This window comes from Acidipropionibacterium jensenii, from assembly GCF_005890135.1.
Lineage (GTDB): Bacteria > Actinomycetota > Actinomycetes > Propionibacteriales > Propionibacteriaceae > Acidipropionibacterium > Acidipropionibacterium jensenii.
On the sequence record NZ_CP040635.1, the window covers coordinates 1724355 to 1780432 of the forward strand.

Below are 56078 nucleotides of genomic sequence, written 5' to 3' on the forward strand. Positions count from 1 at the left end.
CAGGTCGACCATCACGAGCACTCCCGAGCACTCGGATAGCTCCTCGAGAGCGGCGCTCACGGCGGTGGCGTCGGTCCCCAGGGTGTTCTCGTCGAGACCGGCGGCGATCCGCATCGGCGGCCTGGATGTCGGCACCATCTGTTCGGCCAGCTCGACTGCTGCCCGGGCCAGTGGTCGACTGTGGGAGACCACGACGATCCCCACGCCGGTCGGTGCAGGGCTCTGCTGAGCTGATGTCACAGTGTTCTCCTCAGTCCGTCAGTCCGTGTCGTCGTCAGTCCGTGTCGTCGTCAGGCCAGGCAGCGCGCGGCGCTGTCGATGAGCAGGGCCATCGAGGTGGCACCGGGATCCTGGTGCCCCTTGGAGCGTTCTCCCAGGTAGGACGCCCGGCCGCGTCTGGCGACCATGTCGATGGTGGCGTCCCGGCCCTTCTCGGCCGCCGAGGACGCAGCCTGGAGGGTGGCGGGCAGGTCCTTGCCCTGGTCGGCGGCCTGCTGGGCGGCCTGCACCGCCTCGGTGAGGGCGTCCACCAGGGTCTTGTCCCCGGGGGAGGCCTTGCCGCGGGCGACGATCCCGTCGAGTCCGGCCTTGATCGCCCGGGCGAAGGCCGCCGAGGTGAGCTCGCCGTCCTCGACCAGGGAGGTCCCCAGTCGCAGGAAGAAGGTGCCGTAGAGGGGTCCGGAGGCGCCTCCGACCGTGCTCACCAGGGTCATTCCGGCCTTCTTGAGCAGCGCCGAGGCGCTGGCGAAGGAGGCCGGGTCCAGGCTTGCCACCGCGGTCATCCCGCGGGCCATGTTGGATCCGTGGTCGGCGTCGCCGATCTGGCGGTCCAGGTCTGTGAGGTAGCTGGCGTTCTCGTTGATGACGTTGGCATAGTCCTTCAGCCACGTCGAGATCATCTGTGCCGAGAGATCAGACATGTTTCAGCATCCCCATCGAAGTCCAGGAGTGTTGACCGGCGCGTCCCACAGAGAGAGCAGATCGTCGTCGGCCTTCAGAAGTGTCAGTGAACATCCTGCCATCTCCAGCGAGGTGATGTGGTTGCCCACCAGAGTCCTGGCAACGGTGACTCCCTTGCCGGACAGCACCTTGGAGACCTCTCCCCACATCAGGTACTGCTCCAGCAGCGGGGTCCCGCCCATCCCGTTGAGCATCGCGATCACCGGAGCCCCGGTGAAGTCCAGATCGGCCAGGATCGGCTCGACGAGCTCCTCGGCCACCTCGGCCGCGGTGCCCAGCTTGGCCCGCTTGCGGCCGGGCTCGCCATGGATGCCGATGCCCAGCTCGATCTCGTCGTCGGCGAGCTCGAAGGTGGGCTCGCCGGCGGCCGGGACGACGCAGGAGGTGAGCGCCACACCGTAGGAGCGGCCCCCGTCGTTGACCCGTGATCCCAGAGCCAGCAGGGCGTCGAGATTGCGTCCCGCCTCGGCTCCGGCGCCGAGGATCTTCTCCATCAGCACGGTGAGCCCGACACCGCGCCGACCGGCGGTGTACAGCGAGTCCTGGACGGCGACGTCATCGGCGACCAGCACCGACTCGACGCGCGTCCCGGACTCTGCCGCCGACATCTCGGCGGCCATGTCGAAGTTCATCACGTCGCCGGTGTAGTTCTTGACGATGTGCAGGATGCCGGCGCCTCCGCCGACCGCCTTGTCGGCGGCCATCATCTGGTCGGGAACCGGGGAGGTGAAGACCTGACCGCAGCAGGCGGCGTCAAGCATTCCGTATCCGACGTATCCGCTGTGCAGCGGCTCGTGGCCCGACCCGCCGCCGGAGACCAGACCGACCTTGCCCCGGTGCGGTGCATCGGCGCGCAGCACCACCTGGTTCTCCATATCGACGGTGATGGAGTCAGGATGGGCGGCCGCTACCCCCACCAATGAGTCCTTGACGACATCCTCAACAGCATTGATGAGTTTTTTCATAGGGTCCAGTCAACCACCCTGTGGCGACGCGGCCAAGGTTCGCTCGATCCCGTTGCGACGAAGCCGCGGCCAGCTGGCCTCAGCGCACGTGGCGGTCCAGATCGACGGTCACCTGTCCGCGGACCATCCGCAGCCAGGGGGCGCCCTTGCTCGGGTCGAGGTGGACCCTGATCCTGTCGCTGCGCATCACCACAGCGGTGATCACGACGAAGGTGATCCCCAGCGAGATCGCCCCGAAGGCGACGGTCGCCCGCGGGCCGACGGCGTCGCCGAGCCAGCCGACGACCGGGGAGACCAGCGGGGTGCCGCCCATCACGAGCATCGCCCAGAAGCTCATCACCCGGCCGCGCATCTGGGGGGAGACCGACATCTGGACCATGGTGTTGGCGATGATGAGGGTGGAGACCGCCCCCCAGCCGATCGGGGCCATGATGGCGGCGAAGACCGGGTACGTCGGCGCGAAGGTGGCGGCGGTCATCGAGACCGTGTAGACCACCAGGGCGAGCTCGATGTAGCGCAGCCGAGGCCGACGGCGGGCCGCCTGCAGGGCCCCGATGATCGACCCGAGGCCCATCACCGAGCCGAGTAGGCCGAACTCCCCCGATCCCTTGCCGAAGGCAGCGGTGGCCATCACGGCGTCGGAGATGTTGAAGTTGAACCCGAAGGTTCCCATCATGAAGCCGATGAACAGCAGCAGCATGAGATCGGGGCGGGCGCGGACGTACCTGATGCCGTCGCGGACGGTGGCCTTCTCGACCGCGATGGGCGCCGGGTGGAGCTGCTCGGAGCGAAGCATGATGAGCGAGGCGATGAAGAGCACGAAGAGCCCGACGTTGATGGTCATCACCCAGCCCACCCCGAAGGCGGCGACGAGCAGTCCGGCCAGGCCGGGGCCCAGCAGCCGCGCGCCGTTGAAGGAGGCGGAGTTGAGGCCGATCGCATTGGGCAGCTGGGACAGCGGCACCAGTTCCGAGACGAAGGCCTGCATCGCCGGGCTGTAGAAGGCCGAGGCGATGCCGTCGAGGCCGGCGAACAGGAAGACCATCCACAGCTGGGCGTGGCCGGTGAGCACCAGCAGGGCCAGGATCGCGGCGTCGATGAGCAGGACGATCTGGGCCATCACCATGATCCGGCGCTTGGGGAACCGGTCGGCCAGGGCGCCCGCCCACGGTGTGATGAGCAGGATCGGCAGGAAGTTGATGGCGGTGACCCAGCCCAGCGCGGTGGCATTGCCATGGGTGAGAATCGTCAGGACCAGCCAGGCCTGCGAGGTCCGGGCGATCCACTGTCCGAGGTTTGCCATCAGGGTGCCGACGAAGAAGATTCGGTAGTTGGGGATGGACAAGCTGGCGAACATCGTTCTCATGCCGGATGGGTTCCCGTTTCACTCGGTGCATCTGGGCCGGACCAGAGGATCCGACCCGGGACAGGCTAGACCCTGTGTCCCTGCCGCGCGCAGGCAGTGTCTGATGGTGCGGGGCTGTGAGGGCCTGGGGCTGTGAACGTGTGAGACTGTCGGGTGGTGTCGGCACAGAAGTGCAGCCCGCAGCGGAGCACGGATCCGCGTCACGGGCCGGCACCGGCGACATCGGGTTGGCACCCGGGGAACAGGAGAGTCATGGCGACATTCGGGCAGTGGGTCGAGGGAGCGCGGTTGCGCACCCTCCCGATCGCGATCTCATCGGTGATCGGTGGCACGGCGGCAGCCGTCTCGATAGGGCAGCTGCGGATCGCGACGGCGGTGCTGGCCCTGGTCGTCGCCCTGGCCCTGGTGGTCGGCGTCAACTTCGCCAACGACTACTCCGACGGGATCCGCGGCTCCGACGGGCCCGACCGGGTGGGGCCGCTGCGGCTGGTCGGCTCGGGGGCGGCCCGCCCCGAGCAGGTGAGGGCGGCCGCTTTCGGCTGCTTCGGGGTCGCCGGGCTGGCGGGGCTGGCCGTGGTCGTGCTCACCGGCCAGTGGTGGCTGCTGGTTCTCGGGATCGCCTGCGTGCTGGCCGCCTGGTTCTACACCGGGGGCAGCCACCCCTACGGCTACGCCGGACTCGGGGAGATCTTCGTCTTCGTCTTCTTCGGACTGGTCGCGGTGGGCGGCACCACCTATGTGGTCGCCGGCAGGGTGGACGCCGCCGGCTGGGTGACCGCGGTGGTCCTGGGCCTGCTGGCGTGCGGGGTGCTGGTGGCCAACAATCTGCGCGACATCGACGGCGACCGGGTCTCCGGCAAGCGCACCCTGGCCACCCGCCTCGGCCACACCGGGACCCGGGCGCTGTACCTCACCCTGGTCGGACTGGCCTGCCTTGGGGTGGTCGCCGTCGCGGCGCTCACCACCTGGTGGGCGCTGTTGGGACTGGCGATGGTGATCTTCCTGTCGGGTCCGGTGCGGGCGATGGTGACCGGGGCCTCCGGGATGGTGCTGGTGAGGGCGTTGCGGGACACCGGTTTCGCCGACCTGGCCTGCTCGATCGGCCTGCTCATCGGTGCGCTGCTGGGCTGAGGGGCTGACCCCGGCGTCGGCGTCCCCATAGGTTGGTGACGTCATCCGTCACCACTGTTGAGAGGACAGCCGATGATCATCACCCTGGCATTCCTGGACATCAAGCCCGAGTGCGTCGACGCATTCATCACCGCCAGCACCGCCAATGCACAGGCGAGCCGCCAGGAGCCCGGCGTCACCCGGTTCGACCTGGTCCGTCAGCTCGACGTGCCGACCAACTTCACGCTGGTCGAGGAGTACCGCGACATCGACGCCGTGGAGGCCCACCGCACCACTGAGCACTACCTCGCCTGGAAGGCCACTGTCGCCGACATGCAGGCCACCCCCCGGCACTCGCACCGCTACCAGATCCTCTGACCCCGGATCCCCCTTGCCCGAGATGCCACGACCCGAGATCCCGATGGGGATCCCGGGAGGGGGCCTCAGATCTTGATCCCGAACCGCTCCAGACGCTTGCGGTCGGCCTTCGAGCTGGAGGCCTGAAGGGTCAGCAGCTCGGCGTAGATGCCGCCGGAGGCGGCCAGCTCCTGGGGGGTGCCGATCTCGTCGACCCTTCCCTGGTCCAGGGTGACGATCCGGTCCACACCGGAGATGGTCGACAACCGGTGGGCGATGATGAGGCTGGTCCGGCCCTCCATGAGGGACTCCAGGCCGGCCTGCACCCATCTCTCGGACTTGGTGTCCAGGGCCGAGGTGGCCTCGTCGAGGACCAGGATCGGGGCGTCCTTGAGGATCGCGCGGGCGATCGAGATCCGCTGCTTCTGGCCTCCCGACAGTTTGATCCCGCGCTCCCCGACCAGGGTGTCGTAGCCGTCGGGGAATCGCCGCACGAATCGGTCGGCGTAGGCGCGCCGGGCGGCCTCGGCGATCTGCGCGTCGGTGGCGTGGGACCCGTAGGCGATGTTCTCCCTGATGGTTCCCGAGAACAGCGACGGGTCCTGGAAGACCACCCCGATGCTGTGCCGCAGCTCCTCCACCGGCAGCTGGGAGACCGGCTGTCCGCCGACCACGATCTCGCCGGAGTCCAGCGGGTAGAGGCCCAGCAACAGGTTGACGATGGTGGACTTGCCGCCTCCCGATTCCCCGACCAGGGCGACCTTCTCGCCGGTGCCGATCTGGAAGCTCACCTGGTCGATGACCCGGTTCGACCCGTCGTAGGAGAACACCGCGTCGCGGAATTCGACGGCCGGCTGCCGATCGGTGATGTCGATCACGCGGGGGGTGGAGGAGTCGGGCAGCGGACGGGTGTAGCTGGGCCGGGTCTCCATCACCGTGAAATAGTCCTTGGACCCGGAGACGGCGCGCTGGGCGTTGTCGATGATGTAGCTCATCATCTGCACCGGCTGGCGGGCCATCGTCATCAGCTGGATGAGCAGCACCATCTGTCCGATGCTGAAGAATCCGCGCGCGGTCTGGACGAAGATGATCGCGTAGATCCCGAAGAAGATGACGTTGAGCACCGCCCGGCGCAGGGTGTCCATCAGGTGCCAGTGGGTGGACTGCTCCCTGGTGGTGGCGACGGTGGCGTCGTAGTGCTGGTCGAAGCCGCGCTGCTCGGAGTTCTCGGTGACGAAGGACTTCACCACCCGGATCTGCGAGATGACCTCCTGGAACCTGCCCGATGCGGTGTCCAGATGCTCATTGATGATGTCCTGGCGGGCCTGCCAGTGGCGCGAGGTGAGGGCGGTCAGCCAGACGTAGAGCGGGAAGACGATGGCCAGCAGCAGCGCCAACGGCCAGTAGTACCAGGCCGAGATCGCCAGCACCGCGACGGTGGTGAGCAGCAGGGTGAAGAAGTTGTTCGAGAAGGCCTTCGCGAAATCGGTGATGTTGGTGATCGACCGGGTGAGCTTGTTGGTGATCGAGCCGGTGAGCTCCTCGTCGAACCAGGACTGCGGCAGGGACAGCAGTTTGGCGAAGTAGCGACTGGACAGGATCTCGCGCATCCGGGCGCTCATCACGTCGCCCAGCCAGCCGTTGACATTGGTGGCCACCGAGTTGATGAGATCCATCCCCAGCAGCAGCACCGCCAGCCACATGATGGCCGCGATCTGGTGGGAGCCGGTCCGGACCCCCTCGACCGCCAGATCGGTGGCCCGGGCGATCACGAAGGGCACGGCCAGGGCACTGAGAGCAACCACCACCGCCGTGAGGACGACACCGAGGTAGTGGCGCCACAGCGAGCTGGTGAACCGGAGGATACGGGTCAACGAATGCACGAGTGACAAGTCTACGTGTGCCCGCAGCGCCCTCCGGTGATCAGTGGGAGGCTGCTGAGACCGCCCCCGACACCGCCCCCGGAGGTGCCGACGGGACCGCTGCCGAACCGGGGACGACGGCGCCGGCTCGCAGCCAGCCCCTCAACGCGCAGGTGGCCCGCACGTCGTCCTCGTTGTAGGCCAGCACCCGGGCGCGCGCCGAGGCGCGCCGGGCCGGATCGGCGTGGTGGGCGGCCTGGTCCCACCAGATCTGCGAGTTGAGCCCGCCGGGCTCGGCGTCGCGCCAGTGGAATCCCGGGCCGGCCTGGGCGACGACCTTGAGGCCGAGTCCGGCCGTCCCGAAGAAGTGCGCCCTCATCACCGCGAACAGGTCCAGGAAACAGCCGCTGGCCAGCAGTCGGGCGACCTGACCGGTGGTGCGGTCCGGGCAGGGACTCGAGGCCCTCCCGAACCGGCGCAGGTGCACCTTCTCGTAGTCGGAGTAGTGGACGATGAGGCAGCCGGGCTCGGCGCGCACGGCCTCGTCGAGCCAGTCGATGGCGCGGGCGGCGAGGGCGGCCTCGGCGGCGTCGTCGAGATCCTCGAAGGAGGAGAAGGCCAGGTAGTAGGGGCCGTCGTGTCCGCGGCTGGCCGCCAGCAGGTGGTCGCGGTCGTCGACCCAGAATCCCCACAGGTAGACCTTGTCGGTGGGGGAGGTCTCGATGTCCAGATCGATCTCCAGGCGGCTAACGGGCAGCCGGATCGGATCGGCGTCATTGCGTTCCAGACAGACGCCGTCGCGGATCAGTCGGGCGCGCCGGGCGGCCAACCGGATCCGCCGCTCGGCCTCGGGGCGGTGCTGGACCTGCGGCAGGTAGTCCGGCAGCAGGGTCTCCAGGTCGGCATCGGCCAGGTCGTCGACGGTGCTGACCCCCATCCTCCGCAGGGCGGCGATCTCGCGGACGTCCAGCGGCGCCTTGGAGATCCGCAGGGACAGGTCGGCGTCGTCGAGCCGCGGCTGGCAGGTGCTCCACCACTGGCAGGACTCGCACTCGCCGACCACGATCGGCTCGACCATCGGGTGCTGCGGGCTGCTCATCGCGTGGTGGGCCACCGCGACCCGGAACTCGTGCTCGTGGTCGTAGCGGTCCAGCACCGAGCGACGCCGCCAGCCCGAGGCGGCGGTGCGCGAGAAGGTCCGGATGAAGTGGTGGTCCAGGTCCAGCCAGGCGATGCCGTGCTCTCCCGACAGCTGGTCGACCTGGTCACGACCGACGATCCCGGCCAGTCTGGCGGCCGGCAGCCGGGTCGGGGCCGGCAGCAGGTCCAGATCGGCCAGCAGCCGCCAGTAGTGGGCCGCCTGGAGCAGCGGCCCCTGGCGTGCCGACCGGAAGGTCTGGTCGCTGCTGAGGGTGGCTGCGGCCAGGTCCGGATCGGCGAGTGCGGTGGTCCAGGTGAACTGGGCCCGGGTGTGGTGACGCTCCAGGACGCGGTGCGGGGTGATGATCACCGGAAGGTAGCCGCAGCCGGCCGATGACCGCTGCGCCCCGGACCGCACGAGAACCTCGGGGGAGCCGGTGCGGTGCCCGGCAGGCGAGTCGGGCAGCGCGGGGGCGATGATCACCGGCGCCCCGGCGGCCAGGGCCCGGTCGGTGGCGAGCCGGTGTGCGGCGGTGTCCCCCTCGGCGAGGGGGCGCAGGTCGACGGTCCCGGGGACGGTGGCGAGCCGGTCGCAGACCAGGTCGACGAGGTCCCGGGAGCCGGCGAACAGGTCGGCATTGGCCTCCGCGGCCGGATCGGAGTGGTCGAGGGTGGGGTCGAAGGCGTTCTGGGTCTTCACCGGGCAGGACCGGGCCGCCCAGGCGTCCAGCAGGATCGCTGCCGTCATGCCTTCCACGCCCGGTGGAGGGACACCACACCGCCGCAGATGTTGCGCCAGGCGACCGCCTGCCAGCCGGCCCGGGCCATCAGATCGGCCAGGGCGGCCTGGTCGGGCCAGGCCAGGATCGACTCGGCGAGGTAGTCGTAGGCGTCCTGGTTGCTGCTCGCCAGCCGGGCCATCGCGGGGATGGCACTGAGCAGGTAGTCGCGGTAGAGGTGCCGGAAGGGCGCCCAGGTGGGGGTGGAGAACTCGCAGACCACGATCCGTCCGCCGGGACGGGTGACCCGCAGCATCTCGGACAGGGCCGCGGAGGTGTCCTCGACATTGCGCAGTCCGTAGGAGATGGTGACGGCGTCGAAGACGTCGTCGGCATAGGGCAGCCGGGTGGCGTCCCCGCCCACGAAGTGCAGATCGGGTTGACGCTGGTGGCCGACCTGCAGCATCCCCATCGAGATGTCGGTGGGGTAGACCTGCGCACCGTGGGCGGCGAAGGTGGCCGAGGAGGTCCCGGTGCCGGCCGCCAGATCGAGGATGGTCTGGCCGGGTTGCGGTTCGACGGCCTCGACGACCAGTTCGCGCCAGTGGTCCACCGCTCCCATCGTCATGATGGAGTTCATCAGGTCGTAGCGCTGCGCCACCCCGTCGAACATCGAGGCGACGTCGCTGTGGTGCTTGTCAAGAGTGGCCCTGGTCGTCAACACGGCGCCCAGTCTCCCACAGCAGGTCAACGGATCGGGGCTCGGGCAAGGCTGGTTTGGGGGCCCTGGGCCGGTGCGAGAGAATACAGATCATGGCTTCTCGCTCTCCCGTCCTGGTCGTCAAGGACCTCACCAAGTCCTACGGCGACCACACCGTCATCAACAATCTCTCCTTCACCGTTCACGCGGGTGAGGCCGTGGCTCTGACCGGGCGCAACGGAGCGGGCAAGTCCACCGTGCTGAGGTGCGTGGTGGGCGCCGACCGGCCCACCTCGGGCACCGTCGAGGTACTCGGTCAGCCGGTCAGCGAGACCCGGCCCGAGTTCCGCCGCAATGTGGCCACCGTCATCGACGACCTGGACTTCTTCCCCGACCTCTCGGTGGTCGAGCACCTCGACCTGCTGGCTCGCGCCCACGGCCTGGCCGAGGCCGACTCGCTGGTCGACGAGGTGCTGGAGGAGGTTCAGCTGGTGCCCCAGTCGGGTCAGCTGCCCGGCACCCTGTCCACCGGTCAGCGTCGACGGCTTGCCCTGGCCACTGCCCTGGTGCGGCCCCGCAAGCTGCTCGTCCTCGACGAGCCCGAGGCCAGGTTGGACGTCGAGGGCATCGCCTGGCTCGGAAAGCGGTTGAGCGAGGAGATGAAGCACGATCTGGCGATCCTGATGGCCTCCCACGAGCCCTCCCTGCTGGAGGCGCTCGGCGCGCGGACGGTCGCCCTGGGAGGGCAGCGCGGATGAGCCGTGGCAGGAACCGGAAGTTCAAGAACCAGAATCGACGACAGAACCAGCCCGAGGCGGCCGCGCAGGCCACTCCGAAGGCCCCCGAGCCCGCCGACGTGCCCGACCCGGAACTGGTGATCGACGAGAGGCCCGAGGACTTCTGGGCCGGTGAGGTCGACGAGAAGCAGCTTCAGCTGCTGATGGGGGACTGGCGCAAGGGCCGCACCACCAGGAACATCTGGCAGGCGCTGAGCGACGCCTATGTGATGATCTTCTCCCTGCTGGTGATCGTGGCAATGCTGGTCAGCCTCATCATCCAGGCCCAGGGGCAGGCGTCGACCTGTTCGGCGGCGGGCTGCCGCACCGCCCGGGAACTGCTGCCGTGGGCGGCCCTGGCCGGGGTGCTGGCCTTCGCGGTGGCCGCGGCGCGGATCTTCGGGCCGGTGCTCGCCTCGGCCGCGGAGGGATTCTGGCTGCTGGACGCCCCCATCCGCCGGTCGCGCATCCTGGTCAAGAGGCTGTGGGTCGCGGTGGGTGCCGGGTTCCTCGGTGGCGCCGCAATCGGTGCCCTGGTCTCTGCGCTGACCGGGTCGGCGGGGCTGGCGATCGTGGCATGGACCGCGGCCACCGGGCTGGCCGCCGCCGGGGTGGTGGCCTTCGCCGCCGCCCAGCAGGGGGTGGAGCGGGTCTGGACGGTCAAACTGGTCGGCGGAATCGCAGGACTGGCCGGGTTGGGCGCCCTGCTGGCCGTGGTGGGTTCTGCGACCGGGTGGTTCCATCTGGACATCACCACCTCGGTGGCGGTGGCCTCGGCCTTGTCGGTGGCGGCCGGCGGCGTGCTGCTGCTGGTGGTCTCGGCGGTCCTGGCGAGGATGCGTCTCAACCGGATCAGACGTGCCCGACTGATGTCGGGCGGGTCGCTGGCGGCCGGTATGCAGGGCGCCGCCTTCGCCCTCGACTTCGCCCTGATGCGCGACATCCTCCAGGAGCGCGACGCCGTTGAGCGCGGCCAGGTGCACCCCACCCGCGGGCGCGGACTGGGCCTGCAGACGCTGATCTGGCGAGACGTCCAGCGGCTGATCAGATTCCCCAAGCCGCTGATCACCCTGGCGGTCACCGCGGTGGTGCCCTATGCCGTGGAGGCCCTCGGTATGGGCCGGTTCTCCTCGACGATCTCGGCCCTGGTGCTGGTGGCGGCCCTGGTGCCCTTCTTCACCAGCCTGCGGGTGCTCTCGCGCACCAAGGGGCTGATGCGCTGCCTGCCGTTCAGCACCAGTCAGGTGCGCACCGCCGCGTCGGTGGTGCCTGGCGTGCTCGCCGGGATCTGGGCGATCGCGGTGGTTCCTGCCTTCCACGGTGTCGGCTCGGCGAGCCACACCCCTTGGGTGCAGGCCGTGATGCTGGCCCTCATCACCGCTGCAGCCGGGTACATCGGAGCGATCAGGTGGGTGTCGGCGAAGTCCGCCGACTACTCGGCGCCGATGGTGGCCACCCAGATGGGTGCCATGCCGCCTGGCCTGATGTTCAACCTGGTGCGGGGCCTGGACATGGTCGCCCTCATCACCATCTGGATCGTCCTGGGGCTGTCCCCCTGGTTCTCGATCGTGGCCGCCGTGATCGCCTACGCGATTCTGCGGATGGGTGGGATCGACCAGCAGGAGATGCAGCAGATGCAGAAGGACGCCCGCCGTGAGCTCGAGGAGAGCAGGCACGGCAAGCCCGCCGACAAGAAGGTCGTCACCCGCCGGAGGTAGCCTGCCGGCGGCATCGACCGGATGCAGCTGGGGCCCGTGGCGAACACGCCACGGGCCCCAGCTGCATCCGGTCGGTCTCTGAGGAGGTCAGCGGCCGTTCGGAACGACGGACGTCTCAGTGCTCGTCTCAGTGCTCGTCGTAGTGGTCGCCGTGCAGGGCGTGCAGGTGGCCGTCGTGCAGGTAGTCGGTGTGGTCGCCGTGCTGGACGGCCTTGTGACCGCAGTTCGGGCCGTGGGTGTGCTCGGCCAGGGTGTGCTCGGCATGGGCTTCGATGGTTGCCATGGTGTCTTCTTTCTTCGTGTCGTGGGTGGTGATGTCAGGAGCAGTTTCGGAGACATGTGTCAGCGCGTCCTCCAGGACGTGCACCACGTGGCGGTCGGCCACCTGGTAGATCACCGCTCGACCCTGTCGTGTCGATGAGACCAGACCGCGATCTGCCAGGACGCGCAGATACTGCGACGTCAGGGGTTGGGTCAGCCCCACCGTCACGGCCAGGTCGGAGACCGACTGAGGCTGCTCCATCAGTGCCAGGAGCAGCCGGATCCGGGAGGCATTCCCGAGCGCCCTGAACAGGCGCACCGCCTCGTCGATCTCGTGCTGCTCGCTTCGCATGGATCCATCATGGATCATATATGCAACTATTTCAATAGGTGCATCTGTTGGATTGCGCGGAGTTGTGACCGAGAGGGGGGGTTGAGATCGACCGGGCCCGCGCCCGACTCACCTCATGAGCGCGAAGGTGGCGCTGATTCGCTTCCGCAGAGCGGTGGCCAGCAGGGAGACGTCATCGTCGTGTCCGACCGGCTGGCCGATGAAGACATGGAGAAGGTTGGGGTCGGTGGCGTCGACCTGGGCGCCGCGCCAGTCGACGACCCACTCGCCGTCGCCCTGGGAGTCGATCCATCCGACCGGACCGGTGATCCGGCCGCGGTCCACACCCTCGACCTCGGCGAGCATCTCGAGGGCCTTCCACGGCGGCAGGCCGCTCACGAATGGTGCCGGGTGCATCGCCCCGACTGCGGTCAGGGACCGGGTCTCGGGCAGTGGGGCTCCGGTGACGTCGGTCACCAGCATGCGATCGGAGGCCTCGGGGATGAGTCCGGGGAAGGGGGAGTGCTGAGTGGAGCGACAGAAGGGCCGGAGCATCTCCTCGGACCATCTCACCGCACTGCCGTGCTCCTCGGCGAAGGGCCCGGTGCCACTGAGCGCCTCCAGCAGCCTGGGGTCGGAGCCCGCGACGGCGCTCGGCCCGTGGGACAGCGTCCGGGTGGTGATCAGCCCGTCGATCTGGCGGAGGAGGAGGGTGGACGTCGTCCCGACCGCACCCTGCACCAGATAGGTCCAGGAGTCCGGCAGCAGGTCGGAGCACCTCTGGACGATCCAGCGCGGGTCGATCGGATCGTCGGCGCGAGCCATCAGGTCGCGCATCAACAGGACCCGCTGCACGTCGTCACCGAGAATCTCGCGCACCTGGCTGGCCCGCTCCGCCCAGCCCTGCTCGGTCACCACACCGTCCGACAGCTCCAGACCGGTGGGTTGGCGCGGTGGCGCCTGAATGCGCGGCGGATCGGCGTGCACCGAGTCGAAGGAGACCTGGGTGAGCCAGGAGTAGCCGGCTCTGCGGCCGATCACGGTCTCGGGAACGATCATCACCGAGGGCGAGGTCGAGCGGTCGCCGTCGAAGGTGAACGATCCGAAGGCCAGCGGGCCGGTGCCTCGTACCCCGGGCATCTCCGTCTCGTTCTCGATGTCGGCGCAGAACTCCTCCCACCAGACATCGGCGGCCCCGGGGGAGTCCGTCTCGAAGCGGGCGATCTCACCCAGACCGATGATCTCCTCGTTGCCGTGGAGCAGGCACATGCTCGACCGCGCGGTGAGGTACTTCTGCAGCGATCCGGGGTCGGGAATGGCAACGGTGCGGGCTCGCAGTCGACTGGAACCCGGGTTCACGATCACACTGGGCACAATACCGGTCGAACGCCCGGTTGGCTGCACATACTTTCAAGCGAGATCAGCGCAGGACAGGGGTGCTGACGAACCCGACGTGACTGGTGCATGTCATCGGGCATGTCACAAGTCATGAGTCTCACGCGATAGATCCGTGGTGCCTCGGGGCAGACACCTCCAGCAGCATTTAGCGAAGGGAAAGCTCGCTAAAATAGTGGCACCTGAAGGGGTATCTCCCCTTGTCCGAAATGGTAGGGCCGGATGTGACGGGACGCCTCGAGGGTCTTAGACTCTGTACCGCAGTTCAATGAGGAGGCGACAGGTGACATTCCAGGGGAGTGACGGGTCCACGACGTGGACCGATTCCGCACGCCCCGAGGATCCCGACGCCACCTCACTGGAGTCCGATGTCATCGTCGTCGGGGCCGGCCCGGGCGGATCGGCAACCGCCGCCCACCTCGCCCGCCGCGGCCTCCACGTCACCCTCCTGGAGAAGGCCACCTTCCCCCGCGACAAGATCTGCGGGGACGGCCTGACCCCCCGCGCGGTCAAGCAGCTCATCCGTCTCGGCGTCGACGTCTCCGAGGGGGCCGGGTGGAAGCACACCCGGGCGCTGCGCATCCACGGCGGCCGGATCGCCCCCTTCGAGATGCCCTGGCCGCAACTGGCCGACTTCCCCGACTTCGGGATGGTCTGCCGTCGGTCCGTGCTGGACCAGCGGCTGGCCGAGCACGCCGCCGCCCAAGGGGTCCGACTGGTCACCGGGGCCAATGTCAGCGCACCGGTCATCGACGAGCGCACCGACCGGATCATCGGGGTGCGCACCGGCGACGGCCGCGTCTTCAGCGCCCCGGTCGTCGTCGCCTGCGACGGCGTCTCCTCGCGGCTGGCCACCCGGATGGGCATTCACCGCCGGGAGGACCGCCCGATGGGGGTGGCGGTGCGCGCCTACTTCCGCTCCCCGCTGTCCGACGACGACTGTCTGAGCTCCTGGCTGGAGCTGTGGGACGGCCGTCCCCACGAGTCGGCGCTGCTGCCCGGATACGGCTGGGCCTTCCCCGAGGGGGACGGAACCGTCAATGTCGGCCTGGGCATGCTCGACTCCTCGGAGGCCTTCCACAACACCGACTACCGGCAGCTGATGAAGCGCTGGCTGAGCCACACCCCGCCGGAGTGGGGATTCACCGACGAGAACCAGGAGGGACCGATCCGCGGCGCCGCCCTCCCGATGGCCTTCAACCGCCAACCCGCCTACCATCGCGGTCTGCTCCTGGTGGGAGACGCCGCCGGCATGGTCAATCCCTTCAACGGCGAGGGCATCGACTACGCGATGGAGGCCGGCGAGATGGCCGCCGACTCGATCGCCGAGGCGCACTACCGCGGGGTCGGGACTCGTTCGGCCGAGAAGGCCCTGGAGGGCTACCAGACTCAGCTCAAGGCACGGCTCGGCGGCTACTACCGACTCGGCACCGTCTTCGTGAAGCTCATCGGCGACCCCCGGGTGATGAAGCTGTGCACCACCTACGGGCTGCCGCGCAAGTCCCTGATGAGGATGGTCAACAAGCTGCTGGCCAACCTCACCGACTCCCGCGACGGAGATCTCTCCGACCGGGTGATCAACACACTCACCAGAATCGTGCCACCCGCATGAGTGGCGCGGCACCATGAGAACAAGAGCACCAGAGAAGCGGCACTGAGAAGTACCACACAACCGCAGATGGGTACCGCACCGGATGAGGTGCCCGAGCAGAACAGGAAGGCCCGGCGATCAGCCGGGCACCACGGACAACGACGTCGAAGGTGGTAGGCGATGAACCCTTACATCCCGCTGGTCAGCATGATGATCCTGGCGGCGCTGTTCGTCTGCGTGATGATCGGCCTGAACAAGGTGTTCAGCCCGACCCGTCACAACGCGTCCAAGCACGTCACCTACGAGTGCGGCATCGAGCCCACCCCGCAGCCGGTCGGCGGCGGCCGGTTCCCCGTGAAGTACTACGTCGTCGCGATGCTGTTCATCGTCTTCGACATCGAGATCGTCTTCCTCTACCCGTGGGCGGTCTCCTTCAACCGGTTCCTGAGCCTGGGAGCCTTCGCCGTGGTGGAGATGGTGCTGTTCATCGTCACCGTGTTCGTGTCCTACATCTACGTCTACCGCCGACGCGGCCTGGACTGGGACTGAACCGGACCGGGTCCGAGAAGCTGAAGGACTGAGAGGAAGATATGGCCGATTTCGACGCTGATGTCCCTGCCGGCATCGTGATGACCTCCATGGAGGCGGTCGTCGGGTGGTTGCGCAAGACCTCCTTCTGGCCGCTGACGATGGGTCTGGCCTGCTGCGCCATCGAGATGATCTCCTACGGCGGCCCGCGCGCCGACGCCGCCCGCTGGGGCCACGAGGTGTTCCGGTCCTCCCCCCGCCAGGCGGACCTGATGATCGTCTCGGGCCGGGTGAGTCAGAAGATGGCCCCGGTGGTCCGCCAGCTCTACGACCAGATGCCCAACCCCAAGTGGGTCATCTCGATGGGGGCGTGCGCCTCCTCGGGAGGGATCTTCAACAACTACGCGATCATCCAGGGCTGCGACCACATCATCCCGGTCGACATCTACCTGCCCGGCTGTCCGCCCAGCCCCGACATGCTCATCGACGCCGTCTTCAAGCTGCGCGAGCAGATCCAGCACTGGCCGCTGCTGGGCCACATGGCCGAGGTCGAGAGAGTCAAGGAGCAGCGGGCGCTGGCCGCCCCCAGCACCCTCGAGATGCCGACCACCACCCCGGCGAAGGAGATCGAGAGATGAGCGGGGAGCAGACGCCGGCCACCGGCAACGAGCCGACCGACCGGACCGGGATCGAGCAGGTCCCGGCGGCCAACCCGGTGATGGAGGTGAGGACCGGGATGTGGGGAGGCGCATCGGGCACCTCCGACACCTCCGGCTACAACGGGCTGACCCGGGTGGTGGAGTTCCCCGGGGACTCCTCGCGCCCCTACGGCGGCTGGTTCGACGCGGTGGCCGACCGGATGGCCGAGCTGGTGCCCGGGTTCTCCGCCGGACTGACCCTGGTCTACCGGGGCGAGATCACCTTCTTCGTGCGCCCCGAGAAGCTGGTGGAGCTGGTCCAGGCGCTGCGCGACGACGCCCAGCTGAGGTTCGAGTCCTGCGCCTCGCTGACCTGCGTGCACTACCCCCAGATGAGCGGGCAGGAGATGCACGTCGTCTACAACCTGCTCTCCTACACCCACAACCGCAGGATCCGGCTCGAGGTGGCGCTGGCCGACCCGGCCGACCACCACCCGCACCTTCCCTCGGTGGTGCGGTTCTACCCGCACGCCGACTACCAGGAGAGGGAGGCCTGGGACATGTTCGGAGTGATCTTCGACGGTCACCCGGCACTCACCCGGATCCTGATGCCCGACGACTGGGTGGGCCACCCGCAGCGCAAGGACTACCCGCTGGGCGGCATCCCGGTCGAGTACAAGGGCCATGTCACACCGCCGCCGGACGAGCGCAGGAGCTACAACTGATGAGCGAGAACAGCACCCCCAGGCGCGACGAGTTCCTGGCCCAGGGCGGGGACTGGTCCGACATCGTCGCCGAGTCGGCCGAGCGCGGCGACGAGACGGTGGTCGTCAACTTCGGTCCCTCCCACCCCTCCACCCACGGCGTGATGCGCCTCATCATGGAGCTCGACGGCGAGACCATCACCAGCGTGCGCCCCGGTATCGGATTCCTGCACACCGGCATCGAGAAGAACATGGAGTACCGCACCTGGACCCAGGGGGTCACCTTCATGACCCGCTGCAACTACGTGTCGAACTTCTTCAACGAGGCGGTCTACTGCCTGGCCGTGGAGAAGCTCCTCGGGATCACCGACGACGTCCCCGAGCGGGCCCAGATCCTGCGAGTGATGATCATGGAGATCAACCGGATCTCCAACCACTTCACCGGGGTCGGCGCCGGCGCCCTGGAGCTCAACGCCACCTCCGTCCAGGAGGTCTGCCTGAGAGAGCGCGAGATCTGCCTCGAGTTCAACCAGGCCGTCACCGGGCTGAGGATGAACAACGCCTGGATTCGCCCCGGCGGAACCGCCACCGACCTTCCCGAGGACGGCCTGGACAGGCTGCGCGATCTCATCAAGAGGATGGAGGACAACATCCCCGAGATCGACCAGTTCTTCACCGCCAACCCGATCTTCAGGTCGCGGACCAGGGGAGTCGGATATCTGGACCTGACCGGCTGCATGGCGATGGGGGCCACCGGTCCGGTGCTGCGCTCCACCGGTCTCGACTGGGATCTGCGCAAGAAGCAGCCCTACTCGGGCTACCAGGACTACGACTTCGAGGTGTGCACCGCCGACTCCTGCGACGCCTACGGGCGCTATCTGGTGCGGCTGCACGAGATGTTCGAGTCGATCAAGATCCTCAAGCAGTGCCTCACCAGGCTGATCGACACCCAGGGGGCCCCGCACATGGTGGCCGACAAGAGGATCGCCTGGCCCGCGGAGCTGTCGATCGGCCCCGACGGCCAGGGCAACTCCAACGAGCACATCAAACACATCATGGGGGAGTCGATGGAGGCTCTCATCCATCACTTCAAGATCGTCACCGAGGGATTCAAGGTGCCGGCCGGGCAGGTCTACCAGACCGTCGAGGCGCCCGCCGGGGAGCTCGGCTGCCACCTCGTCTCCGACGGCGGGACCCGGCCCTACCGCTCCCATCTGCGCGATCCCGGATTCATTCACGTGCAGTCCATCCCGGCCATCTGCGAGGGCTCGCTGCTGCCCGACGTGGTGGCATCCCTGGCTTCTCTCGACCCTGTCATGGGAGGTGTTGACCGATGAGCGAGTCAACCCAGTCGTCCTACCCCTTCGAGGAGGAGTTCCACTCGCACTTCTCCGATACCGGCGGCGTCGACCAGTCCGACCAGTCGACCGCCATCACCGAGGAGACCATCGAGGAGCTGCGCTCGCTGGCCGCCCGCTACCCCGAGCCGCGATCGGCCCTGCTGCCGATGCTGCACCTGGTGCAGTCGGTGGACGGACGGGTCTCCCCGGCCGGCATCGAGGCCTGCGCCACGGTGCTCGACATCACCGCCGCCCAGGTGTCGGGGGTGGCGACCTTCTACACGATGTACAAGCGGCGCCCGGCCGGCGAGCACCACATCGGCATCTGCACCACCTCGGTGTGCGCGATCCTCGGCGGCGACCTGCTGCTCGACCGGGTCGAGCGCAAGCTCGGCATCAAGGAGGGCCAGACCACCCCCGACGGGAAGTTCTCGCTGGAGCGCATCGAGTGCAACGCGGCCTGCGACTTCGCGCCGATCATGATGGTCAACTGGGAGTTCATGGACAACATGACCCCGCGCAAGGCCGACGAGATCCTGGATGCGCTGGCGGCCGATGAGCCGGTCCGGTCCACCCGTGGAGCCACCATCACCAGCTGGAAGCAGTCCGAGCGGGTGCTCGCCGGCTTCCCCGACGACCGGGCCGACGAGGGTCCGACCGCCGGCGAGGCCTCCCTGCGCGGCCTGAAGATCGCCCGCCAGCACGGCTGGAGCGCTCCGGGCACCGATGAGAAGCTCGAGCCGAAGGAGGAGTCGAAGTGACCGAGACCCGCGTCAGCCTCGAGATGTCCAAGGGCAGCGCACCACTGACCCCGGTCCTGTCGGCGAACTGGGACGACCCGCGCGCCTGGAAGATCCTCAACTACGAGCGCCGCGGCGGCTACGGGGCGCTGCGCACCGCCCTGTCGATGGCCCCCGACGAGGTCATCTCGCTGGTGAAGGACGCCGGCCTGAGGGGACGCGGCGGAGCCGGCTTCCCGGCCGGCCTCAAGTGGTCCTTCATCCCCAAGGACAACCCCAACCCGACCTACCTGGTGGTCAACTGCGACGAGTCGGAGCCGGGCACCTGCAAGGACATGCCGCTGCTGATGGCCTCCCCCCACACCCTGGTGGAGGGGGCGATCATCGCCTCCTACGCGGTGCACGCCAAGATGGCCTTCCTCTACGTGCGCGGCGAGGTGCTGCACATCATCCGACGCCTCCAGCAGGCGGTCCGCGAGGCCTACTCCGCCGGATACCTGGGGGCCAACATCCTGGGCTCCGGCTACGACCTGGACATCATCGTGCACGCCGGTGCCGGCGCCTACATCTGCGGCGAGGAGACGGCCCTGCTCGACTCCCTGGAGGGACGCCGGGGCCAACCCCGACTGCGTCCGCCGTTCCCCGCGGTGGCCGGCCTGTACGCCAGCCCGACGGTGGTCAACAACGCCGAGACGATCTCCTCGGTGCCGGCCATCGTGGCCCACGGCAAGGACTGGTTCCAGTCGATGGGCACCGAGAAGTCGGCCGGGTTCACCCTCTACTCGCTGTCGGGGCATGTCGCCAACCCGGGGCAGTACGAGGCCCCGCTGGGCATCACCCTGCACCAGCTGCTCGACATCAGCGGCGGGATGCGCGCCGGTCACCAGCTGAAGTTCTTCACCCCGGGAGGATCCTCGACGCCGATGTTCAGCGCCGCCGAGATCGACGTCCCGCTGGACTACGAGTCGGTGGCCGGGGCCGGATCGATCCTGGGCACCAAGGCCCTGCAGTGCTTCGACGAGACCACCTCGGTGGTGCGCACCGTGCTGCGCTGGATGGAGTTCTACAAGCACGAGTCCTGCGGCAAGTGCACCCCCTGCCGGGAGGGCACCTGGTGGATGGTGCAGATGCTGCGCAAGATCGAGCAGGGCGAGGGGGAGCCCGGTGACGTCGACAAGCTGCTCGACATCAACCACCGGATCGGCGGGCGATCCTTCTGCACCCTGGCGGACGGCGCCGTCGGCTGCGTCAACGGTGCGGTGAAGAACTTCCGCGATGAGTTCGAGGCCGGCTGCCGGGGGATCCCCGCATGGCAGCTGCTGCCCTACGAGCGCAGCACGGTGTTCAACGATGAGGACCTCGCGGACAGCGGACTCGACTCCAGGGTGGGAGTGAAGGCATGAGCGTCGACACCAAGAGCGACTCGGCAGAGGTGGCCCGGCCCGACCTGGTCACCCTCACCATCGACGGGCGGACGGTGAGCGTGCCCAAGGGCACCCTCATCATCCGGGCCGCCGAGCAGATCGGCACCGCCATCCCGCGGTTCTGCGACCACCCCCTGCTCGACCCCGCCGGGGCCTGTCGGCAGTGCCTGGTCGAGATCCCCGACGCCGGCAACGGACGCGGCTTCCCCAAGCCCCAGCCCTCCTGCACGATGCCGGTGGCCGAGGGCATGGTGGTGCGCACCCAGGTCTCCTCCGAGCTGGCCCGCAACGCCCAGGAGGGGATGCTGGAACTCCTGCTCATCAACCATCCGCTGGACTGCCCGATCTGCGACAAGGGCGGCGAGTGCCCGCTGCAGAACCAGGCGATCGCCGATGGTCGCGGAGAGTCCCGCTACAAGGGCGTCAAGCGGACCTACCCCAAGCCGATCAGCATCTCGGCGCAGATCCTGCTGGACCGCGAGCGCTGCGTGCTGTGCCAGCGGTGCACCCGGTTCTCCGACCAGATCTCCGGGGACCCCTTCATCAACCTCCAGGAGCGTGGCGCCGCCTCCCAGATCGGCGACTACGTCAAGGACGGCTACGACTCCTACTTCTCGGGCAATGTCATCCAGATCTGCCCGGTCGGAGCCCTGACCAGCAAGGACTACCGGTTCCACTCGCGGCCCTTCGACCTGGTCTCCACCCGCACCACCTGCGAGCACTGCGCCGCCGGGTGTGAGCTGCGCACCGACCACCGCCAGTATCGGGTCAAGCGCCGGCTGGCCGGCGACCTGCCCGAGGTCAACGAGGAGTGGAACTGCGACAAGGGCCGGTTCGGCTTCCGCTACGGCCATCAGGACGACCGGATCACCCGGCCGCTGGTGCGCCGCGACGGCGTCCTGCAGCCGGCCTCCTGGGCCGAGGCCCTGGATGCGGCGGTCGCCGGGCTGCGGGCCGCCGGCCACCGGGTCGGCGTGCTCACCGGCGGACGGCTCACCGTGGAGGCCAACCTGGCCTGGTCGAAGTTCGCCCGACTGGTGCTGGGCACCAACAACATCGACTTCCGCTCCCGGGTCTCCTCGGCCGAGGAGGCGGACTTCCTGGCCTCCCAGGTGGCCGGTCGGGATCTCGCCGAGTCGGTGAGCTACCGGGATCTGGAGCGGGCCGGCCGCGTCGTGCTGGTCGATCTGGAGCCCGAGGACGAGGCGCCGATCATCTTCCTGCGGCTGCGCAAGGCGTGGCGCGCCAGGAAACTCCCGGTCACCGTGATCGGCAGTCATCTCACCCGCGGCTCACTCAAGATGGGCGCCACCCTGGAGCCCTGCCTGCCCGGCGACGAGGACGCCGCCCTGGTGCGGCTGGTCGAGGGCGGTGCGGTCGACGAGCACACCATCGTGCTGGTCGGCGAGCGCGCTGCGGCCAGCCCCGGGGCTCTCACCGCGGTGGTCGACGCGGTGCGGGTCAGCGGCGCCCGGCTCGCCTGGGTGCCTCGCCGCGCCGGTGAGGTCGGGGCCGTGGAGGCCGGTTGTCTGCCGGGCCTGCTGCCCGGTGGCCGGCCGGTCACCGATCCGGTGGCCAGGGTCGAGATGGGGGCCATCTGGTCCGCCCGGACACTGCCCGCCACCATCGGCCTGGATGCCCAGCAGATGCTCGCCGCAGTGCTGCAGCCCCAGGGCGAGGAGCTCGAGGCGGAGCCGGCGATCGGGGCCCTGATGGTCTCCGGCGTCCAGCCCCGCGACTTCGCCGACCCGTCGGAGGTCCGGGAGGCCCTCGAGAAGGTCGGCTTCCTGGTGAGCCTGGAGCAGCGCGCCTCCGAGGTCACCGAGCGGGCCGACGTGGTCCTGCCGGTGTGCCTGCTCGAGGAGACCTCCGGGACCTTCCTGGACTGGGAGCACCGGCCGGGCCGGGTCCGGGTGGTCAACACCCAGGCCGCCACCCCGATGAACGAGATCCGGGTGCTGGCCGCACTGGCCGACGCGATGGGATCGGACCTGGGGATGCGCACGGTCGTCGAGGCCCACCAGTCCTGGGCCGAGACCGGCGCCTGGACCGGACGGCGTCCGGCCCTGGGCGAGACCGCCGACGGTCCCGAGGCGACCGCCGCCCCGGCCCGCCGCCCGCACTCCCCGGGGAGCTCCCCGGCCGCGGTGCTGGACAGCTGGCAGCAGCTGCTCGACCGGTCCGCCGGACTGGACGGCGCCACGGACCTGCAGGCCAGCGCCCGCCCCGCGGTCGTCCGGGTCTGCCCGGCGGCGGCCGACCGGCTCGGTGCCGGCGAGGGGACGCCGGTGACGGTCAGTGCAGCGTCCGGATCGGTGACCCTGCCGCTGGCGGTCGACACGACCATGATCGACGGCGCCGTCTGGGTGCCCTGGAGCGGGCCCGTCGGGCCGCGGTCCGGTGAACCGCCGATCCACGAGGCACTCGGAGTGTTGCCCGGCAGCCCGGTTGAGCTGTCGGTGGCGAGCTCATCGATCACGACACAGGGAGGTGCGGAATGATCCCGTTGGAGAGCGCCCTGTTCGGCGCCGACGTCTGGTGGATCACCATCATCAAGGTGGTCGGCGTCTTCATGCTGCTGCTGATGTGGACTCTGTTCAATGTCTGGTTCGAGCGCCGGGTGCTCGGCCGGATGCAGAACCGCCTCGGCCCGATCATGAATGCCGCCTTCATCCGCGGTCTCGGCCAGGCCGTCGGCGACGGCATCAAGCTGGTCTTCAAGGAGATGGTCACCCCCAAGGGGGCCGACCGGATCGTCTTCTACCTGGCACCGGTGATCGCCGGGATCTGCTGCTTCACCTCCTGGGCAGTGATCCCGCTGGGCGGGGAGGTCTCGATCTTCGGGCAGCGCACCATGCTCCAGATCACCGATGTCCCGGTGGCGGTGCTGTTCATCATCGCGGTCGCCGGCATCGGGATCTACGGCATCGTGCTCGCCGGCTGGTCCTCCTCCGGCCCCTACTCGGTGCTCGGCTCGCTGCGCGCCAGCGCCCAGATGATCTCCTACGAGGTGGCGATGGGACTGTCCCTGGCCGCCGTCTTCATGATCTCGGGGTCGATGGCGACATCCGACATCGTCAACGCCCAGGCCCGCACGATGGTCTGGTTCGGCCACAACACCCACATCCCCGGACACTTCTGGCTGCTCCTGCTGCCGAGCTTCGTGATCTACGTGATGACGATGTTCGGCGAGTCCAACCGGCTGCCCTTCGACGAGTCGGAGGCCGAGCAGGAGCTCGTCTCGGGCTACAGCACCGAGTACTCCGGATTCCCCTACGCGATGTACTACCTGGCCGAGTACATCAACATGGCCACCCTCTCGGCGGTCTGCACCACTCTCTTCCTGGGCGGCTACCGAGCCCCCTGGCCGTTCAACCTCATCGGGGTGCTGGACAGCGGGTGGTTCGGACTGTTCTGGTTCATGCTCAAGACCCAGCTGGTGATCTTCTTCTTCGTGTGGGTGCGGGCCTCCCTGCCCCGGATCCGCTGGGACCACTTCATGAACATCGGCTGGAAGTTCCTCATCCCGATCTCGCTGGTCTGGGTGATGCTCGTCGCGGTGATGCGTGCGGCCGGAGCCCAGGGCTGGATGAGCAACCCGGTCTTCCTCGGCGGACTGCTCGTCGTGGTGGTCGGGCTCATCATCTACATCCTGTTCGGCGGTTCGGCCGAGAAGCCGGAGCCCGAACCCCAGAAGTTCGACGCCTTCGCCGGCGGATACCCGGTGCCTCCGCTTCCCGGTCAGCAGGCCGACACCCTGGTGGCCGCTGCGGACGGCGTCCCCTCGGGGTCGATGGGAACTGGGCCGACGGGTACTGCGTCGACGGGTACCGGGCCGACCGGTACCGAGAAGGCCACCACTCAGAAGGGAGCCCACTGATGGGAGCCTGGTCCGGGTTCGGAATCACATTCCGGACGATGTTCCGCAAGACCTTCACCCAGGGATACCCGGAGAAGGGCAAGGAGAAGGTGATGGCGCCGCGCTTCCACGGGCGTCACCAGCTCAACCGCTGGCCCGACGGTCTGGAGAAGTGCGTCGGCTGCGAGCTGTGCGCCTGGGCCTGCCCGGCCGACGCGATCTACGTCGAGGGCGGTGCCAACACCGAGGATGAGCGCTACTCGCCGGGGGAGCGGTACGGCCGCGTCTACCAGATCAACTACCTGCGCTGCATCCTGTGCGGGATGTGCATCGAGGCCTGCCCGACCCGCGCCCTCACCATGACCAATGACTTCAAGATGGCCGACACCAGCCGGGAGAAGCTCATCTGGACCAAGGCGGAGCTGCTCGCCCCGCTGGTGGCCGGGATGGAGCAGCCGCCCCATCCGCGGCGTCTCGGAGACTCCGAGAAGGACTACTTCCTCGGGCTGCCGGCGACCGGAAAGCCGGACACCCGGACAGCCGGCACCAAGGAGGGTCACTGATGATCGCAATGGTGACAGCCGCCCAGTGGGCCTTCTGGCTGCTGGCCCCGATCATGGTGATCGCGGCCCTGACCATGGTGCTCACCCGTAAGGCGGTGCACTCGGCCCTGTGCCTGGCAGTCGTGATGATCTGCCTGGCCGTCCAGTACGCCAGCCTCCAGGCGCCCTTCCTGTTCGTGGTGCAGATCATCGTCTACACCGGCGCCATCCTGATGCTCTTCGTCTTCGTGGTGATGATGATCGGGCGCGACTCCCTCGACGTCGTCTCGGACACTCTGCGCAGCCACCGGGTCGCCTCGGTGATCACCGCGGTGATCCTGGCCGCGATGCTCGTGGTGGCGGTCGGCAGCGCGGTGACCCGCGGCCAGCTCGGGATCACCGGGGCCGCCGGGCTGACCAGCGCCAATGCCGAGCACGGCACGAACGTCATCTCCCTGGCAGCCCTGCTGTTCAGCCGCTACGTGATCCCCTTCGAGGCCACCGCGGCCCTGCTCATCACCGGCGTGGTCGGCACCATGGTGCTGGCCCACGGCGAACTGCTGCACCGCAAGAAGCACCAGCGGGAACGGTTCGAGGACCGGATGAAGGCCTATGCCACCGACGGCGTCCACCCCGGCGCCCAGCCGAACTCCGGGGTCTACGCCCGCAACAACCAGATTGGAGCGCCGGCCCTGCTGCCCGACGGCTCGGTCGCCCCGGAGTCGGTCTCCCAGGCGCTGCGCAGCCGCGGCGGCATCGTCGACGCCGGCCAGCTGCGGGCCCCGACCGAGAGGGCCTTCGCGACGATCACCGCCGCCCGGGCCCAGGCCGACGGGACGCTGCCCGAAGGAGAACTGGAATGAACCCGAACGACTACCTAGTGCTGTCCGCCATCCTGTTCTCGATTGGCGTCCTGGGGTTCCTCTACAGGCGTAGCGCGCTGGTGATCTTCATGTCGGTGGAGCTGATGCTCAACGCCGTCAACCTCACGATGGTCACCTTCTCCCACGTGCACGGCACCCTCGACGGGCAGATCGGCGCGTTCTTCGTGATGGTGGTGGCCGCCGCCGAGGTGGTCGTCGGTCTGGCGATCATCGTCACGATCTTCCGATCCCGCCGCTCGACCTCGGTCGACGACATCAACCTGTTGAAGCACTGAGGAGCACTGGCGTGAATCTTCTCGAAACCGTGAATCCGGTCGCAGCCACCGGGCTGTTCAGCCTGTCCTGGCTGATGATCGCCGTCCCGCTGCTCAGCGCCGCACTGCTGCTCGTGCTGGGCCGTGCCGCCGACGCCTGGGGCCACCTGCTCGGGGTCCTGGCCCCCGTGGTGTCCTTCGTCATCGGACTGGTCCTGTTCATCGACCTGCTCGGCAGGGACGCCGCCCAGCGCACCGTCTCCGTGCCGGTCTACGACTTCATCGACCTGGGCTCCTGGAAGCTCACCCTGAACCTGCAGATCGACCAGCTGTCGATCCTGTTCGTGCTGCTGGTGACCTTCGTCGGATCTCTCATCCACATCTACTCGGTGGGCTACATGGCCCACGACCCGAACCGGCGCAGGTTCTTCGGCTACCTCAACCTGTTCATCGCCTCGATGCTCACCCTGGTGCTCGCCGACAACTACCTCATGCTGTTCATCGGCTGGGAGGGAGTGGGGCTGTGCTCCTACCTGCTGATCGGCTTCTGGTACCAGCGACCGGCCGCCGCGGCAGCCGGAAACAAGGCCTTCATCATGAACCGGATCGGCGATCTGGGACTGACGATGGCGATCTTCACGATGCTCGCCCAGTTCGGCACCGTGAACTTCGTCCAGGTCTCCGAGCGGGCCTCGGGCCTGTCGGGCGGCTGGGCCACCCTGCTGGGCCTGATGCTGCTGCTGGCCGCCTGCGGGAAGTCCGCCCAGTTCCCCCTGCAGGACTGGCTGATGGACGCCATGGAGGGTCCCACCCCGGTCTCGGCGCTGATCCACGCGGCCACCATGGTGACCGCCGGCGTCTACCTGGTGGTGCGCTCCCACGCCATCTACGCCCAGAGCTACACCGCCTCCCTGGCGGTGGCCGTGATCGGCACCATCACCCTGCTGATGGGAGCCTGGATCGGCTCGGCGAAGAAGGACATCAAGCGGGTGCTGGCCGGCTCCACGATGAGCCAGATCGGCTACATGATGCTGGCCGCCGGGCTCGGCCCGATCGGCGCGGCCTTCGCGATCTTCCACCTCATCACCCACGGCGCCTTCAAGGCCAACATGTTCCTGGGAGCCGGATCGGTGATGCACGGTACCGATGACGACACCGACATGTACCACTTCGGCGCCCTGGCGAAGGTCATGCCGATCACCTTCTGGACCTTCGCCTGCGGCTACCTGGCGATCATCGGGTTTCCGGGCACCTCGGGCTACTTCTCGAAGGACCACATCATCGAGGCCGCCTTCGAGCGCGGCCCGGTGTTCGGGGTGCTGGCCCTGATCGGAGCCGGCATCACCGCCTACTACATGACCCGCCTGATGGTCCTCACCTTCGGGGGCCGACGTCGTTGGCGCCAGGGGGTGCACCCGCACGAGTCGCCGGCCACCATGACGGTGCCGCTGGTGATCCTGGCGATCCTGTCGATCGGGGCCGGTGCGGTGATGAACAACTGGATCGGGGACTGGCTGGCTCCGGCCACCGGCTCCCACGTCGAGCACACCGGTCTGTTCCACCTCTCGGCGATCGGCGTCATCACCCTGGTGGTGGTGGCCGCCGGCATCGTGGTCGGCTGGCTGCTCAACCGTCGCGACGTCCCGGACGAACAGCCCTGGACCCGCAACCCGATCGCCCTGATGGGGCGCAACGACCTCTACGGACGGGCCGTCAACGACGCTGTTGTGGTCGCGCCCGGTACCGCCCTGGCCCATGGTGTGGCCGCCGTCGACCGGCACGTGGTCGATGGCGCGGCGATGGGCAGCGCCGGCCTGATGGCCGGCCTCGGCACCGGACTGCGCAAGCTGCAGACCGGGTATGTGCGCAGTTACGGCCTCACCACGGCGATCGGCGTGGTCGTCATCGGTGTGGTCGTCATCCTCGGCCGGATGGCCTGAGGGAGGAGATGAGATGAGTTTCCCTGTCCTCACTGTCCTGGCCCTGCTGCCCATCGTGGCGGGCGTGCTGGTGATGTTCCTGCGAGGCGGCCTGGCCAAGGCGGTCGGTCTGCTGGCCTCCCTGCTGGTCCTGGTGCTGGGCGTGGTGGCCTTCGTGGCCTCCGTCAACGGCACCGACATGTCCGAGAAGCACCAGTGGATCTCCTCGATCGGCGCCTGGTACGCGTTGAGCTCCGATCCGCTGTCGATGACGATGGTGCTGCTCACCGTCGCCCTGGTGCCGGTGGTGCTGGGCGCCGAGTGGCACATCGGAGAGCGGGCCGTGCAGGCCGGAGCCGAGTCCACCGCGCCGCTGCCCACCTCGATGTTCTTCGGGCTGGCACTGGTCCTGGAGGGGCTGGCCGTCTACTGCTTCGTCAGCGTCGACGTCCTGCTCTTCTACCTCTTCTTCGAGGCCACCCTGATCCCGATGTACTTCCTGATCAGCGGCTGGGGGGGTCCCCGGCGTCGCGCCGCGGCGATCAAGTTCCTGATCTACTCGCTGGCCGGCGGACTGGTGATGCTGGCCGCCGTGATCGGACTGGGCGTCCACTCCGGTGGTTCCGGTCAGCCCAGCTTCCTGCTGGCCGATCTGGCGCGCACCAGCTTCGACGGGTCCATCGGCCGGTACCTGTTCGTCGGGTTCTTCATCGCCTTCGCGGTGAAGGCGCCGATGGTCCCGGTGCACACCTGGCTGCCGGACGCCGCCGAGCAGGCCAGTCCCGGGGCCTCGACCCTGCTGGTCGGCATCCTCGACAAGATCGGCACCTTCGGGATGCTGAGGCTGTGCCTGGGGCTGTTCCCCCAGGCCGCCGCCTGGGCCACCCCGGTGGTGCTGGTTCTGGCCGTCATCTCGATCCTGTGGGGGGCCATGATGGCCGCCACCTCGAAGGACCTCATGAGGCTGGTGTCCTACACCTCGGTGAGCCACTTCGGCTTCATGGTGCTGGGCATCTTCGCGGTGACCACCCCGTCGATCACCGGATCGATCTTCTACATGTTCAACCACGGCTTCTCCACCGCGGCGCTCTTCCTGGTCCTCGGATTCCTGGTGCACCGGCGCGGCAGCGCCCAGATCAAGGACTTCGGCGGCATCCAGCACAGCGCGCCGGTGCTCGCCGGACTGTTCCTGGTCTCCGGCCTGGCCACCCTCGGCCTGCCGGGCACCGCGAGCTTCGCCAGCGAGTTCCTGGTGATGGCCGGCGCCTGGGCCCGCCACCCGGTCTACGTGGCGATCGCCACCATCGGCATGGTGCTGGCCGCGGTCTACGTGCTGCGCGCCTACAAGCGCACCATGACCGGACCGGAGGCGCAGCCGGCGACCGAGATGGTGCCCGAGGCGCCACCGATCACCGATCTGGTGGGCCGCGAGAAGCTCGTCCTGGCCCCGCTCATCATCGTGCTGCTGGTCTTCGGGTTCTTCCCCCGACCGATGCTGCACGCCATCGAACCGGCGGCCAGAGCCACCATGTCCCAGGTGGGCATGAGTGATCCGCAGCCCGTCGTCAAGGAGGGCCTCAAGTGATCTCCACCCCGCTCGACATCACTCCGCTCGACATCACCGCACCCACCCTCGAGTACGGCATCCTGCTCCCGCTGTTCATCATGATGGCGGCGGCCTGCGTCTCGGTGCTGCTGGAGGCCTTCGTACCCCGCGGTTCCCGGCGTCCCCTCCAGATCGCGCTGACCCTGGTCGCGATGGTTGCGGCGCTGGCCGGAACCCTCGGGAACTGGACGGCGGCCAGCTACCAGTTGGCGGCTGGCCAGACCCTGGCCCTGGACGCCCCGAGCTATGCCACCTGGACCCTGCTGCTGATCTGCTCGATCGGCGTGGTGGCGCTGTTCGCCGAACGCACCGGCGGAACCGAGACGGCATTCGTGGCCAGTGCGGCCACGGTTCCCGGGTCGGCCGCCGAGAGGGAGGCCGCGGCAGCCCACCAGGAGCAGACCGAGGTCTACCCGCTGATGCTCTTCGCGGTGCTCGGCATGATGCTCTTCGCCTCGTCGAATGAACTCATCGTGATGTTCATCGCCCTGGAGATCTTCTCCCTGCCGCTGTACCTGCTGTGCGCCCTGGCGCGCCGGCGCCGGCTCATCTCCCAGGAGGCCGCGCTCAAGTACTTCCTGCTCGGTGCGCTGTCCTCGGCGGTCTTCCTCTACGGCACGGCCCTGCTCTACGGCGCCTCCGGCTCCTTCGAGCTGGCCAACATCGACGCCGCCATGGTCGCCCAGCCGGGATCCTCGAAGGTAGCCCTGGCCGGGATGGTGCTGGTCAGCGTCGGGCTGCTGTTCAAGATCGGCGCGGTGCCCTTCCACAACTGGGTGCCCGACGTCTACACCGGTGCTCCCTCCCCGGTCACCGCCTTCATGTCGGTGGCCACCAAGATCGTCGGCGTGATCGGCATGATGCGGGTCCTCTACGTGGGCCTGGGTGCGATGCGCTGGGACTGGCAGCCGCTGATCGCGCTGCTGGCGGTGGCCACGATCCTGCTCGGCAGCGTCATCGGCCTGGTGCAGACCGACATCAAGCGGCTGCTGGCCTACTCCTCGATCGCCCACGCCGGGTTCATCATGGTGGCCATCGCCGGTGCCTACACGGTCCAGACCGGGATGGCGCAGAACAGTTCGGGGTCGGTCGCCTCGGTGATGGTCTACCTCACCGGCTACGGCCTGGCGACGATCGGCATGTTCGTCATCATCATGATGGTGCGCAGGTCGGGCGGCGAGTCCAACGACCTGGCCTCCTGGGCCGGCCTGGGACGCCGGTACCCCTGGCTCGGGGTGGCGGTGACGGTGTTCATGCTGAGCTTCGCCGGCATCCCGCTGACCGCCGGCTTCGTCGGCAAGCTGCTCGTGCTGAGCGCCGGCTGGCGAGGCGGATTCGCCTGGCTGGCCCTGGTCGGCGTGCTGTTCAGCGTGGTGGCGGCCTTCTTCTACCTGCGGGTGATCGCCGTGGTGTTCTTCCGGGCACCCGGGGAGGCCGCCAGGTCGGTGGAGGTGTCGGCCATCAGCGCCGGGTCCTGGATCGTCCTGGTGGTGTGCGCCCTGGCCACCGTGTTCTTCGGCGTCTACCCGCAGCCGCTCATCGAGGTCTTCGAACAGGCCGGTACATTTCTCCGGTAGTGGAGAGCCGACCCCCGCGCGGGCGCACCGCCGGTGCGCCGCGGACGGGTGGGCGCCAGCGCCATCCAGCCGTTAGGCTGGATGGCGCAGTGTGCGGGTCGGCCCCACAGCCGAGCCACCGCAGGCAGGAACACCGGGATCGCCCGGTCGGAACAGGAGCACCGTGTCGCAACCCGTCAGCAACGAGTTCACCGATTTCGTCGCCGGAAAACTCGATCTCGTCGAGGAGGAGCTGGCCCGCCAGGCCGGTGCCGACACGCCCTTCGTCACCGAGGCCGCCAACCACATCATCTCCGCCGGCGGCAAGCGGTTCCGCCCGCTGCTGGTGGTGATCTGCTCCCAGCTCGGCGGCCGGGTGAGCGACGAGGACCTGGTGCGGGCCGCGGTCGTGATGGAACTCACCCACGTCGCCAGCCTCTACCACGACGATGTGATGGATGAGGCGACGCTGCGCCGTGGCGCGGAGTCGGCCAACCAGCGCTGGGGCAACTCGGTGGCCATCATGGTCGGCGACTTCCTGTTCGCCCGCGCCTCGGAGACGGTGTCGCGGCTGGGCACCGAGTACGTCCGCCTCCAGGCGCAGACCTTCGCGCGGCTCGTCCAGGGACAGATCGCCGAGACCCGAGGATCGCTGGCCGGTGAGGACCCCCTCCAGCACTATCTCGACGTGGTCGCGGACAAGACCGGCTCCCTCATCGCCGCCGCGGCGGTGTTCGGCGGGATGGTCTCCGGCCAGTCCCCCGAGACCCTCGCGGTGCTGCGGCGCTTCGGCGAGGAGATCGGAATCGTCTTCCAGCTGGCCGACGACCTGCTCGACATCACCTCCACACGCACCGGCAAGACCCCGGGAATCGACCTGAGGGAGGGCGTCGCGACGCTGCCCGTGCTGCTGCTGCGCGCCTCCACCGACCCCGCCGACCAGCCCGTCAAGGATCTGCTGGACGCCGACCTGTCCAGCGATGAGGCACTGGCACAGGCCCTGTCGGCGCTGCGCTCCAGCCATGTGATGGACGAGGCGAGGGTCGACATCCGGGCCCGCGCCGATCGCGCCCGTGCCGAGCTGGCGGCGCTGCCTGAGGGGCAGGCCCGGCTCGCCCTGGCCGAACTGTGCGACGAGGTCGTCGGTCGCTCCTCCTGAGCCCCGCGCGGTCCTCCCCGGTGACTCGGTCTCCGGGCCGCGCAACACACTGTTTACACGACCAGAACACCCGGTTGATCTTCGCGCGGACGATCGAAACACCATCGCTCTAGCCTCACCACCATGTCATGCACAGACCTGGTCGGTAGCGGTCCCAGCGGGCGACGCTCATGAGGTACAGCGCCCAGGCGGGCGGACACCGGTACTCCTTCGACAGCCTCGCCGTCCTGATGGGGGCGGCCACCCCGGCCCGGTCGGGTGACGAACTGGCCGGCTGTGCGGCCGGCAGCGCGGCCGAGCGCGCCGCCGCCCAACGTGCCCTGTCCGAGGTGCCGCTGACGCAGTTCCTCACCGAGGACGTCATCGACCGCGACACCGACGATGTCACCCGGCTCATCCTGGCCGGTCACGACCCGCAGGCCTTCGCCCCGGTCTCCTCGATGAGCGTGGGGCAGTTCCGCGACTGGCTGCTGGCGGTCTGTGCCCGCCCCGATGCGAGCCAAGTGCTGGCAGCCCTCAAGTGGGGACTCACCCCCGAGATGGTCGCGGCGGTGAGCAAGCTGATGACCGTGGGGGACATGATCGCGGTGAGCTCGGCGATCACCGTGGTCACCGGCTTCCGGTCGACGATCGGGAGGCCAGGAACCCTGGCCACCCGGCTCCAGCCCAACGACCCGACCGACGACCCGGCCGGGGTGGCCGCGGTGTGCATCGACGGACTCCTGATGGGATCGGGGGACGCCGTGGTCGGCGTCAACCCGGCCTCCGACAGCCCCCGCACCGTGCGGCGGCTCCTGGACCTGCTCGACGGGATCCGCTCCGGGGCCCAGATCCCCACCCAGACCTGCGTGCTCACCCACGTCACCACCACCATCGACCTCATCGAGGCGGGCGCCCCGGTCGACCTGGTCTTCCAGTCGATCGCCGGCACCCAGGCCGCCAACGAGGGATTCGGGGTGACCATCGAGATGCTGCGGGAGGCCGACCAGGCCGCCCACGAGCTGGCCCGCGGCACCGTCGGGGACAACGTGATGTACTTCGAGACCGGCCAGGGATCGGCGCTGTCGGCCGACGCCCACCACGGGGTCGGCGGGGTGCCGGTGGACCAGCAGACCCTGGAGGCCAGGGCCTACGGGCTGGCCCGGGAGTTCAACCCGCTGCTGCTCAACACGGTGGTCGGGTTCATCGGCCCGGAGTACCTCTACGACGGGCGCCAGATCATCCGCGCCGGCATCGAGGACGACTTCTGCGGCCGGCTGCTCGGCGTCCCGATGGGGGTCGACGTCTGCTACACCAATCACGCCGAGGCCGACGCCGACGACATGTCCACCCTGCTCACCCTGCTGGTCGCCGCCCGCACCGGATATGTGATCTGCGTGCCCGGCACCGACGACATCATGCTCGGCTACCAGTCCCTGAGCTTCCACGACGTGCTCACCGCGCGCCGGGTGGCGGGCCTGCGCCCGGCTCCCGAGTTCGACTCCTGGCTGGACCGGGTCGGACTCCTGGACGAGTCCGGGCGGGTCCGGGAGACCGCCCTGCCGGCGGCGATCACCGCCCTGGCGGACAGGAGCCTGGCGGCATGACGCGCACCTCGCAGATCACACCGGCATCCTTCTTCGAGGCCGTCCGGGCCGCCACTCCCTCGCGGGTCGGGTTGGGCCGCCGCGGCGACTCGCTGCCCACCTCGGCCCTGCTGGAGCTGCGGGAGGCGCACGCGGTGGCCCGCGACGCCATTCACCTGCCCCTCGACGTCGACCGGCTGTGCCGCCAGATCCGGGAGGTTCCCGAACTGGCCCGGCTGGGAGACCCCCTGGCGGTCCACTCGATGGCCGCCGACCGGTCCCAGTACCTGCGCCGGCCCGATCTGGGACGACGTCTGGACCCCTCCTGCCGGACCGAGGTGCAGGCCCCCGCCGACACCGGCAGCGGATCCGGCCGCGGATCTGAGGGCAGCGGGTCCGACGGCCGACCGAGCCTGGCGATCGTCATCGCCGACGGACTGTCGACGGCCGCCGTGGCGGCCCACGCGGTGCCGGTGGCCCGCGCCCTGGTCGCCGAGCTGGGGGAGCAGTTCCGTCTCGCCCCGCTGGTGGTGGCCAGTCAGGCGCGGGTGGCCATCGGGGACGAGATCGGCGTCGGGCTGGGGGTCGGCGAGGTTATCGTGCTGATCGGGGAACGCCCGGGACTGTCGGTCAGCGACTCCCTGGGCGGCTATCTCACCCATGGTCCCCGGCCGGGCCGACGAGACTCCGAACGCAACTGCGTCTCGAACATCCGTCCCGACGGGCTGAGTTACCGGCTGGCCGCCGCCACCCTGGCACGGCTGGCCCGCGGGGCGATGGAGCTGGGCTGTTCCGGGGTGAGTCTCAAGGACGACGGCGGACAGATCGACGGTCCCGACCGCGGCGAGATCGGGCCGGCTGGGGCTGATCGGCAGGGCCGGTCCGAGGACTGATCGGCAGGGATCCGGCGCAGCTCTGGGACCGGCGTGAAAAACTGGCGGCATGGATCCAGTGCTGCGCCCCCGCCGTTCACCCCTGTTCATGCCCGGAGCCAACGCCCGGGCCCTGGAGAAGGCCAAGACCCTTCCCTGCGACGCGATCATCATCGACCTGGAGGACGCGGTGGCCCCCGCGGCCAAGCCGGAGGCCCGCGACCGTGCGGCCCAGGTGGTGTCCTCGCGACCCTACGGGTCCCGCGAGGTGGTCATCCGGATCAATGGGATGGACACCCCCTGGTACCGGGAGGACCTCGTCGCGGCGGTCGCCGCCGGCCCCGACGCGATCGCGGTGCCCAAGGTCGGTTCGGCCGACCAGGTCCGCACCATCGCCGCCGAGATGTCGGCCGCCGGAGCCGGCCCCGAGATGTCGATCTGGGCGATGATCGAGACCCCCAGGGCGGTCCTGGACTGCCTGGCCATCGCCGAGGCCTCCGACCGTCTCGATGTGCTCGTGATGGGCACCAATGACCTCACCAAGGAGCTGCGGGCCAGCCACGTGCCCGGCCGGGGGCCGGTCACCACCGCCCTGCAGATGTGCGTGCTGGCCGCCCGGGCGGCCGGTCGGGTGATCCTGGACGGCGTCTACAACGATGTGCGCGACGCCGCAGGATTCCGCTCCCAGGCCCACGAGGCGATGCTGATGGGATTCGACGGCAAGACCCTCATCCATCCCTCCCAGGTCGGCCCCGCCAACGAGGTCTTCGCCCCGGACGCCGACGAGATCGCCGAGGCGCACGGGATCATCGAGGCCTGGGAGGCCGGGGAGGGGTCCGGCGTGGTCACCTACAACGGCCGGATGATCGAGAACCTCCACGTCGAGACGGCACGCCGGGTGCTGGCGATGGCGCAGGCCATCTCGGCCGGCTGAGCGCGTCGGCCAGCCGAGAGTCCCGGGGCGGCGCAGCGCACCGAGCCGCCCCGGGACTGCCGGGGGTCACCAGATGGTGACCCGCTGGTCGGGGTCGAGCCAGAGCCGGTTGGAGGGGGTGACGTCGAAGGCCCGGTAGAAGGCGTCGACGTTGCGCACGATCTGGTTGCACCTCAGCTCGTCGGGGGAGTGCGGATCGGTGGCGATCCGCGACCGAAGCGCCTCGTCGCGGTACTTGCCCTGCCAGATGGCGGCGTAGGACAGGAAGAACCGCTGCTGCCAGGTCAGCCCGTCGATCGGGGCGGGCTCCCCGCTGTCGGCGAAGGACAGGGTCAGTGCCAGGAAGGCGATCCCGACCCCGCCCAGGTCGCCGATGTTCTCGCCGATGGTGAGTGCTCCGTTGACGTGCGGGCCGTCGGGCTGCAGCTGGACCGGGACGAGAGCGTCGTACTGGTCGATGAGGGCCCTGGTCCTGGCCTTGAAGGCGGTCCGGTCGTCCTCGGTCCACCAGTCGCGCAGTCGTCCGTGGCCGTCGCAGGTCGATCCCTGGTCGTCGAAGCCGTGGCCGATCTCGTGTCCGATGACGGCCCCGATCGCCCCGTAGTTGACGGCGTCATCGGCGTTGACGTCGAAGAACGGCGGCTGCAGGATGGCGGCCGGGAAGACGATCTCGTTGCGCAGCGGGTGGTAGTAGGCGTTGACGGTCTGCGGGTACATCAGCCACTCGTCGGGGTCCATCGGCCCCGACAGCTTCTCGATCATCCGGTCCACCTCGAAGGAGGTGACCGCCTGCGCCGCCTCGACCAGGCCTCCCTCGGGCAGCTGGAGGCCGCTGAAGTCGCGCCACTTGTCCGGGTAGCCGATCTTGGGGCGGAAGTTCGACAGTTTGGTGAGGGCCTCGGCCCGGGTCTGCTCGCCCATCCAGTCCAGCCGGGAGATCGAGACCCGGTAGGCCTCCAGGATCCTGGCGACCAACTGGTCCATCCGCTGCTTGGCGGCCGGCGGGAAGTGCCGGGCGACGTAGAACTTGCCCAGCGCCTCTCCCATCACTGACTCCACGAAGCCGACCGCGCGCTTCCAGCGGGTCCGCAGCTGCGGGGTGCCCGACAGCACGCGGCCGTAGAAAGCGAAGTTCTGCTCGACCAGGTCTGCCGACAGGAAGGGGGAGTAGGAGCGCACCACGTTCCAGGCCGCCCAGGCCCGCCAGTCTTCGAGGCGATCGTCCCTCAGCAGCGGCTCCACCTCGTCGAAGAAGCTCGGCTGGTTCACCACCACGGTGCTCAGGACGGTCTCGGGGATGTCGGCGGCCTGCCGCCAGGTGTCCAGCAGGAGCCCGGGGTGGGACGTCGACAGGTCGGCGAAGGAGGTCGGGTTGTAGGTGGCCTGCATGTCGCGGTTGCGCACCTGGTCCCAGTGGTGGGAGGCGATCTCGGTCTCCAGGTCCATCACCCGGCGGGCCAGGGCGGCGGCGTCGCCGGGCACCGCGGCCAGCTCCAGGGAGCGCTGGACGTGGGCGAGGTAGGAGTCGCGGATCTCGGCCTTGTCGTCGTCGCGGTAGTAGGCCTCGTCGGGAAGCCCGATTCCGGCCTGACCGGTCCACGGCACGTACCGGTCCGGATCGCCGGGATCGGAGTCCTCCTCGAGGTAGAACAGTCCTGCCACTCCCCGGCGCACGCCGCGGCCGAGGAAGGCGATCAGCTCGGGGACCGAGGAGATCGACGCCACCTCAGCCAGGATCGGGGCCAGCGGGGAGACGCCGGCCGCCTCGACCGCCTCGGTGTCCATGAACCGGCGGTAGAGGCCGGCCAGCAGTCCGGCCTCGTGCTCGGTGGCCTCGGGGGCGGCGGCGACCAGATCGGCGCCATTGCCCGCCGACAGTTCCTCGAGAATCTGGTGGACGGCCTCCTCGGAGGCGTCGCGCAGCAGCCTGAAGGATCCGGTCGAGGCCTGGTCGTCGGGGATGACGGCGCGCCCCAGCCAGCGTCCGTTGACGTGGCGGTACAGGTCGTCGGCGGGGCTCACCGAGGAGTCCAGGTCGGGGAAGAGTTCAGCAGTAGTCACGAACCCACCCTATTCACCTGCCGGCAGGCCGCCCGGGGGCTCGGGAGGCGACCAGCAGGACGACCAGCACCGCAACGCTGAGGACAGCCACCGCGATGTGGACCGGCAGGCTCGACCCGGCACCGTCCCAGGCCGCGTGCAAGGCGACCGCGAGCAGGTAGGCGCCGATGGCGGTCCGCACCCCGTGCCGGGGCCGGGGGACGTCGCGCAGCCGCCACAGCGCCCAGGCCGTCATGCCGGTCCAGGCGACGTGGCCGGCCGGTGACAGCAGGGCGCGCAGCAGCAGGGTGCTGTCGACCGCGGCGACGTCTCCCCTGGTGGTCACCAGAGCGGTGAACCCGTAGCCCATCGTCTCCAGCACCGCGAAGCCGGCTCCCGAGGCGATGCCGAGCACGACCCCGAGACCCCTCGGGTGCTTGCGGTAGAAGATCAGGATGAGCACCGGGAGGATGAGTTTGACGGCCTCCTCGATGAATCCCACGGCGACCATTCCCAGCCAGGGCATGGCGGTGAGGGCCCGGTATTCCAGGAGTCCCGCCGAGGTGGTGCCGACGACGCCGCCGGCCACCGCGGTGGCCGCGATGAGGGCGCCGTGTCCCCGGGCAGGCGGGTCGACGGCGAAGGCCAGCAGCAGCACCGCGGCGGGGACGGTGACCGCCCCGACCAGCAGCAGGGTCGGGAAGAGGTTGAGGTTCTGGGTCTCCATCATCACGTCGAGGATCAGCAGATAGGCGGCGACCCCGACCACCAGGGTGATCGGGGCGCCGAACCTGCCGTACCAGGGCAGACGTCGACCGTCGGGTCGCAGGGATGTGGTCACGGTGTTCCTCCTCTGACGGGCGGGCGGCACCGACCGGCCCCGGATCGCCGACCCTAGTTCTCGATGACCTGACCATCCTCGGTGACGGTCCAGTTGTCCACCCCGTTGAGCAGAGTCTGGAGGGCGTCGTCACGGTCCTCGGGGCTGGTGTGCTCGCCGGCCGCGCGGGTGAGCTGGTCGCGGACCATGTCGTCGTAGGCGGGCTTGACGACGTCGCGGAAGATCCCGATCGGGGTCTGGGTGATCTGGCCGGAGTCGGTGAGGTGGGACAGCTCGAAGGCCAGCGAGGGATCCTCGCGGTGACTGTCGTGTACCAGGATGTGGTCGATCCCGACCTCCTCGACCGATGCGCTGGTCAGAGCGCCGGAGACCGGGTCGCGCACCACCCCGCGACTGCCGTCGGCGCCCAGCAGGACGGGCTCGCCGTCGGCCAGCCTGACGAGGTGGTCGGCGGCGTCGGGCCCCTTGATGTCCCTGTAGGCGCCGTCGTTGAAGATCGGGCAGTTCTGGAAGACTTCCACGAAGGAGGTCCCGCGGTGCTTGGCGGCGGCCCTCAGGGTGGCGTCCAGGCCCTTGCGGTCGGAGTCGATGGCCCGGCCGACGAAGGTGCAGCCGGCTCCCAGGGCCACCGACAGCGGGTTGAACGGGTAGTCCACCGATCCCATCGGCGAGGACTTCGTCACCAGCCCCTGGGCGGAGGTGGGGGAGTACTGGCCCTTGGTCAGCCCGTAGATCTCGTTGTTGAACAGGATGATCGTGAGGTTGATGTTGCGCCTCATGGCATGGATGAGGTGGTTGCCGCCGATCGACAGGGCATCCCCGTCGCCGGTCATCACGAAGACCGCCAGGTCGGGTCGGGCGATCGCGACTCCGGTGGCGATCGCCGGGGCGCGACCGTGGATGGAGTGCATCCCGTAGGCGTTCATGTAGTAGGGGAATCTCGAGGAGCAGCCGATCCCGGATATCACGACGGCATTCTCGCGGGCGATCCCCAGTTCGGGCAGGACCGCCTGGAAGGTCGACAGGATCGAGTAGTCACCGCACCCGGGGCACCAGCGGACCTCCTGGTCGGAGACGAAGTCGCGACGCTTGAGGGCGGTCAGGGCCAACGGGACGCCGGCCAGCCCCTCGCTGACCGGTGCGGCCGAGGCGGCCGGACCCGCCGGAACGGCGGTGGTGGTCGGGCCCTCGGGGACCGGAGAGGTGGTGGAGCCCGTCGGGGTGGTGATCTGGTGGGTGTTCATCGGGCCTCCTTCGAGGTGATGTCGGACGTCGAGATGTCCTGCGGGGCGGCGGCCGGCGTCGCGCCGGTGGTCTCCTCGCAGTAGCCGCACAGCACCTCGCACAGGTCGACCGGGGAGATCGGGATGCCCCGCACCCGGGTGACGCTGCGGACGTCGACCAGGAACCGGGAGCGCAGCAGCATCGCCAGCTGGCCGGTGTTCATCTCGGGGAGGACCACGCGGCGGTAGCGGTGCAGCACCTCCCCGAGGTTGGCCGGGAAGGGGTTGATGTGGCGCAGGTGGGCCTGGGCGATGGCGTCCCCGCGGTCGCGCACCCGGCGCACCGCGGCGGTGATCGGCCCGAAGGTCGACCCCCAGCCGATCACCAGGACGTCGGCCCGGCCGCTGGGATCGTCGACGGTCAGATCGTCGATGTCCTGGACGATTCCGGCGATCTTGGCGGCCCGGTCGTGGACCATCTGCTCGTGATTGGCCGGGTCGTAGGAGATGTTGCCGTAGTCGGCGGCCTTCTCCAGGCCGCCGATCCGGTGCTCCAGGCCCTTGGTGCCCGGGACGGCCCAGGGTCGGGCCAGGGTCTTCGGGTCCCGCTTGTAGGGCAGGAACCGGTCGGACCCGTCGGCCGCCGTGGCATTGGGGGCGGTGGCGAAGTGCGGGTCGATGCGGGGGATGTCGGCCAGGGTCGGGATCTCCCAGGGTTCGGCGCCGTTGCCCAGGTAACCGTCGGACAGCATCACCACCGGGGTGCGGTAGGTGATGGCGATCCGGCAGGCCTCCACGGCGGTGGCGAAGCAGTCGGAGGGGGACTTGGCCGCGATCACCGCGACCGGGGACTCCCCGTTGCGCCCGTACATCGCCTGGAGCAGGTCGGCCTGCTCGGGCTTGGTCGGCATGCCGGTGGAGGGGCCGGCCCGCTGGACGTCGACGACGACCAGCGGCAGCTCGGTCATCACGGCCAGTCCGATCGCCTCGCCCTTGAGGGTCATCCCGGGCCCGGAGGTCGTGGTGACCCCCAGGTCTCCGGCGAAGGAGGCGCCCAGGGCGGCACCGACTCCGCCGATCTCGTCCTCGGCCTGGAAGGTGACCACGTTGTGGGCCTTGTGCTTGGACAGCTCGTGGAGGATGTCGGAGGCCGGGGTGATCGGGTAGGAGCCCAGGAAGAGCTGCAGCCCCGCGCGGTTGGCGCCGGCCACCAGCCCCAGGGCGGTGGCCTGGTTCCCGGTGATCTGGCGGTAGCGTCCGGCCGGCACCGGGGCGGGAGCCACCTGGTAGCGGACGGTGAACAGCTCGCAGGTCTCGCCGTAGGCGTGACCGGCGTGCAGGGCGGCGATGTTGGCGTCCCGGATGAGCGGCTTGGAGGCGAACTTCGACCTCAGGAACCGGTCGCTGGGCTCCAGCGGACGTCCGTAGAGCCAGCTGAGCAGCCCCAGGGCGAACATGTTCTTCGAACGCTCGGAGTTCTTGCGGCCCAGGTCGAACTTCTCGACGGCGCCGACGGCCAGGGAGGTGAGGTCGAGCTCGACCACCTGGTAGGACTCCAGGGTCCCGTCGGTGCGCGGGTCCGCGTCGAACTGCGCCTTGGTGAGGTTGCGCTTGGTGAACTCGGCGGAGTCCAGCAGGATCAGCCCGCCGCGGCGGACGTCCTTGAGGTTGGCGGCCAGGGCCGCCGGGTTCATCGCCACCAGCACATCGGGCTGGTCGCCGGGGGTGACGATGTCGTAGTTGGCGAAGTGGACCTGGAAGCTGGAGACGCCGGGAATGGTGCCCTGGGGGGCGCGGATCTCGGCGGGGAAGCTCGGCAGGGTGGAAATATCGTTGCCGTGGACCGCCGACTCGGCGGTGAACCGGTCCCCGGTGAGCTGCATGCCGTCGCCGGAGTCGCCGGCGAACCGGATGACGACCCTGGGCAGGGGCGTGACCTCACGTGGGGCCGATGCAGGGGTGCTGGACGGCGCCGTACTTGCGGTGTGCACTGGTCGTGTGGGCACTGAGACCTCTTTCCTCATGATGGTTCTCAGATGTGGCCGATTTGCGAGACTACCAGCCCGGGGCGCCCGGGCCGGGCGGGGACATCGACCGTCCACGGATAGGGTGGTGCGGTGCACAGTGCGGGCTTGCCGGGGGACCATCGGGTGGTCGCCCAGACTCGACGGGGGGACCCCTCGCCCTCCCCGTGGCAGCGGGTCCTGAGGTTCGCCCGCCGCGGACTGGTGAGCTACCTGATGGCGTGGTCCAGCCCGGTGGTGCTGATCGGGCTGGCCGGCACCGCTCTCATCGCACTGGGATCACTGACACCCGCCTATCTGCCCAACAACTCCCCGTGGTGGTCGAGGCTGGGACGGTTCGGGCTGGTGGGGCCGAGCTGGCGGTTCGTCGGCACCGCCCTGGTCCTCACCGGCCTGGCCCTGCTGATCGACTCCTGGTTGCGGCTGCGACCGGGTCGCCGGTCCGCCGGCTCCGGATGGTTCCGGGCCGGCGTCCACCCATGGGCGGTGCTGGGGGTGTGGGGGCTACCCTTCCTGCTCGCCCCGCCGATCTTCAGCCACGACGCCTACTCCTACGCCGCCCAGGGATGGCTGGTCATCAACGACATCAGCCCCTATGACGGCTACCCCGGGCTGCTGCCCGGCGCCTTCGCCGACCAGGTGGCCCAGGAGTGGCGCTACACCAAGACCCCCTACGGTCCGCTGGCCATCCAGATCCAGCACCTGATGGTCGAGTTCGCCGGACAGAACCCCTACTGGTCCGCGGTGGCGATGAGAATCCCGGCACTGCTGGGGGTCATCCTGATAGGCATCCTCAGCTCACGGCTAGCCCGGCGCACCGGTCACGACCCGCACTTCGCCGCCTGGTTCGCCACCCTCAACCCGATCCTGGTGATCGACTTCATCGGCGGGGCGCACAACGACTCCCTCATGATGGGCCTGGTGGTGCTGGCCCTGTTCGTCGCCACCCTGGGGCGGCGCTCCTGGGTGCTCGGCGCCCTGATCGTGGGGGTCTCGGCGGCCATCAAGCAGCCGGCCTTCATGGCGGCCCTGGCACTGCCGCTGATCCGCCACCCGATGAGATCCTGGCGCGGCCGGGAGGTGAGCCTGGCGCTCACCCGGATCCTCACCTCGCTGGCCCTGTCGGTGATCTCGTTCTGCGTGGTGTCGTGGCTCACCGGCCTGGGCTTCGGCTGGTACCACGCCGTCGGGGTGCCCGGGATGGTCATCACCGTCTCCCCGGCCACCCTCATCGGGCTGGGGGTCCGCCAGGTCCTCAACCTGGTGGGTGCCACCGGTGCGGCGGTCGGTGCGATCCAGGTGAGCCAGACGATCGGGCTGGCCTGCGGCATCGTCGTCATCGTCGTGCTGGCCGTCCGGGAGCTGCCGCGCCGGCCGCTGACCTTCCTGGCGCTGGCCTATCTCACCGTCACGGTGGCCGCCCCGGCCCTGCACTCGTGGTACGTGCTGTGGGGATTCCTGCTGCTGCCGCTGGTCGACGACGCCGCCCGCTACGTCCGGCCGGCCACCTGGACCACCACCGCCCTGCTGGCCTACGGAGCGGTCAACCTGTCGTGGCGCAACGACTACCTCTCACTGGGGGTGGTGGCGGCCATCATGCTGGTGGTCACCATGATCTGGCACGAGCGCAGAACCGGCCAGGCCTGGACCAGGCGGGGTGCGTTCCGGCGCGGACGCCGCAGCCGCGTCGGTCCCGAACCGTCCTCCCGACCGTCCTCCGGGCCGGTCTCCGGAGAGCCTGCAGACAAGGAGCAGCAATGAGTGATCTCATCATCAGCCGCGATCCCACCGGGGTGTCCATCGAGCTGAACCGGCCACGGGCCATCAACTCGCTGTCCGGCCGGATGCTGGCGGCGATCGGCACCGAGGTGGCCGGGGCCCGGAGAGTCGATCTGACCGGGGCCGGGCCGAAGGGATTCTGCGCCGGCGCCGACATCCGCGAGCTGCGCACCCTGGCGCTGAGCGATCCCGAGCAGGCCGGGGAGTGGCTCGACGTCGAGTACACCATCGACCTGGCGATCGCCCGGGTCGGCACCGGGACCGCCCATCTGCACGGAATCAGCATGGGGGGCGGTCTGGGGCTGTCCCTGCGGCTGTCGCGGGTGGAGGCCCGGCAGGACCTGGTGCTGGCGATGCCGGAGGTCGGGATCGGGCTGTGGCCCGATGTCGGGGCCACCTTCGAGCTGTCGCGGGCACCGAGGCTGGCGGGCCGGCACCTGGCGATGACGGGATGCTCCATCGACGCCGCCTCGGCGCTGTGGGCGGGACTGGTCGACGTCGTGGTCGACGAGAACGGCCGGCAGCTGGACGTCGACCCGCAGGCCAGCGCGCTGGCCCGCTCGGCCCACTGGATCGAGGCCTGCTACGACTCGGCCGACCCGGTGGCGGTCGTCGAGGCCCTCAGGAGACGACCGGAGCCCCAGGCCCGCAGCACCGCCGACCTCATCGCCACCCGCTCCCCGCTGTCGGTGGCGGTGGCCCTGGAGGCGGTGCGTCGGGCCGAGCACGCCGGCAGTCTCGAGGAGGTGCTGGACACCGACCGCAGGCTCGGCCGGTCCTTCATGAGGCGGTCCGACTTCTGCGAGGGGGTCCGGGCCCAGCTGGTCGACAAGGACCACCACCCGAGGTGGCGTCACGCCGGCCTGGCCGACGTCACCCGGGCCGAGGTCGAGAAGATGTTCGGGTAAGTACCCCGCCGGGCGTGGCAGGGTACTGCCCATGCGTATCGCCACTTTCAACGTCAACGGCATCCGGGCCGCCCACAAACGCGGATTCGCCGACTGGTTGTCGCAGCGAGGCTGCGACGTGGTGGCCCTCCAGGAGGTGCGGTGCCGTCCCGCCGACCTTCCCGAGGGGGCCTTCGGGGACTACCACGTGGCCTGGCAGCCGGGCAGCCTGGCCGGGCGCAACGGCGTCGCACTGCTCACCCGGCAGGCTCCGGAGGCGGTCCGGGGGTGGGGGTCCGGTCTGCTGCTCGGTGGACCCCGGGAGCAGCCGGAGGTCACCGAGGGATCGGTGAAGGGGCTGCCGCGAGCCCTGCACCCGTTCGCCGAGGAGGGCCGCTATGTCGAGGTCGACCTGGCCGATGCCGCGCTGACGGTGGGCTGCCTCTACCTGCCGAAGGGGGCCACCCCCGACCCCTCCGACCAGAAGACTCTGGTCAAACAGGCCCGGAAGATGAGTTTCACCCGCGGCTTCGCCCGGCACCTCACCGCGGCCAGACGGGCCGCTGCGGCCCGCGTCAGGCAGTTCCTGGTGATGGGGGACTTCAACATCGCCCACCAGAACCTGGACCTCAAGAACTGGCGCAGCAACCAGCGCAATGAGGGCTTCCTGCCCGAGGAGCGGGAGTGGCTGGGCTCGATCCTGTCGCCGCGCACCCTGGTCGACGTGGTGCGCTCCCTGCATCCCGGCGAGGAGGGCCCCTACTCGTGGTGGAGCTGGCGGGGTCAGGCCTTCACCCACGACGCCGGCTGGCGGATCGACTACCACCTCGCCTCGGCCGGCCTGGCGGCCCGCGCGAGGGTCGGCGGGACGGATCGTGCGGACTCCTACGAGGAGAGGATCTCCGACCACGCGCCGGTGGTGGTGGACTACGACCTGTGAGACTCGGTCTGCACCCGGGCCAGGATGGTGGCGGCCACGGTGGCGGTGACCGAGCCGATCAGTCCGATGCCGACCAGCATCAGGACCACGGCCACCGCCCGCCCCTGGCCGGTGATCGGGTAGCGGTCCCCGTAGCCCACCGTGGTGACCGTCTCGCAGGCCCACCACAGGGCGTCCCCGAAGGTGGTGATGTTGGCCCCGTGGGCGCCCCTCTCGGCGTCGAGGATCGCCAGCGACCCGAGTCCCACCGAGGCCGACGCCGCCGCTGCCAGATAGACCGCGGTCCGTCCGACCAGTGATGTGGTGGCGGAGCGGTCGAGGATCCGCACCAGGGCGATGAGCCGCAGCAGGCGCAGCGGGCGCAGCATCGGCAGTACCACCAGGGCGACGTCGTACCAGTGGTGCAGCGCGTAGCTGGCGGTGCGATCGGCCAACCACAGGCGGATGGCAAGATCGACGGCGAAGGCCGCCCAGATGGTCCAGGTCGCCAGGTTCAGGGAGGTCCGGATGTCGGCGTCCATCCGCGGATCCAGGATCGGCCAGGCGTAGGCGACCAGGAAGGCCAGGGCAAGCAGGGTGAGGGGTACCTCGGACTTCCTCTCCCAGGTCTCCACTCTCACGGCACAGCAGTATCCCACCGCCCGACGCCGGGAGGTGGGGTGTCCGCGGTCCGCCCGGGGCTCAGCGGTAGTTGGTGAACTGCACCGCGAACTCGTAGTCGGCGTCGTTGATGAGCTTCTGGACGGCCTGGAGGTCGTCGCGCTTCTTCGAGGAGATCCTCAGCTCCTCGCCCTGGATCTGCGCCTTGACCCCCTTGGGTCCGGAGTCCCGGACCAGCTTGGAGATCTTCTTGGCGTTCTCGGTGGAGATTCCCTCGCGCAGGGCGCAGTCGATGTGCCAGGTCCGGCCCGAGACCCGGGGCTCGCCGGCGTCCAGGGCCTTGAGGCTCACCTTCCGGCGGACCAGCTTGGACTGCAGGACGTCGAGGGCCGCCTTCACCTTCTCCTCAGTCTGCGAGACGATCTCGATCCCCTCGTCCCCGGACCACGCGACGGTGGTGTCGGTGCCCTTGAAGTCGAACCGCTGGCGGACCTCGCGGGCCGCCTGGTTGATGGCATTGTCGACCTCCTGGTGGTCGACCTTGCTGACGACGTCGAATGAGCTCTCCGAGGCCATGGGATCCTCCTGCGCTGGGGTGATGTCGGATGGCTGTGCCGTGGGTCTGCGGGGCCATCGTAACGGGCCGCTCCGGAGGGGTGCGGGCGGGACGGGTTCGGGAGCCCTGTCGCGACCCGATTGGCGCATGGCTCGCGCTGGCTGGTAGTGTCTCTCGTCGCTGGCTGAGGCCAGCACGGCAGGTTGCCCGAGTGGCCAATGGGAGCGGTCTGTAAAACCGTCGGCTATGCCTACGTTGGTTCGAATCCAACACCTGCCACGCAGCCTCCGGGCCGGATGGGTCCGGAGGCTGTACATACCGGCGTCAGCGCCGTGATCGTCGATCGCAGCACTGGTGAAGGTCGTGATCGGACCCCTCGGGGCCGGATCGCAGAGCAGCAGACAACGAGAGTTGCGTTGCGGGGTTCGCCCCGTGTAGCTTTCTACGTCGTTGCCCCTATAGCTCAGACGGTAGAGCGTCTCCATGGTAAGGAGAAGGTCAGCAGTTCGATTCTGCTTGGGGGCTCTGAGTGGGAGCCGGCCCCATCGCCCGTGGGTCTGGTTGCGCGAGCAACGCCGGTGATCACCATGGCGGGGTAGCTCAGGGGTAGAGCAAGCGGCTCATAATCGCTGTGTCGCGGGTTCGATTCCCGCCTCCGCTACCAGACGGGGCGTAGGCTCCATCCGTTCAGCAGGCTTACTCAGTTCGTGAAAGTAGGAATCATGGCCAAGAGGTCCGGGGATGTCCGACCGAAGATCACCCTTGCCTGCACTGTGTGCAAGGACCGCACGTACATCACCAAGAAGAACCGTCGTAACGATCCTGATCGGCTGGAACTGAGCAAGTTCTGCCCGAAGTGCGGCAAGCACACCGCGCACCGCGAGACCCGCTGAGGCACCGCCTCGACGACTTCTGGACTCGGCAACACCCTCGGGTGTCGCCGAGTCCTTGCGTTCCCGGGGCTCCACGCCTGCGGCGTCGTGGCCTCCCGGGGCTCCTGTCCTGCCGGGCCTTTCCGGCTCCGCAGTGCTGCACCCGGGCAGGGGATTAGGCTTCCTGATATGCCAACCACCACCGAGCCAGCGGGGCTGAGTCCCGACCACGTCGGACGCCGGTACCCGGCGACCGACCCCTATGTCGTCTCGGCGGCGAAGATCGACGAGTTCGCCGCGGCCCTGGCCGATGAGAGCCCGGCCTACCACGGCTCCGGGGCGATCGCCCCACCCACCTTCGCGATGGTGATCGCGGCCCAGGCCTGGCACCACCTGTTCGCCGATCCCGAGCTGGGCCTGCGCCTGGACCACACCATCCATGCAGACCAGTCCTTCCAGTGGGACCGTCCGCTCCGGGTGGGGGACGCCGTGACCGCCACCCTGGAGATCACCTCGGTGCGGCGGCGACGCGACACCGACATCATCGGGCTGTCGGTGAGCCTGGACACCCCCGGCGGCGAGCACCTGGCCACCGCCTTCTCCACCCTGTGGCACACCCGCGAGGAGGCGGCATGACCGACATCAGCGAGGCCACCGTGCTGGTCGAGGGCCAGACCTTCGGCCCCAGGACCATTCCCGTCGACCGGTCGCGGATCGTGCGCTACGCCGGCGCCTCCACCGACTTCAACCCGATCCACTGGTCGGACCGCCACGCCCGGGTCGCCGGGATGGACGGGGTCATCGCCCACGGGATGTGGACGATGGGGGCCGCCCTGGGGGCGGCCGTCGGGTGGATCGGCGATCCGGGCAGGATCCGGTCCCAGCGGGCCCGGTTCACCCGTCCGGTGCTGGTCCCCGACACCGACGAGGGCACCCGGATCGAGGTGAGCGGCACCGTCATCGCGGTCGCCGACGGGGTGGCCACTCTCAGGCTGGACGTCAGCCACGAGGGCAGATCAGTACTCGGCCGCGTCGAGGTCGAGGTCAGCAATCCGCAGGAGACAGCATGAGTGAGACGTGGGGAGCCTCCATCGAGGCTCTGACCGGTATCGACGGGGACTCGCCGGACGCCGAACTGGTGGACTCCTGCGACCTGGAGCACGTGGAGTCGTCGATCGCCGACGACCGTCCGCTGCCCTCCTCGGGGGACGGCGTCCCGCTGGCCGGGCTGACCACCCTGAGGGTCGGCGGCCCGGCGGCGCACCTGGTGGTGGCCCGCACCACCGACGAGCTGGTCTCCACGGTGCGCGACTGCGACCACCGCGGCGAGCCCTGCCTGGTCCTGGGCGGCGGGTCCAACATCCTCATCGGGGACCAGGGATTCGACGGCACGGTGGTGCGGGTGGCCACCAGCGGGATGACCGCAGAGGTCTCGGGGTGCGGGGGAGCGCTGGCGACCATCGCCTCCGGCGTGGTCTGGGACGACTTCGTCCAGCACTGCATCGCCGCCCAGTGGCGCGGACCCGAGGCGCTGTCGGGAATCCCCGGCCTGGTGGGCTCCACCCCGATCCAGAATGTCGGGGCCTACGGGGTCGAGGTGTCCGAGTTCGCCGCCCGGGTGCGCACCTGGGACCGGGTCAAGGACGAGCAGCACACCTTCGTCGCCAGCGAGTGCGGATTCGCCTACCGGACCAGCCGGTTCAAGGCCGAGCCGGACCGCTACGTGGTGCTCGACGTCACGATGCAGTTCCTGCTGGGGAACCTGTCCCTGCCGATCCGCTACGCCGAACTGGCGCGACGGCTGGGCGTCGAGCCGAAGGGTCGGGCGCTGGCCAGCACGGTACGGCGGACCGTCCTGGAGATCCGCGGGAGCAAGGGAATGGTGCTGGATCCGGGCGACCACGACACCTGGAGCGCCGGATCCTTCTTCACCAACCCGATCATCACCGGCGACCGGGTCCCCGACGGCGCCCCGGCATTCCCCCAGCCCGACGGCAGGGTCAAGACCTCGGCCGCCTGGCTCATCGACCACGCCGGCTTCGGCCGGGGATTCCGGATCGGCGAGAGCCGGGCCGCCCTGTCGACCAAGCACGTCCTGGCCCTCACCAACCGCGGTGGGGCCAGTGCCGCGCAGATCGCCGATCTGGCCCGAACGGTCATCGACGGGGTGCAGCGCGCCTACGGCATCGCGTTGGTTCCCGAGCCCCGCTGTGTCGGTATCTGAGGGTCGGTGTCTGGCGGGTTGGTATCTGAGGGGTCGGTCATGAGGGGCGGGGTCTGAGGGGCCGGCATCCGAGGGGGGTGCCACCCTCTGAGGGAACTATGGGACGATGCCTGCATGAGCACTGAGTTGCCAGCAATGTCCCGTGATGAGCTGTCCGATCTCCTGGAGGAGCAGCAGTCGCTGCACGCCGAGCTCAAGGCACGGGGGGGCAAGCTGGACATCACCCGAGGCAAGCCGTCCCCGCGTCAGCTCGATCTCAGCCGGGAGCTGCTGAGCATCACGGTCCCGGTCCACGCGGCCGACGGTCAGGATGTCCGCAACTACGGAGGGGCCAAGGGTCTGCCGGAGATCCGCGCGATCTTCGCCGACCTGCTCGGGGTCGACGTCGACCACATTCTGGCCGCCGACAACTCCAGCCTGTCGATCATGCACGACCTGCTCAGCTACGCCATGCTGCACCGGATCCACGGCGCCACCGAGCCCTGGGGCCGCCAGGAGATCAAGTTCATCGCACCGGTCCCCGGGTACGACCGGCACTTCGCCATCTGCGAGCACCTCGGGATCGAGATGGTGCCGGTGGAGATGGGCGAGCACGGGCCCGACATGGACGAGGTCGAGGCGCTGGCCGCCGACCCGTCGGTCAAGGGCATGTGGGTGGTGCCGATGTACGCCAACCCGGACGGGGTGATCTACGACGAGGAGACCGCCCGACGGCTCGTCTCGATGCCGGCCGCCCCCGACTTCCGGATCTGGTGGGACAACGCCTACGCCCTGCACCACCTCACCGATGCGCAACCGCGACCGCTTCCGATTCTCCAGATGGCCCAGCAGGCCGGGCACCCCGACCGGGTCTTCGAGTTCGCCTCCACCTCCAAGATCACCTTCGCCGGTGACGGGGTGGCCTTCCTGGCCTCCTCGACCGGCAACCTGGACTGGTACCTGTCGCACGCCGGGATCCGCAGCATCGGCCCGGACAAGGTCAACCAGCTGCGTCACGCCACCTACCTCAAGGACGCCGAGGGGGTCCGCGCCCTGATGCGCCGGCACCGCGAACTGCTGGCCCCGAAGTTCGCGATCGTCGAGAAGATCCTGGGGAACCGACTCGGCGGTACCGGAGTGGCCCGCTGGACCCACCCCAGTGGCGGCTACTTCGTGACCCTCGACGTGCTGGACGGCACCGCTTCCCGGGTGGTGGCGCTGGCCAAGGAGGCCGGCATCGCGCTCACCCCGGCCGGAGCCTCCCACCCGCTGCACCGCGACCCCCACGACCGGACCATCCGGCTGGCCCCGAGCTTCCCCAGCGAGGGGGAGCTGGCAGCGGCGATGGACGGGGTGGCGACCTGCGTCCTGGTGGCGGCGGCCGAGAAGCTGCTGGGCTGAGAGCCGGCCCCTCGTCGCTGCCGCGCCCGGTGGGGGAGGCGGCGGAGGCGAGGGGGAGCGCCGCCCGCGGTGAGGATTTGTCCTCGGTCGATCGGCGCCCGTATACTTCCTGTGCTGTCGGCGTCCTCGTGTGGACGGCGACGAAGGGCACTAGCTCAATTGGCAGAGCAGCGGTCTCCAAAACCGCAGGTTGGGGGTTCAAGTCCCTCGTGCCCTGCGAGGCAGGACGAGAGTCCTGCAGCGCGCAGTCGTGGCGAAGCCGGATACTGCGGCATCCTGTCTCTCGCGGCCACGCGGTACGGTCGAGAGACGACATCGAGCCCGAAGGACGAGCGTGACAGACGAGCGGCACCCCCATGGAGACGAAGGGGAATCCCCGTCCTCAGACGGGAAGCTCTCGCCCCGCGGCGAGGACCTGGCGTCCGGGAAACTGCCCGGCACCGACGATCTGGAGATCGCCGACGACCAGGCCGAGGAACTCGAGAATGCCGATGTCACCGTCGACGACACCCCGGACAAGGGCGATCCCGCCGATGTGGTGATCGATGACCCCCAGCAGCTCGACTCTGCCGAGCGGGCCGCTCGCAAGGCTCGTTCAAGCCGCCCGGTGCGCAGGAAGGCGTCCGCCAGCAGGACGGCCGGAGCCGATGACACCGAGTCTGATGACACCGAGAAGGCCGCCGCGTCGGCGAAGGCCGAGAAGTCCGGGGACGGATCCGAGCACAAGCCGGTCCGCACCCTCACCCAGGCTCCGGTGCGCCGCAGGAGCAGCAGCGCCGAGGACGGGAAGTCCGGCAAGAAGCGCACCACCCCGGTGATGTTCGTCCGCCAGTCGGCCGGTGAGCTGCGCAAGGTCCGCTGGCCCAGTGGGTCGGAGACCAGCCAGTACTTCATCGTGGTGCTGGTCTTCGTGCTGGTGATCATCGCCTATGTGGGCGGGCTCGACGCGCTGTTCGCGAAGGCGCTGTTGAAGTTCCTCGGCTGACGACGAGCGATCCTGCCCCTTTCCACGCTACGAGCCATGACGACAACGGAGATTTACCGGTGACTGACACCTCTGATGTGAACGACCCCGACAACACCGAGGAGCCGACGACTCCCGCAGAGCCGGAGATCGACCTCGGCGCGGTCGGAACCGACGACTCCGACCACGAGGAGTCCGAACCCGACTTCGACATCGATCTCGGCGCCCTGGGCGGCGACGACGAGAAGCCGGAGGAGCCGGCCCTCAATCTCGACTTCGACGCCGCCGAGGAGGGGCCCAGCGATGAGGACGTCGCCCGGAACCTCGGTATCGGCCAGAGCGCCGACGAGGAGAAGGACGAGGAGTCTCCCGAGGAGGAGGCCGACGACAACCAGGACGCCGTCGACGCCGCGATCGACAAGCTCAAGGACGACCTGAGCGCCAAGTTCGGCGAGTGGTACGTCGTGCACACCTACTCCGGCATGGAGAACAAGGTGAAGCAGAACCTCGACGCCCGGGTGCAGACCCTCAACATGGAGGACTACATCTACGAGACGGTGGTCCCGACCGAGGAGGTCGTGGAGATCCGCAACGGCGCCCGCAAGACCGTCACCCGGGTCTACCTGCCGGGTTACGTCCTGGTGCGGATGGACCTCACCGACGAGTCCTGGGGTGCGGTGCGCCACACCCCGTCGGTGACCGGCTTCGTCGGCCAGTCGATGACCCCGGTGCCGCTCACCTTCGACGAGGTCGTCAAGATGATGACCCCGATGGTGATCGCCCAGGTCAACCACGAGATGGCCGGTCAGGCGCCCTCCCCGAAGGCGCGACGCAAGGTCGAGGTGGCCGACTACGAGGTGGGGGAGTCGGTCCAGATCACCGACGGCCCGTTCGCCGGGGTTCCGGCGATCATCACCGAGATCAACACCAACAGCCAGCGCGTCAAGGCCTCGGTGGAGATCCTCGGCCGGTCCACCCCGGTCGACCTGGAGTTCAACCAGATCGAGAAGATCTGACCTGCTCAGCGAGCCGGGGAGAGGAATCCCGCCGGCTCATGTATAGTTTTCCGTTGCGTGTGCCCGGGCCGTTCGGCACGGCCCGCCGGTGCACCAGGTGCCCGGTCGACCCGACCGGGCCGCAGCTCAACCGAAGGACCCAACTCATATGCCTCCCAAGAAGAAAGTAGCGGCGCTCGTCAAGATCGCTCTGCAGGCCGGCCAGGCCACCCCGGCGCCCCCCGTCGGCACCGCCCTGGGCCCCCATGGTGTCAACATCATGGAGTTCTGCAAGGCCTACAACGCCCAGACCGAGCACCAGCGCGGCAACGTCGTCCCCGTCGAGATCACCATCTTCGAGGACCGCTCGTTCACCTTCATCCTGAAGACCCCGCCGGCCGCGGAGCTCATCAAGAAGGCCGCTGGCATCAGCAAGGGCACCGAGAACCCGCTGACCCACATCGTCGGCTCGATCTCCAAGGACCAGGTCCGCGAGATCGCCCAGACCAAGCTCCCCGACCTCAACGCCAACGACGTCGAGGCCGCCATGAAGATCGTCGAGGGCACCGCCCGCTCGATGGGCGTGACCGTTCAGGCCTGACCGGCCGACCGGACTCCTCCTGGAGGAGAACCGGCGAGATCACCGCCGATCCGAGGATCGACACACAGACACATCTCGTGGGAGGGCGTGCGCAGCCCCGACCACACCTGGTGAAAGGAACCAGACATGAAGCGCAGCAAGTCATACCGCGCAGCAGCGGCGAAGGTGGACGAGGATCAGCTCTACGCCCCGCCGGCCGGGCTGGCGCTCGTCGAGGCGGCCGCCTCGGCGAAGTTCGACGAGACGGTTGACGTCGTCATCCGCCTCGGGGTCGACCCGAAGAAGGCCGACCAGATGGTGCGCGGCACCGTCAACCTCCCCCATGGCACCGGCAAGACGGCAAGGGTCCTCGTCTTCGCCACCGGCCAGCGGGCCGAGGCGGCCATTCAGGCGGGTGCCGACGAGGTCGGCGACGACGACCTGATCGCCAAGGTCCAGGGCGGATACCTGGACTTCGACTCGGTGGTCGCCACCCCGGACATGATGGGCAAGGTCGGTCGACTGGGCCGGGTGCTCGGTCCCCGTGGCCTGATGCCGAACCCGAAGACCGGCACCGTGACGATGGACGTGGCCAAGGCCGTCTCCGACATCAAGGGCGGCAAGATCGAGTTCCGCACCGACCGTTACGCCAACCTGCACTTCCTCATCGGCAAGGTGTCCTTCGGCGCCGAGAAGCTGACGGAGAACTACTACGCGGCGATGGGCGAGGTGCTGCGGCTCAAGCCGTCGGTCTCCAAGGGCCGCTACCTGAGGAAGATCACCGTGTCCTCGACGATGGGTCCCGGCGTCCAGCTGGATCCCGGCGCCGCGGCAGAGGTTGCCGAGTGATCTGATCCCGATCCACGAGGAATCCCGGCAGCGGGTGTGTGGGGCGCCAGCCCCGACACCGGCTGCCGGGATTCTCACGTCCTGGCCCTCGACAGTCCGGGTGTCGTCCCCCGTGGAGGGACCAGCCTGCTGGTCGACACTGCCAGGGCCTCCACCTGGGCACGGAGGCAACCGGCTCCGGTTTGCACGGGGCAATGTGGCCTGCCTATAATCGACACCGCCGTTGACCGCTGGTCGGGTTCGCCCGTCAAGCATCCTCAGGATGGCCCGCGCAGGTTGTCAGAGTGTCGTCGCGATTCGTCGCGATGTGCCCCGCGCCTGTGCGTCGGGGCTTTTTTCATGCCCACATCCTCCTGATCGAGACCCGTTCCGGTCGGCAGTCTGCGGCGACGGCACCGCGAGCGCGTCTTGCGGTGCGCAGTACAAGAAGTGGGAAGGAGACCCAATGGCGAAGACCGACAAGTCAGCCGCCATCGCATCGCTCAAGGAGAAGTTCTCCGAGTCCGACGCGACCGTGCTGACCGAGTACCGCGGTCTCTCCGTGGCAGCGCTGCAGACTCTGCGTCGCTCCCTCGGGGCGGACACCACCTACGCCGTTGCGAAGAACACCCTCACCCGTATCGCCGCCCAGCAGGCCGGGATCGAGGGACTCGACGACAAGCTCGTCGGCCCCACGGCCCTGACCTTCATCAAGGGTGACGTGGCCACTGCGGCCAAGGGTCTGAGGGACTTCGCCAAGGACAACCCGCTGCTGGTCGTCAAGGGCGGCTACATGGACGGTCGCGTCCTGAATGCCGACGAGGTCAAGAAGCTCGCCGATCTCGAGTCCCGCGAGGTCCTCCTCGCCAAGCTCGCCGGTGGCCTCAAGGCCAACCTCACGAAGGCCGCCCAGGTCTTCAGCGCCCTGCCCGCCAAGGCCGCTCGCGGCCTCGGCGCCCTGCAGGAGAAGGCTGCTGCCGATCCCTCTGTGATCGGTGGAGCAGGAGAGGCTTCCGACCAGGAGCCGGAGAACACACCCGCCTGAGGCGTCCATCGCCCAGGAGAAACACCGTGAGCGGCTCAGAGCCCTCACAACCATCGAAAGGACGCCCAATTATGGCGAAGCTCAGCAACGACGAGCTCCTTGATGCTTTCAAGGAGATGACCCTGATCGAGCTCTCCGAGTTCGTGAAGCAGTTCGAGGAGACCTTCGACGTCTCCGCAGCCGCCCCGGTTGCGGTTGCCGCTGCCGCCCCGGCCGCTGGCGGCGACGCCGGCGCCGGCGAGGAGGAGAAGGATGAGTTCGACGTCATCCTCGAGTCCGTCGGCGACAAGAAGATCCAGGTCATCAAGGAGGTTCGCGCCCTCACCAGCCTTGGTCTGAAGGACGCCAAGGACCTCGTCGAGGCCGCCCCGAAGCCGGTTCTCGAGAAGGCCAAGAAGGACGACGCGAACAAGGCCAAGGAGGCCCTCGAGGCCGCCGGCGCCACCGTCACCCTCAAGTGACCCAGGTCACCGAGATGTGATGGTCGGGCGGTCCTCCGCCGTGAGGACCGTCTGATCGTTGAGC

General features: G+C 69.0%; 52 protein-coding genes and 4 tRNA genes (1 of these 56 only partly in view). 41 read left to right on the plus strand and 15 right to left on the minus strand.

Annotated features, from left to right (window positions below; translation table 11 throughout):
• The 4 genes from dhaM to FEZ32_RS07605 all read right to left on the minus strand — a co-directional run.
• On the minus strand, window positions 1–240 hold the 5' portion of the coding sequence (gene dhaM / locus FEZ32_RS07590) for a dihydroxyacetone kinase phosphoryl donor subunit DhaM (RefSeq protein ID WP_138680353.1). 201 nt of this gene lie to the left of the window's left edge; the window shows 240 of its 441 coding nt (coding positions 1–240); its start codon is at window positions 238–240; the stop codon falls past the left edge of the window.
• 50 nt (window positions 241–290) lie between these two features.
• The gene (gene dhaL, locus FEZ32_RS07595; RefSeq protein ID WP_028702669.1) at window positions 291–920 is read right to left on the minus strand and encodes a dihydroxyacetone kinase subunit DhaL; all 630 of its coding nucleotides are present in this window, start codon (window positions 918–920) and stop codon (window positions 291–293) included.
• Between the two features lie 3 nt (window positions 921–923).
• A complete protein-coding gene (dhaK, locus tag FEZ32_RS07600; protein WP_028702668.1) occupies window positions 924–1925 on the minus strand; it encodes a dihydroxyacetone kinase subunit DhaK in 1002 nt (333 codons plus the stop codon).
• 79 nt (window positions 1926–2004) lie between these two features.
• Window positions 2005–3282: an MFS transporter gene (locus tag FEZ32_RS07605; RefSeq protein ID WP_028702667.1), complete on the minus strand. Its 1278-nt coding sequence runs from the start codon at window positions 3280–3282 to the stop codon at window positions 2005–2007.
• Window positions 3283–3543: 261 nt separating this feature from the next.
• On the opposite strand from FEZ32_RS07605, the gene FEZ32_RS07610 reads away from it, so the two are divergent.
• Complete coding sequence (locus tag FEZ32_RS07610) at window positions 3544–4422, plus strand: 1,4-dihydroxy-2-naphthoate polyprenyltransferase (protein ID WP_097798391.1); 879 nt, start codon at window positions 3544–3546, stop codon at window positions 4420–4422.
• Between the two features lie 72 nt (window positions 4423–4494).
• Complete coding sequence (locus tag FEZ32_RS07615; RefSeq protein WP_028702665.1) at window positions 4495–4779, plus strand: putative quinol monooxygenase; 285 nt, start codon at window positions 4495–4497, stop codon at window positions 4777–4779.
• Window positions 4780–4844: 65 nt separating this feature from the next.
• Here FEZ32_RS07615 and FEZ32_RS07620 read toward each other — a convergent pair whose 3' ends face one another.
• From FEZ32_RS07620 to FEZ32_RS07630, 3 genes are read right to left on the minus strand one after another with little or no spacing between them, the layout of a single operon-like run.
• A complete protein-coding gene (locus FEZ32_RS07620; protein ID WP_084149276.1) occupies window positions 4845–6641 on the minus strand; it encodes an ABC transporter ATP-binding protein in 1797 nt (598 codons plus the stop codon).
• 40 nt (window positions 6642–6681) lie between these two features.
• Window positions 6682–8517 (minus strand): TM0106 family RecB-like putative nuclease, encoded by a 1836-nt coding sequence (locus FEZ32_RS07625; RefSeq protein ID WP_138680354.1) that lies wholly within the window; start codon window positions 8515–8517, stop codon window positions 6682–6684.
• Window positions 8505–9152: a demethylmenaquinone methyltransferase gene (locus FEZ32_RS07630; protein ID WP_169338796.1), complete on the minus strand. Its 648-nt coding sequence runs from the start codon at window positions 9150–9152 to the stop codon at window positions 8505–8507. Before FEZ32_RS07630 ends, FEZ32_RS07625 begins: the two co-directional genes overlap by 13 nt.
• A gap of 131 nt (window positions 9153–9283) precedes the next feature.
• On the opposite strand from FEZ32_RS07630, the gene ccmA reads away from it, so the two are divergent.
• Both ccmA and FEZ32_RS07640 read left to right on the plus strand, forming a co-directional pair.
• Window positions 9284–9937 carry a heme ABC exporter ATP-binding protein CcmA gene (gene ccmA, locus FEZ32_RS07635; protein ID WP_232021306.1) on the plus strand — a complete coding sequence of 218 codons (654 nt, stop codon included), beginning with the start codon at window positions 9284–9286 and terminating at the stop codon, window positions 9935–9937.
• Complete coding sequence (locus FEZ32_RS07640; protein ID WP_138680355.1) at window positions 9934–11673, plus strand: DUF6297 family protein; 1740 nt, start codon at window positions 9934–9936, stop codon at window positions 11671–11673. The genes ccmA and FEZ32_RS07640 overlap by 4 nt, the downstream gene beginning before the upstream one ends.
• A 127-nt stretch (window positions 11674–11800) precedes the next feature.
• Here FEZ32_RS07640 and FEZ32_RS13665 read toward each other — a convergent pair whose 3' ends face one another.
• A complete protein-coding gene (locus FEZ32_RS13665; RefSeq protein WP_197720477.1) occupies window positions 11801–12286 on the minus strand; it encodes an ArsR/SmtB family transcription factor in 486 nt (161 codons plus the stop codon).
• A 108-nt stretch (window positions 12287–12394) separates the two neighbouring features.
• Window positions 12395–13630: an isochorismate synthase gene (locus FEZ32_RS07655; protein WP_175415760.1), complete on the minus strand. Its 1236-nt coding sequence runs from the start codon at window positions 13628–13630 to the stop codon at window positions 12395–12397.
• A 388-nt stretch (window positions 13631–14018) separates the two neighbouring features.
• Here FEZ32_RS07655 and FEZ32_RS07660 point away from each other — a divergent pair, with 388 nt between their 5' ends.
• The 19 genes from FEZ32_RS07660 (at window position 14019) to FEZ32_RS07750 (ending at window position 35775) form a co-directional block, all read left to right on the plus strand.
• Entirely contained in the window at window positions 14019–15272 is a 1254-nt protein-coding gene (locus FEZ32_RS07660; protein WP_244937973.1) for a geranylgeranyl reductase family protein, read from the plus strand.
• Window positions 15273–15431: 159 nt separating this feature from the next.
• A complete protein-coding gene (locus FEZ32_RS07665) occupies window positions 15432–15800 on the plus strand; it encodes an NADH-quinone oxidoreductase subunit A (protein ID WP_097798395.1) in 369 nt (122 codons plus the stop codon).
• Between the two features lie 41 nt (window positions 15801–15841).
• Window positions 15842–16417 (plus strand): NuoB/complex I 20 kDa subunit family protein, encoded by a 576-nt coding sequence (locus FEZ32_RS07670; protein ID WP_028702658.1) that lies wholly within the window; start codon window positions 15842–15844, stop codon window positions 16415–16417.
• Window positions 16414–17142: an NADH-quinone oxidoreductase subunit C gene (locus tag FEZ32_RS07675; RefSeq protein WP_097798396.1), complete on the plus strand. Its 729-nt coding sequence runs from the start codon at window positions 16414–16416 to the stop codon at window positions 17140–17142. The genes FEZ32_RS07670 and FEZ32_RS07675 overlap by 4 nt, the downstream gene beginning before the upstream one ends.
• Entirely contained in the window at window positions 17142–18458 is a 1317-nt protein-coding gene (locus FEZ32_RS07680; protein WP_028702656.1) for an NADH-quinone oxidoreductase subunit D, read from the plus strand. The genes FEZ32_RS07675 and FEZ32_RS07680 overlap by 1 nt, the downstream gene beginning before the upstream one ends.
• Window positions 18455–19222: an NADH-quinone oxidoreductase subunit NuoE gene (gene nuoE / locus FEZ32_RS07685; protein WP_028702655.1), complete on the plus strand. Its 768-nt coding sequence runs from the start codon at window positions 18455–18457 to the stop codon at window positions 19220–19222. The genes FEZ32_RS07680 and nuoE overlap by 4 nt, the downstream gene beginning before the upstream one ends.
• Window positions 19223–19245: 23 nt before the next feature.
• Window positions 19246–20604 carry an NADH-quinone oxidoreductase subunit NuoF gene (nuoF, locus tag FEZ32_RS07690; RefSeq protein WP_051238189.1) on the plus strand — a complete coding sequence of 453 codons (1359 nt, stop codon included), beginning with the start codon at window positions 19246–19248 and terminating at the stop codon, window positions 20602–20604.
• Entirely contained in the window at window positions 20601–23126 is a 2526-nt protein-coding gene (locus tag FEZ32_RS07695; protein ID WP_138680357.1) for an NADH-quinone oxidoreductase subunit G, read from the plus strand. Before nuoF ends, FEZ32_RS07695 begins: the two co-directional genes overlap by 4 nt.
• The gene (gene nuoH, locus FEZ32_RS07700) at window positions 23123–24505 is read left to right on the plus strand and encodes an NADH-quinone oxidoreductase subunit NuoH (RefSeq protein WP_028702654.1); all 1383 of its coding nucleotides are present in this window, start codon (window positions 23123–23125) and stop codon (window positions 24503–24505) included. The genes FEZ32_RS07695 and nuoH overlap by 4 nt, the downstream gene beginning before the upstream one ends.
• The gene (gene nuoI / locus FEZ32_RS07705; protein WP_028702653.1) at window positions 24505–25047 is read left to right on the plus strand and encodes an NADH-quinone oxidoreductase subunit NuoI; all 543 of its coding nucleotides are present in this window, start codon (window positions 24505–24507) and stop codon (window positions 25045–25047) included. Before nuoH ends, nuoI begins: the two co-directional genes overlap by 1 nt.
• A complete protein-coding gene (locus FEZ32_RS07710) occupies window positions 25047–25889 on the plus strand; it encodes an NADH-quinone oxidoreductase subunit J (protein WP_138680358.1) in 843 nt (280 codons plus the stop codon). Before nuoI ends, FEZ32_RS07710 begins: the two co-directional genes overlap by 1 nt.
• The gene (nuoK, locus tag FEZ32_RS07715) at window positions 25886–26185 is read left to right on the plus strand and encodes an NADH-quinone oxidoreductase subunit NuoK (RefSeq protein ID WP_028702651.1); all 300 of its coding nucleotides are present in this window, start codon (window positions 25886–25888) and stop codon (window positions 26183–26185) included. The genes FEZ32_RS07710 and nuoK overlap by 4 nt, the downstream gene beginning before the upstream one ends.
• Window positions 26186–26259: 74 nt before the next feature.
• Complete coding sequence (gene nuoL, locus FEZ32_RS07720; RefSeq protein ID WP_138680893.1) at window positions 26260–28104, plus strand: NADH-quinone oxidoreductase subunit L; 1845 nt, start codon at window positions 26260–26262, stop codon at window positions 28102–28104.
• A gap of 13 nt (window positions 28105–28117) precedes the next feature.
• A complete protein-coding gene (locus FEZ32_RS07725) occupies window positions 28118–29668 on the plus strand; it encodes an NADH-quinone oxidoreductase subunit M (protein ID WP_028702649.1) in 1551 nt (516 codons plus the stop codon).
• An 80-nt stretch (window positions 29669–29748) separates the two neighbouring features.
• Window positions 29749–31266, plus strand: coding sequence for an NADH-quinone oxidoreductase subunit NuoN (gene nuoN / locus FEZ32_RS07730; protein WP_232021324.1), 1518 nt, complete (start codon window positions 29749–29751; stop codon window positions 31264–31266).
• Window positions 31267–31429: 163 nt separating this feature from the next.
• Window positions 31430–32404, plus strand: a complete 975-nt coding sequence (locus FEZ32_RS07735) for a polyprenyl synthetase family protein (RefSeq protein ID WP_138680359.1) — start codon at window positions 31430–31432, stop codon at window positions 32402–32404.
• A 170-nt stretch (window positions 32405–32574) separates the two neighbouring features.
• Entirely contained in the window at window positions 32575–33990 is a 1416-nt protein-coding gene (gene eutB / locus FEZ32_RS07740; RefSeq protein ID WP_138680360.1) for an ethanolamine ammonia-lyase subunit EutB, read from the plus strand.
• Entirely contained in the window at window positions 33987–34862 is an 876-nt protein-coding gene (gene eutC, locus FEZ32_RS07745) for an ethanolamine ammonia-lyase subunit EutC (protein ID WP_138680361.1), read from the plus strand. The genes eutB and eutC overlap by 4 nt, the downstream gene beginning before the upstream one ends.
• An 88-nt stretch (window positions 34863–34950) precedes the next feature.
• Window positions 34951–35775, plus strand: coding sequence for an HpcH/HpaI aldolase/citrate lyase family protein (locus tag FEZ32_RS07750; protein ID WP_138680894.1), 825 nt, complete (start codon window positions 34951–34953; stop codon window positions 35773–35775).
• A 66-nt stretch (window positions 35776–35841) separates the two neighbouring features.
• Here FEZ32_RS07750 and FEZ32_RS07755 read toward each other — a convergent pair whose 3' ends face one another.
• From FEZ32_RS07755 to FEZ32_RS07770, 4 genes are read right to left on the minus strand one after another with little or no spacing between them, the layout of a single operon-like run.
• Window positions 35842–37836 carry a M13 family metallopeptidase gene (locus tag FEZ32_RS07755; RefSeq protein ID WP_138680362.1) on the minus strand — a complete coding sequence of 665 codons (1995 nt, stop codon included), beginning with the start codon at window positions 37834–37836 and terminating at the stop codon, window positions 35842–35844.
• A 13-nt stretch (window positions 37837–37849) separates the two neighbouring features.
• Window positions 37850–38656: a PrsW family intramembrane metalloprotease gene (locus tag FEZ32_RS07760; protein WP_138680363.1), complete on the minus strand. Its 807-nt coding sequence runs from the start codon at window positions 38654–38656 to the stop codon at window positions 37850–37852.
• A gap of 53 nt (window positions 38657–38709) precedes the next feature.
• Window positions 38710–39900, minus strand: a complete 1191-nt coding sequence (locus FEZ32_RS07765; RefSeq protein WP_138680364.1) for a 2-oxoacid:ferredoxin oxidoreductase subunit beta — start codon at window positions 39898–39900, stop codon at window positions 38710–38712.
• Window positions 39897–41903, minus strand: coding sequence for a 2-oxoacid:acceptor oxidoreductase subunit alpha (locus FEZ32_RS07770; RefSeq protein ID WP_097798407.1), 2007 nt, complete (start codon window positions 41901–41903; stop codon window positions 39897–39899). The genes FEZ32_RS07765 and FEZ32_RS07770 overlap by 4 nt, the downstream gene beginning before the upstream one ends.
• A gap of 216 nt (window positions 41904–42119) precedes the next feature.
• Here FEZ32_RS07770 and mptB point away from each other — a divergent pair, with 216 nt between their 5' ends.
• Genes mptB through FEZ32_RS07785 form a run of 3 tightly spaced genes read left to right on the plus strand, consistent with a single transcriptional unit; the run spans window position 42120 to window position 45509 of the window.
• Window positions 42120–43664: a polyprenol phosphomannose-dependent alpha 1,6 mannosyltransferase MptB gene (mptB, locus tag FEZ32_RS07775; protein WP_175415818.1), complete on the plus strand. Its 1545-nt coding sequence runs from the start codon at window positions 42120–42122 to the stop codon at window positions 43662–43664.
• On the plus strand, window positions 43661–44590 hold the full coding sequence (locus tag FEZ32_RS07780; protein ID WP_097798408.1) for an enoyl-CoA hydratase/isomerase family protein: 930 nt from the start codon (window positions 43661–43663) through the stop codon (window positions 44588–44590). The genes mptB and FEZ32_RS07780 overlap by 4 nt, the downstream gene beginning before the upstream one ends.
• Before the next feature lie 31 nt (window positions 44591–44621).
• Window positions 44622–45509 (plus strand): exodeoxyribonuclease III, encoded by an 888-nt coding sequence (locus FEZ32_RS07785; RefSeq protein WP_138680365.1) that lies wholly within the window; start codon window positions 44622–44624, stop codon window positions 45507–45509.
• Here the strand turns inward: FEZ32_RS07785 and FEZ32_RS07790 are convergent.
• Window positions 45497–46129, minus strand: coding sequence for a potassium channel family protein (locus FEZ32_RS07790; protein WP_126412768.1), 633 nt, complete (start codon window positions 46127–46129; stop codon window positions 45497–45499). The genes FEZ32_RS07785 and FEZ32_RS07790 overlap by 13 nt on opposite strands.
• A gap of 61 nt (window positions 46130–46190) precedes the next feature.
• Window positions 46191–46685 carry a YajQ family cyclic di-GMP-binding protein gene (locus FEZ32_RS07795; protein ID WP_028702640.1) on the minus strand — a complete coding sequence of 165 codons (495 nt, stop codon included), beginning with the start codon at window positions 46683–46685 and terminating at the stop codon, window positions 46191–46193.
• Between the two features lie 177 nt (window positions 46686–46862).
• Between FEZ32_RS07795 and FEZ32_RS07800 the strand changes: the two genes are divergently transcribed.
• The 15 genes from FEZ32_RS07800 to rplL all read left to right on the plus strand — a co-directional run bounded on the left by FEZ32_RS07800 (window position 46863) and on the right by rplL (window position 56014).
• Window positions 46863–46944 (plus strand) — tRNA-Tyr (locus FEZ32_RS07800).
• 173 nt (window positions 46945–47117) lie between these two features.
• Window positions 47118–47190: transfer RNA gene (locus FEZ32_RS07805), tRNA-Thr, on the plus strand.
• A 64-nt stretch (window positions 47191–47254) separates the two neighbouring features.
• Window positions 47255–47329, plus strand: a tRNA-Met gene (locus FEZ32_RS07810).
• 58 nt (window positions 47330–47387) lie between these two features.
• Window positions 47388–47558: a 50S ribosomal protein L33 gene (gene rpmG / locus FEZ32_RS07815; RefSeq protein ID WP_028702639.1), complete on the plus strand. Its 171-nt coding sequence runs from the start codon at window positions 47388–47390 to the stop codon at window positions 47556–47558.
• A gap of 168 nt (window positions 47559–47726) precedes the next feature.
• Entirely contained in the window at window positions 47727–48173 is a 447-nt protein-coding gene (locus FEZ32_RS07820) for an FAS1-like dehydratase domain-containing protein (protein ID WP_028702638.1), read from the plus strand.
• Window positions 48170–48607 (plus strand): MaoC/PaaZ C-terminal domain-containing protein, encoded by a 438-nt coding sequence (locus FEZ32_RS07825; RefSeq protein WP_028702637.1) that lies wholly within the window; start codon window positions 48170–48172, stop codon window positions 48605–48607. The genes FEZ32_RS07820 and FEZ32_RS07825 overlap by 4 nt, the downstream gene beginning before the upstream one ends.
• Complete coding sequence (locus tag FEZ32_RS07830; protein WP_084149271.1) at window positions 48604–49761, plus strand: UDP-N-acetylmuramate dehydrogenase; 1158 nt, start codon at window positions 48604–48606, stop codon at window positions 49759–49761. Before FEZ32_RS07825 ends, FEZ32_RS07830 begins: the two co-directional genes overlap by 4 nt.
• 114 nt (window positions 49762–49875) lie before the next feature.
• Window positions 49876–51141: an aspartate aminotransferase type Ic gene (locus FEZ32_RS07835; protein ID WP_028702635.1), complete on the plus strand. Its 1266-nt coding sequence runs from the start codon at window positions 49876–49878 to the stop codon at window positions 51139–51141.
• Between the two features lie 144 nt (window positions 51142–51285).
• Window positions 51286–51358, plus strand: a tRNA-Trp gene (locus FEZ32_RS07840).
• 117 nt (window positions 51359–51475) lie between these two features.
• The gene (secE, locus tag FEZ32_RS07845) at window positions 51476–52126 is read left to right on the plus strand and encodes a preprotein translocase subunit SecE (RefSeq protein WP_138680367.1); all 651 of its coding nucleotides are present in this window, start codon (window positions 51476–51478) and stop codon (window positions 52124–52126) included.
• A gap of 77 nt (window positions 52127–52203) precedes the next feature.
• Entirely contained in the window at window positions 52204–53121 is a 918-nt protein-coding gene (gene nusG / locus FEZ32_RS07850) for a transcription termination/antitermination protein NusG (RefSeq protein WP_097799785.1), read from the plus strand.
• 148 nt (window positions 53122–53269) lie between these two features.
• On the plus strand, window positions 53270–53701 hold the full coding sequence (rplK, locus tag FEZ32_RS07855; RefSeq protein ID WP_028702632.1) for a 50S ribosomal protein L11: 432 nt from the start codon (window positions 53270–53272) through the stop codon (window positions 53699–53701).
• Between the two features lie 126 nt (window positions 53702–53827).
• The gene (gene rplA, locus FEZ32_RS07860; RefSeq protein ID WP_097798417.1) at window positions 53828–54529 is read left to right on the plus strand and encodes a 50S ribosomal protein L1; all 702 of its coding nucleotides are present in this window, start codon (window positions 53828–53830) and stop codon (window positions 54527–54529) included.
• A gap of 445 nt (window positions 54530–54974) precedes the next feature.
• A complete protein-coding gene (gene rplJ / locus FEZ32_RS07865; protein WP_097798418.1) occupies window positions 54975–55553 on the plus strand; it encodes a 50S ribosomal protein L10 in 579 nt (192 codons plus the stop codon).
• Window positions 55554–55624: 71 nt separating this feature from the next.
• Window positions 55625–56014 carry a 50S ribosomal protein L7/L12 gene (rplL, locus tag FEZ32_RS07870; protein WP_028702630.1) on the plus strand — a complete coding sequence of 130 codons (390 nt, stop codon included), beginning with the start codon at window positions 55625–55627 and terminating at the stop codon, window positions 56012–56014.
• Window positions 56015–56078 lie beyond the last annotated feature (64 nt).

Coding starts and splice junctions, on each gene's coding strand:
- eutC (WP_138680361.1), top strand. CDS start 33,987: ATGACGCGCACCTCGCAGATCACACCGGCATCCTTCTTCGAGGCCGTC.
- nuoL (WP_138680893.1), top strand. CDS start 26,260: ATGATCGCCGTCCCGCTGCTCAGCGCCGCACTGCTGCTCGTGCTGGGC.
- FEZ32_RS07820 (WP_028702638.1), top strand. CDS start 47,727: ATGCCAACCACCACCGAGCCAGCGGGGCTGAGTCCCGACCACGTCGGA.
- FEZ32_RS07605 (WP_028702667.1), bottom strand. CDS start 3,282: ATGTTCGCCAGCTTGTCCATCCCCAACTACCGAATCTTCTTCGTCGGC.
- FEZ32_RS07675 (WP_097798396.1), top strand. CDS start 16,414: ATGAGCGGGGAGCAGACGCCGGCCACCGGCAACGAGCCGACCGACCGG.
- FEZ32_RS07770 (WP_097798407.1), bottom strand. CDS start 41,903: ATGAGGAAAGAGGTCTCAGTGCCCACACGACCAGTGCACACCGCAAGT.
- eutB (WP_138680360.1), top strand. CDS start 32,575: ATGAGGTACAGCGCCCAGGCGGGCGGACACCGGTACTCCTTCGACAGC.
- FEZ32_RS07765 (WP_138680364.1), bottom strand. CDS start 39,900: ATGAACACCCACCAGATCACCACCCCGACGGGCTCCACCACCTCTCCG.
- FEZ32_RS07670 (WP_028702658.1), top strand. CDS start 15,842: ATGGCCGATTTCGACGCTGATGTCCCTGCCGGCATCGTGATGACCTCC.
- dhaL (WP_028702669.1), bottom strand. CDS start 920: ATGTCTGATCTCTCGGCACAGATGATCTCGACGTGGCTGAAGGACTAT.
- rplA (WP_097798417.1), top strand. CDS start 53,828: ATGAAGCGCAGCAAGTCATACCGCGCAGCAGCGGCGAAGGTGGACGAG.
- nuoE (WP_028702655.1), top strand. CDS start 18,455: ATGAGCGAGTCAACCCAGTCGTCCTACCCCTTCGAGGAGGAGTTCCAC.
- FEZ32_RS07640 (WP_138680355.1), top strand. CDS start 9,934: ATGAGCCGTGGCAGGAACCGGAAGTTCAAGAACCAGAATCGACGACAG.
- nuoK (WP_028702651.1), top strand. CDS start 25,886: ATGAACCCGAACGACTACCTAGTGCTGTCCGCCATCCTGTTCTCGATT.
- dhaK (WP_028702668.1), bottom strand. CDS start 1,925: ATGAAAAAACTCATCAATGCTGTTGAGGATGTCGTCAAGGACTCATTG.
- nuoF (WP_051238189.1), top strand. CDS start 19,246: ATGTCCAAGGGCAGCGCACCACTGACCCCGGTCCTGTCGGCGAACTGG.
- FEZ32_RS07835 (WP_028702635.1), top strand. CDS start 49,876: ATGAGCACTGAGTTGCCAGCAATGTCCCGTGATGAGCTGTCCGATCTC.
- FEZ32_RS07750 (WP_138680894.1), top strand. CDS start 34,951: ATGCCCGGAGCCAACGCCCGGGCCCTGGAGAAGGCCAAGACCCTTCCC.
- FEZ32_RS13665 (WP_197720477.1), bottom strand. CDS start 12,286: ATGCGAAGCGAGCAGCACGAGATCGACGAGGCGGTGCGCCTGTTCAGG.
- FEZ32_RS07795 (WP_028702640.1), bottom strand. CDS start 46,685: ATGGCCTCGGAGAGCTCATTCGACGTCGTCAGCAAGGTCGACCACCAG.
- FEZ32_RS07695 (WP_138680357.1), top strand. CDS start 20,601: ATGAGCGTCGACACCAAGAGCGACTCGGCAGAGGTGGCCCGGCCCGAC.
- FEZ32_RS07725 (WP_028702649.1), top strand. CDS start 28,118: ATGAGTTTCCCTGTCCTCACTGTCCTGGCCCTGCTGCCCATCGTGGCG.
- FEZ32_RS07710 (WP_138680358.1), top strand. CDS start 25,047: ATGATCGCAATGGTGACAGCCGCCCAGTGGGCCTTCTGGCTGCTGGCC.
- FEZ32_RS07830 (WP_084149271.1), top strand. CDS start 48,604: ATGAGTGAGACGTGGGGAGCCTCCATCGAGGCTCTGACCGGTATCGAC.
- nuoI (WP_028702653.1), top strand. CDS start 24,505: ATGGGAGCCTGGTCCGGGTTCGGAATCACATTCCGGACGATGTTCCGC.
- FEZ32_RS07615 (WP_028702665.1), top strand. CDS start 4,495: ATGATCATCACCCTGGCATTCCTGGACATCAAGCCCGAGTGCGTCGAC.
- nuoN (WP_232021324.1), top strand. CDS start 29,749: ATGATGGCGGCGGCCTGCGTCTCGGTGCTGCTGGAGGCCTTCGTACCC.
- FEZ32_RS07825 (WP_028702637.1), top strand. CDS start 48,170: ATGACCGACATCAGCGAGGCCACCGTGCTGGTCGAGGGCCAGACCTTC.
- rplK (WP_028702632.1), top strand. CDS start 53,270: ATGCCTCCCAAGAAGAAAGTAGCGGCGCTCGTCAAGATCGCTCTGCAG.
- rplJ (WP_097798418.1), top strand. CDS start 54,975: ATGGCGAAGACCGACAAGTCAGCCGCCATCGCATCGCTCAAGGAGAAG.
- rpmG (WP_028702639.1), top strand. CDS start 47,388: ATGGCCAAGAGGTCCGGGGATGTCCGACCGAAGATCACCCTTGCCTGC.
- FEZ32_RS07610 (WP_097798391.1), top strand. CDS start 3,544: ATGGCGACATTCGGGCAGTGGGTCGAGGGAGCGCGGTTGCGCACCCTC.
- rplL (WP_028702630.1), top strand. CDS start 55,625: ATGGCGAAGCTCAGCAACGACGAGCTCCTTGATGCTTTCAAGGAGATG.
- FEZ32_RS07780 (WP_097798408.1), top strand. CDS start 43,661: ATGAGTGATCTCATCATCAGCCGCGATCCCACCGGGGTGTCCATCGAG.
- FEZ32_RS07665 (WP_097798395.1), top strand. CDS start 15,432: ATGAACCCTTACATCCCGCTGGTCAGCATGATGATCCTGGCGGCGCTG.
- FEZ32_RS07785 (WP_138680365.1), top strand. CDS start 44,622: ATGCGTATCGCCACTTTCAACGTCAACGGCATCCGGGCCGCCCACAAA.
- FEZ32_RS07630 (WP_169338796.1), bottom strand. CDS start 9,152: ATGTTCGACGGGGTGGCGCAGCGCTACGACCTGATGAACTCCATCATG.
- FEZ32_RS07680 (WP_028702656.1), top strand. CDS start 17,142: ATGAGCGAGAACAGCACCCCCAGGCGCGACGAGTTCCTGGCCCAGGGC.
- nuoH (WP_028702654.1), top strand. CDS start 23,123: ATGATCCCGTTGGAGAGCGCCCTGTTCGGCGCCGACGTCTGGTGGATC.
- mptB (WP_175415818.1), top strand. CDS start 42,120: ATGGCGTGGTCCAGCCCGGTGGTGCTGATCGGGCTGGCCGGCACCGCT.